52 protein-coding genes and 3 tRNA genes (2 of these 55 only partly in view) are annotated in these 56,907 nt (G+C 69.8%); 26 read left to right on the forward strand and 29 right to left on the reverse strand.

Annotation, left to right across the window (positions count from 1 at the left end):
- Nucleotides 1–707 carry the 3' portion of an MFS transporter gene (locus G3I60_RS26770; protein WP_138351338.1) on the forward strand. It extends 700 nt beyond the left edge of the window, so the window shows 707 of its 1,407 coding nt (coding positions 701–1,407); the start codon falls outside the window, past its left edge; it ends in the stop codon at nt 705–707.
- Nucleotides 708–831: 124 nt separating this feature from the next.
- Here the strand turns inward: G3I60_RS26770 and G3I60_RS26775 are convergent, their stop codons facing one another.
- A complete protein-coding gene (locus G3I60_RS26775) occupies nt 832–1,407 on the reverse strand; it encodes a TerD family protein (protein WP_138351212.1) in 576 nt (191 codons plus the stop codon).
- 208 nt (nt 1,408–1,615) lie between these two features.
- Entirely contained in the window at nt 1,616–2,140 is a 525-nt protein-coding gene (locus G3I60_RS26780) for a PadR family transcriptional regulator (protein ID WP_138351211.1), read from the reverse strand.
- A 116-nt stretch (nt 2,141–2,256) separates the two neighbouring features.
- Between G3I60_RS26780 and G3I60_RS26785 the strand changes: the two genes are divergently transcribed.
- The 6 genes from G3I60_RS26785 (at nt 2,257) to G3I60_RS26810 (ending at nt 8,135) form a co-directional block, all read left to right on the forward strand.
- Nucleotides 2,257–2,823 carry a hypothetical protein gene (locus G3I60_RS26785; protein WP_138351210.1) on the forward strand — a complete coding sequence of 189 codons (567 nt, stop codon included), beginning with the start codon at nt 2,257–2,259 and terminating at the stop codon, nt 2,821–2,823.
- Nucleotides 2,824–2,829: 6 nt separating this feature from the next.
- Nucleotides 2,830–4,179 carry a carotenoid oxygenase family protein gene (locus G3I60_RS26790; RefSeq protein ID WP_164295656.1) on the forward strand — a complete coding sequence of 450 codons (1,350 nt, stop codon included), beginning with the start codon at nt 2,830–2,832 and terminating at the stop codon, nt 4,177–4,179.
- 93 nt (nt 4,180–4,272) lie between these two features.
- Nucleotides 4,273–4,995: an MIP/aquaporin family protein gene (locus G3I60_RS26795; protein ID WP_187144949.1), complete on the forward strand. Its 723-nt coding sequence runs from the start codon at nt 4,273–4,275 to the stop codon at nt 4,993–4,995.
- Between the two features lie 110 nt (nt 4,996–5,105).
- Nucleotides 5,106–5,717: a TetR/AcrR family transcriptional regulator gene (locus tag G3I60_RS26800; protein WP_138351207.1), complete on the forward strand. Its 612-nt coding sequence runs from the start codon at nt 5,106–5,108 to the stop codon at nt 5,715–5,717.
- The gene (locus G3I60_RS26805; protein ID WP_164295659.1) at nt 5,701–7,335 is read left to right on the forward strand and encodes an acyl-CoA dehydrogenase family protein; all 1,635 of its coding nucleotides are present in this window, start codon (nt 5,701–5,703) and stop codon (nt 7,333–7,335) included. The genes G3I60_RS26800 and G3I60_RS26805 overlap by 17 nt, the downstream gene beginning before the upstream one ends.
- The gene (locus G3I60_RS26810) at nt 7,332–8,135 is read left to right on the forward strand and encodes a crotonase/enoyl-CoA hydratase family protein (RefSeq protein ID WP_343241444.1); all 804 of its coding nucleotides are present in this window, start codon (nt 7,332–7,334) and stop codon (nt 8,133–8,135) included. Before G3I60_RS26805 ends, G3I60_RS26810 begins: the two co-directional genes overlap by 4 nt.
- Nucleotides 8,136–8,298: 163 nt before the next feature.
- Here G3I60_RS26810 and G3I60_RS26815 read toward each other — a convergent pair.
- Nucleotides 8,299–8,381, reverse strand: a tRNA-Leu gene (locus G3I60_RS26815).
- A 414-nt stretch (nt 8,382–8,795) separates the two neighbouring features.
- Between G3I60_RS26815 and G3I60_RS26820 the strand changes: the two genes are divergently transcribed.
- From G3I60_RS26820 to pknB, 6 genes are all read left to right on the forward strand, one after another.
- Nucleotides 8,796–9,650, forward strand: coding sequence for a DUF3662 and FHA domain-containing protein (locus G3I60_RS26820; protein ID WP_164295661.1), 855 nt, complete (start codon nt 8,796–8,798; stop codon nt 9,648–9,650).
- A gap of 10 nt (nt 9,651–9,660) precedes the next feature.
- Complete coding sequence (locus tag G3I60_RS26825) at nt 9,661–10,176, forward strand: FHA domain-containing protein (protein ID WP_138351203.1); 516 nt, start codon at nt 9,661–9,663, stop codon at nt 10,174–10,176.
- Nucleotides 10,177–10,233: 57 nt separating this feature from the next.
- Nucleotides 10,234–11,742: a PP2C family serine/threonine-protein phosphatase gene (locus tag G3I60_RS26830; RefSeq protein WP_203673933.1), complete on the forward strand. Its 1,509-nt coding sequence runs from the start codon at nt 10,234–10,236 to the stop codon at nt 11,740–11,742.
- Between the two features lie 22 nt (nt 11,743–11,764).
- Entirely contained in the window at nt 11,765–13,147 is a 1,383-nt protein-coding gene (locus G3I60_RS26835) for an FtsW/RodA/SpoVE family cell cycle protein (protein WP_138351201.1), read from the forward strand.
- Entirely contained in the window at nt 13,144–14,607 is a 1,464-nt protein-coding gene (locus G3I60_RS26840; protein ID WP_138351200.1) for a penicillin-binding protein 2, read from the forward strand. Before G3I60_RS26835 ends, G3I60_RS26840 begins: the two co-directional genes overlap by 4 nt.
- Nucleotides 14,608–14,784: 177 nt before the next feature.
- Nucleotides 14,785–16,746, forward strand: coding sequence for a Stk1 family PASTA domain-containing Ser/Thr kinase (gene pknB, locus G3I60_RS26845; RefSeq protein ID WP_164295663.1), 1,962 nt, complete (start codon nt 14,785–14,787; stop codon nt 16,744–16,746).
- A 92-nt stretch (nt 16,747–16,838) separates the two neighbouring features.
- Here pknB and G3I60_RS26850 read toward each other — a convergent pair whose 3' ends face one another.
- The 6 genes from G3I60_RS26850 to G3I60_RS26875 all read right to left on the reverse strand — a co-directional run bounded on the left by G3I60_RS26850 (nt 16,839) and on the right by G3I60_RS26875 (nt 21,534).
- Nucleotides 16,839–17,531 (reverse strand): class E sortase, encoded by a 693-nt coding sequence (locus tag G3I60_RS26850; protein ID WP_343241445.1) that lies wholly within the window; start codon nt 17,529–17,531, stop codon nt 16,839–16,841.
- A 43-nt stretch (nt 17,532–17,574) separates the two neighbouring features.
- Nucleotides 17,575–19,098 carry a class E sortase gene (locus G3I60_RS26855; protein ID WP_343241446.1) on the reverse strand — a complete coding sequence of 508 codons (1,524 nt, stop codon included), beginning with the start codon at nt 19,096–19,098 and terminating at the stop codon, nt 17,575–17,577.
- Complete coding sequence (locus G3I60_RS26860; protein WP_138351196.1) at nt 19,095–19,733, reverse strand: aminodeoxychorismate/anthranilate synthase component II; 639 nt, start codon at nt 19,731–19,733, stop codon at nt 19,095–19,097. Before G3I60_RS26860 ends, G3I60_RS26855 begins: the two co-directional genes overlap by 4 nt.
- Nucleotides 19,730–19,924 carry a hypothetical protein gene (locus G3I60_RS26865; protein WP_138351195.1) on the reverse strand — a complete coding sequence of 65 codons (195 nt, stop codon included), beginning with the start codon at nt 19,922–19,924 and terminating at the stop codon, nt 19,730–19,732. Before G3I60_RS26865 ends, G3I60_RS26860 begins: the two co-directional genes overlap by 4 nt.
- Before the next feature lie 61 nt (nt 19,925–19,985).
- On the reverse strand, nt 19,986–20,708 hold the full coding sequence (locus G3I60_RS26870; RefSeq protein WP_164295665.1) for a class E sortase: 723 nt from the start codon (nt 20,706–20,708) through the stop codon (nt 19,986–19,988).
- 43 nt (nt 20,709–20,751) lie between these two features.
- Nucleotides 20,752–21,534, reverse strand: a complete 783-nt coding sequence (locus G3I60_RS26875; protein WP_343241447.1) for a DUF881 domain-containing protein — start codon at nt 21,532–21,534, stop codon at nt 20,752–20,754.
- Between the two features lie 140 nt (nt 21,535–21,674).
- Between G3I60_RS26875 and crgA the strand changes: the two genes are divergently transcribed.
- Nucleotides 21,675–21,929, forward strand: a complete 255-nt coding sequence (gene crgA / locus G3I60_RS26880) for a cell division protein CrgA (protein ID WP_138351193.1) — start codon at nt 21,675–21,677, stop codon at nt 21,927–21,929.
- 265 nt (nt 21,930–22,194) lie between these two features.
- Here crgA and G3I60_RS26885 read toward each other — a convergent pair whose 3' ends face one another.
- Together G3I60_RS26885 and G3I60_RS26890 are read right to left on the reverse strand one after the other, a co-directional pair.
- Complete coding sequence (locus G3I60_RS26885) at nt 22,195–23,043, reverse strand: rhomboid family intramembrane serine protease (protein WP_164295666.1); 849 nt, start codon at nt 23,041–23,043, stop codon at nt 22,195–22,197.
- Between the two features lie 84 nt (nt 23,044–23,127).
- Entirely contained in the window at nt 23,128–23,661 is a 534-nt protein-coding gene (locus G3I60_RS26890) for a peptidylprolyl isomerase (protein ID WP_138351191.1), read from the reverse strand.
- 239 nt (nt 23,662–23,900) lie between these two features.
- Between G3I60_RS26890 and G3I60_RS26895 the strand changes: the two genes are divergently transcribed.
- On the forward strand, nt 23,901–24,635 hold the full coding sequence (locus tag G3I60_RS26895) for a DUF5324 family protein (protein ID WP_138351190.1): 735 nt from the start codon (nt 23,901–23,903) through the stop codon (nt 24,633–24,635).
- Between the two features lie 182 nt (nt 24,636–24,817).
- Here the strand turns inward: G3I60_RS26895 and G3I60_RS26900 are convergent, their stop codons facing one another.
- The 3 genes from G3I60_RS26900 to G3I60_RS26910 all read right to left on the reverse strand — a co-directional run bounded on the left by G3I60_RS26900 (nt 24,818) and on the right by G3I60_RS26910 (nt 30,065).
- Nucleotides 24,818–26,494, reverse strand: a complete 1,677-nt coding sequence (locus G3I60_RS26900; protein WP_164295667.1) for an MFS transporter — start codon at nt 26,492–26,494, stop codon at nt 24,818–24,820.
- A gap of 46 nt (nt 26,495–26,540) precedes the next feature.
- The gene (locus G3I60_RS46510) at nt 26,541–29,906 is read right to left on the reverse strand and encodes a BTAD domain-containing putative transcriptional regulator (RefSeq protein WP_164607827.1); all 3,366 of its coding nucleotides are present in this window, start codon (nt 29,904–29,906) and stop codon (nt 26,541–26,543) included.
- An 86-nt stretch (nt 29,907–29,992) separates the two neighbouring features.
- Nucleotides 29,993–30,065, reverse strand: a tRNA-Ala gene (locus G3I60_RS26910).
- 100 nt (nt 30,066–30,165) lie between these two features.
- Between G3I60_RS26910 and G3I60_RS26915 the strand changes: the two genes are divergently transcribed.
- Both G3I60_RS26915 and G3I60_RS26920 read left to right on the forward strand, forming a co-directional pair.
- Entirely contained in the window at nt 30,166–30,717 is a 552-nt protein-coding gene (locus G3I60_RS26915) for a DNA-binding protein (RefSeq protein ID WP_138351188.1), read from the forward strand.
- Between the two features lie 29 nt (nt 30,718–30,746).
- Complete coding sequence (locus G3I60_RS26920) at nt 30,747–32,048, forward strand: serine/threonine-protein kinase (protein ID WP_164295668.1); 1,302 nt, start codon at nt 30,747–30,749, stop codon at nt 32,046–32,048.
- Nucleotides 32,049–32,054: 6 nt separating this feature from the next.
- Here G3I60_RS26920 and G3I60_RS26925 read toward each other — a convergent pair whose 3' ends face one another.
- The 12 genes from G3I60_RS26925 to dnaA all read right to left on the reverse strand — a co-directional run bounded on the left by G3I60_RS26925 (nt 32,055) and on the right by dnaA (nt 47,984).
- On the reverse strand, nt 32,055–33,380 hold the full coding sequence (locus G3I60_RS26925) for a hypothetical protein (protein WP_164295669.1): 1,326 nt from the start codon (nt 33,378–33,380) through the stop codon (nt 32,055–32,057).
- The gene (locus G3I60_RS26930; RefSeq protein WP_164295670.1) at nt 33,380–35,290 is read right to left on the reverse strand and encodes a VWA domain-containing protein; all 1,911 of its coding nucleotides are present in this window, start codon (nt 35,288–35,290) and stop codon (nt 33,380–33,382) included. Before G3I60_RS26930 ends, G3I60_RS26925 begins: the two co-directional genes overlap by 1 nt.
- Before the next feature lie 187 nt (nt 35,291–35,477).
- Nucleotides 35,478–35,618 (reverse strand): DLW-39 family protein, encoded by a 141-nt coding sequence (locus G3I60_RS45720; RefSeq protein ID WP_018559211.1) that lies wholly within the window; start codon nt 35,616–35,618, stop codon nt 35,478–35,480.
- Between the two features lie 180 nt (nt 35,619–35,798).
- Nucleotides 35,799–35,872 (reverse strand) — tRNA-Ile (locus G3I60_RS26940).
- A 62-nt stretch (nt 35,873–35,934) separates the two neighbouring features.
- Nucleotides 35,935–36,642 carry a DUF3566 domain-containing protein gene (locus tag G3I60_RS26945; protein ID WP_138351184.1) on the reverse strand — a complete coding sequence of 236 codons (708 nt, stop codon included), beginning with the start codon at nt 36,640–36,642 and terminating at the stop codon, nt 35,935–35,937.
- Between the two features lie 3 nt (nt 36,643–36,645).
- Nucleotides 36,646–39,231, reverse strand: coding sequence for a DNA gyrase subunit A (gene gyrA, locus G3I60_RS26950; RefSeq protein WP_138351183.1), 2,586 nt, complete (start codon nt 39,229–39,231; stop codon nt 36,646–36,648).
- A 41-nt stretch (nt 39,232–39,272) separates the two neighbouring features.
- A complete protein-coding gene (gene gyrB / locus G3I60_RS26955) occupies nt 39,273–41,306 on the reverse strand; it encodes a DNA topoisomerase (ATP-hydrolyzing) subunit B (RefSeq protein ID WP_138351182.1) in 2,034 nt (677 codons plus the stop codon).
- Between the two features lie 257 nt (nt 41,307–41,563).
- Nucleotides 41,564–42,145: a DUF721 domain-containing protein gene (locus G3I60_RS26960; protein WP_164295671.1), complete on the reverse strand. Its 582-nt coding sequence runs from the start codon at nt 42,143–42,145 to the stop codon at nt 41,564–41,566.
- Entirely contained in the window at nt 42,142–43,275 is a 1,134-nt protein-coding gene (recF, locus tag G3I60_RS26965) for a DNA replication/repair protein RecF (protein WP_164295672.1), read from the reverse strand. Before recF ends, G3I60_RS26960 begins: the two co-directional genes overlap by 4 nt.
- A 28-nt stretch (nt 43,276–43,303) precedes the next feature.
- On the reverse strand, nt 43,304–44,182 hold the full coding sequence (gene gnd / locus G3I60_RS26970) for a phosphogluconate dehydrogenase (NAD(+)-dependent, decarboxylating) (RefSeq protein WP_164295673.1): 879 nt from the start codon (nt 44,180–44,182) through the stop codon (nt 43,304–43,306).
- 65 nt (nt 44,183–44,247) lie between these two features.
- The gene (dnaN, locus tag G3I60_RS26975; RefSeq protein WP_138351178.1) at nt 44,248–45,378 is read right to left on the reverse strand and encodes a DNA polymerase III subunit beta; all 1,131 of its coding nucleotides are present in this window, start codon (nt 45,376–45,378) and stop codon (nt 44,248–44,250) included.
- 833 nt (nt 45,379–46,211) lie between these two features.
- Nucleotides 46,212–47,984: a chromosomal replication initiator protein DnaA gene (gene dnaA, locus G3I60_RS26980; protein WP_138351177.1), complete on the reverse strand. Its 1,773-nt coding sequence runs from the start codon at nt 47,982–47,984 to the stop codon at nt 46,212–46,214.
- Nucleotides 47,985–48,380: 396 nt separating this feature from the next.
- Here dnaA and rpmH point away from each other — a divergent pair, with 396 nt between their 5' ends.
- From rpmH to G3I60_RS27025, 9 genes are all read left to right on the forward strand, one after another.
- Entirely contained in the window at nt 48,381–48,518 is a 138-nt protein-coding gene (rpmH, locus tag G3I60_RS26985) for a 50S ribosomal protein L34 (RefSeq protein ID WP_138351176.1), read from the forward strand.
- A gap of 19 nt (nt 48,519–48,537) precedes the next feature.
- Entirely contained in the window at nt 48,538–48,909 is a 372-nt protein-coding gene (rnpA, locus tag G3I60_RS26990) for a ribonuclease P protein component (protein WP_138351175.1), read from the forward strand.
- Nucleotides 48,906–49,238 carry a membrane protein insertion efficiency factor YidD gene (gene yidD / locus G3I60_RS26995; RefSeq protein WP_138351174.1) on the forward strand — a complete coding sequence of 111 codons (333 nt, stop codon included), beginning with the start codon at nt 48,906–48,908 and terminating at the stop codon, nt 49,236–49,238. The genes rnpA and yidD overlap by 4 nt, the downstream gene beginning before the upstream one ends.
- 3 nt (nt 49,239–49,241) lie before the next feature.
- A complete protein-coding gene (gene yidC / locus G3I60_RS27000) occupies nt 49,242–50,381 on the forward strand; it encodes a membrane protein insertase YidC (protein WP_138351173.1) in 1,140 nt (379 codons plus the stop codon).
- 26 nt (nt 50,382–50,407) lie between these two features.
- On the forward strand, nt 50,408–50,926 hold the full coding sequence (locus tag G3I60_RS27005) for a R3H domain-containing nucleic acid-binding protein (RefSeq protein WP_138351172.1): 519 nt from the start codon (nt 50,408–50,410) through the stop codon (nt 50,924–50,926).
- 102 nt (nt 50,927–51,028) lie between these two features.
- Entirely contained in the window at nt 51,029–51,793 is a 765-nt protein-coding gene (rsmG, locus tag G3I60_RS27010) for a 16S rRNA (guanine(527)-N(7))-methyltransferase RsmG (RefSeq protein ID WP_138351171.1), read from the forward strand.
- A gap of 233 nt (nt 51,794–52,026) precedes the next feature.
- On the forward strand, nt 52,027–53,076 hold the full coding sequence (locus G3I60_RS27015; RefSeq protein WP_138351170.1) for a ParA family protein: 1,050 nt from the start codon (nt 52,027–52,029) through the stop codon (nt 53,074–53,076).
- A complete protein-coding gene (locus G3I60_RS27020; RefSeq protein ID WP_138351169.1) occupies nt 53,073–54,167 on the forward strand; it encodes a ParB/RepB/Spo0J family partition protein in 1,095 nt (364 codons plus the stop codon). The genes G3I60_RS27015 and G3I60_RS27020 overlap by 4 nt, the downstream gene beginning before the upstream one ends.
- A gap of 263 nt (nt 54,168–54,430) precedes the next feature.
- Nucleotides 54,431–55,048: a GNAT family N-acetyltransferase gene (locus tag G3I60_RS27025; RefSeq protein ID WP_164295675.1), complete on the forward strand. Its 618-nt coding sequence runs from the start codon at nt 54,431–54,433 to the stop codon at nt 55,046–55,048.
- Nucleotides 55,049–55,144: 96 nt separating this feature from the next.
- Here the strand turns inward: G3I60_RS27025 and trxA are convergent, their stop codons facing one another.
- The 3 genes from trxA to G3I60_RS27040 form a co-directional block, all read right to left on the reverse strand.
- A complete protein-coding gene (gene trxA / locus G3I60_RS27030; protein WP_138351167.1) occupies nt 55,145–55,483 on the reverse strand; it encodes a thioredoxin in 339 nt (112 codons plus the stop codon).
- A 48-nt stretch (nt 55,484–55,531) separates the two neighbouring features.
- Nucleotides 55,532–56,482 (reverse strand): thioredoxin-disulfide reductase, encoded by a 951-nt coding sequence (trxB, locus tag G3I60_RS27035; protein WP_164295676.1) that lies wholly within the window; start codon nt 56,480–56,482, stop codon nt 55,532–55,534.
- Between the two features lie 101 nt (nt 56,483–56,583).
- On the reverse strand, nt 56,584–56,907 hold the 3' portion of the coding sequence (locus G3I60_RS27040) for a hypothetical protein (RefSeq protein WP_343241448.1). The gene runs 579 nt beyond the window's last position; the window shows 324 of its 903 coding nt (coding positions 580–903); the start codon falls outside the window, past its right edge; its stop codon occupies nt 56,584–56,586.

Consider the following 56,907-nt stretch of genomic DNA (forward strand, 5'->3'; position numbering starts at 1 on the left):
GGACCACCGCGCCGCTGGTGGATCTGCGGACCACCGCCCGCCCCCAGGTGCTGCTCACCAACCTCGCGTCGGTCCTGGTCGGGTTCGCCCTCTTCGCGATGTCGATCGTGCTTCCGCAGCTCCTGCAGTTGCCCAAGGCGACCGGTTACGGTCTCGGCCAGTCGATGGTCGCGGCCGGGCTGTGCCTGGCGCCCGCCGGGCTGGTGATGATCGTGATCTCCCCGCTGTCGGCGCGGATCTCGGCCGCCCGCGGCCCGAAGACCTCGCTGATGCTGGGCGTGACGGTGGTCGCCGCCGGTTACGCCATGGGGCTGTTCCTGATGGACACCGTCTGGGAGGTCATCCTGGTATCGGCGGTGATCGGCACCGGCATCGCGCTCGCCTACGCCGCCATGCCCGCACTGATCATGGGCGCCGTGCCGCTGTCGGAGACCGCGGCCGCCAACGGCCTCAACACCCTGATGCGGTCGATCGGCACCTCGGTCTCCAGCGCGGTCGTCGGTGTGGTGCTCGCCCATATGACGCATCCGTTCGGCGGCATGCCGCTGCCCACGCTGAACGGTTTCCGCGTCGCGTTCGCGATCGCCTGTGGGGCCGGCCTCGCCGCCCTGCTGATCGCGGCCTTCATCCCGGCCCGCCACACCCGGCCACAGCTCGCGGCTTCCGGCCCGGCCACGGTCAACGCGCCCGCCGACCAGCCCGCCTAGGAGTCCACCGGCGAACACCGCGGACACGGCGAACGCTGCAGACGGAGCAGACGCCGAAGACACGGCAGACACAGAAGGGCCGCGCGACAGTCGTCGCGCGGCCCTTCCGCAGGTGACGCCGAGGTCAGAGATTGACGCCGAAGTCCTGCGCGATACCGCGCAGCCCCGAGGCGTAGCCCTGGCCGACGGCCCGGAACTTCCACTCCGCGCCGTTGCGGTACAGCTCGCCGAAGACCATCGCGGTCTCGGTGGAGGCGTCCTCGGTGAGGTCGTAACGAGCCAGTTCGTTGTTGTCCGCCTGGTTCACCACACGGATGAACGCGTTGCGGACCTGGCCGAAGCTCTGCTGACGGCTCTCGCCCTCATAGATCGAGACCGGGAACACGATCTTGTCGACCTCGGGCGGAACGGTCGCGAGGCTGACCTTGACGGCCTCGTCGTCGCCCTCGCCCTCACCCGTGAGGTTGTCGCCGGTGTGCTCGACAGAACCGTCCGGGCTCTTGAGGTTGTTGAAGAAGATGAAGTGCTTGTCCGAGACAACCTTGCCGGTCGTATCGACCAGCAGCGCACTCGCGTCCAGGTCGAAGTCGGTGCCGGTCGTCGTGCGCACGTCCCAGCCCAGGCCGACGGTGACCGCCGTCAGTCCGGGGGCCTCCTTCGTCAGCGAGACATTGCCGCCTTTGGAGAGGCTGACACCCATGATGGACTCCCTGCTCAATCCGGCGCGGGCCGCGCCGCTTGACGATTCCTTTGCCCAATAGCTCCAACGGACACCACCCTGCCCCGGTTCCCGCCGGCCTGCCACCCTTGCGCGGCCGGTCCGCACCGGCCGCTCCGCCACTCGGCCGATCGGTGCCGATCCAGCGGCTCCGCGTGCCGGCGCCGGGCACCCGGCGCCGGCACGCGGTTCAGCGCGCGCGGCCCGCGACCTGGTCGGCGGCCCAGCGGGCCCATTCCTCCTGCATGGCGGTGAAGCGCAGCCCGTACTCCAGGGCCAGCCGGCCGTAGACGGACGGCTGGTCGTCGCCCCAGTCCACCGCCGCCTCCAGCTCCTTCAGCGAGGCCCGGTGATCGGCCGCGCGGGAGGCCTCGTTCCCGAGGTACGCGCACGCCTCCACCGGAGTGAGCACGCCCAGGAAGAAGACCCGCAGCAACGTTTCGCTGCGGCGCACCCGGTCGGGTTCCGTCTCGGTGAGCCAGTGCCGCAGCTCGGCGAGGCCTTCGTCGGTGAGGGCGTACTCCTTGCGGCCGCGCGGTCCTTCCGCGGCCACTTCCAGCAGGCCCGTATCGGCGAGACGCCCCAGCTCGCCGTAGACCTGGCTCTGGGTCGCGGGCCAGACATTGGCGAGGGAGGTCTCGAACAGTTTCATCAGGTCGTAGCCGCTGGCCGGACGTTCGACCAAGAGGCCCAGCAGTGCGTGGCGGAGGCTCATGTGGTCCATCCTACCTTCCACTCTTGACACGTCAATGCTGGACGTTCTACTTTTGACACGTCGGAAATGGAATACCGGAAACCCGGACACCAGACCGGACCACTGGAAGGCCTGTCATGAACTACCTGCGCGGCTTCATCCCCTGGATCGCCTTCGCCGCCGTCTCCTCGGCCGGCTGGCAGTGGGGAGCCCTCACCGGTCTCGTCCTCGGCATCTGGCTGCTGATCCAGGACCGCAAGGCGGGCATCGCCGCCGAGTCCCAGATCCTGGAGTTCAGCACGATCGCGTTCTTCGCGGTCCTCAGCGTGGTCGCCTTCTCCCGTCCGGACTCCGGCCTGGAGGACTACAGCGGGGCGCTCTCGCTCGGCTGGCTGGCCGTCACCGCCTGGGCCACCCTCGCCGTCCGCCGCCCCTTCACCACCGGCATCGCCAAGCGCCAGGCGCCGCCCGAGGTGTGGAACACCCCGGTCTTCCGCCGGATCAACGTGGTGATCACCGCCGCCTGGGCCGCCGCCTTCACCGTCACCGCCGCCGTACTGATCCCCATCTACGCCGCGGACCTGGGCAGCGGTGTCTCGATCCCGGTCCAGGTCGCCGGCTTCGTGGTCCCCGCGCTCTTCACCGCCCGTTACCCGGACCGCGTCCGGGCCCGCCTCTCCGAGCCCGGCACGCAGGAGGGCTGACCCCGCATGACCCAGCAGCCCGCCGCCGCCCCGCACCTGTCCGGCAACTTCGCCCCCGTCGCGGAGGAACTGACCGCCTACGACCTGCCGGTCACCGGATCGATCCCACCCGAGCTGACCGGCTGGTACCTGCGCAACGGCCCCAACCCGCAGGACGCCGCCTCCCCGCACTGGTTCTTCGGCGCCGGGATGGTGCACGGCGTCCGTCTGGAAGGCGGCCGCGCCACCTCGTACCGCAACCGCTGGGTCCGTACCTCGAGCTTCACCCACGGCGCCCGGATCTATGACGACCAGGGCAATCTGGATCTCACGGCCGGCCCCGCCAACACCCACATCGTCCGGCACGCGGGCCGCACCCTCGCCCTGGTCGAGGCCTCGTTCCCGTACGAGATCGACTGCCGCCCGGGGCATGAGCTGGAGACCGTCGGACCGCACGACTTCGGCGGCCGGCTCGAGACCCCGATGACCGCCCACCCCAAGACCTGCCCGACCACCGGGGAGCTGCACTTCTTCGGTTACGGCGGGCTCACCGCGCCGTACCTCACGTACCACCGGGCCGACGCCTCCGGCGAGTTGGTCGTCAGCCGCCCCGTGGACGTCCCGGCGCACACGATGATGCACGACTTCCATCTCACCGCCTCCCACGTGGTGTTCATGGATCTGCCCGTGGTCTTCAACCTCCAGGAGGCCATGCGCCCCGGCGGCGGCATGCCGTACCAGTGGGACCCGGCCTACGGCGCCCGGCTCGGCGTGCTGCGCAGGGACGATCCGTACGGCGCCGTCCGCTGGTTCCCGATCGACCCCTGCTACGTCTTCCACGGGCTCAACGCGTACGACGAGGGCGACGGTGACCGGATCGTCCTGCACGTCACGCGCTATCCGCACCACTACGCGCCGGATCTGGCCCACCGGCCCGCCACCTTGTGGCGCTGGACGCTGGACCTCGTGACGGGCACCGTCGCCGAGGAGCAGATCGACGACCGGCCGTGCGAGTTCCCCCGGGTCGACGACCGGCTCGCCGGACAGCCGGCCCGGTTCGGCCATGTCACCACGGCCGAGGGTCTGGGACGCGGGCCGGTGGCCGGCGCCCTGGTCCGCTACGACCTGCGGACCGGCGGCGTCACCAGCCATGAGTTCGCGCCCGGCCGCACCCCCGGCGAAGCCGCCTTCGCCCCGGCAGACGACCTCGCGGGCGGCCCCGGCTGGCTGCTCACCTATGCGTACGACGCCGGCACCGGTACCAGTGACCTGGTGATTCTGGACGCCGAGCACCTCGCCGCCCCGCCGGTCGCGACCATCCACCTGCCCCAGCGGGTGCCCTACGGATTCCATGGCAACTGGCTTCCCGACCAGTGAGCGGCCCTCTGGAACCGGCCGATGGCGATACCGAACCTGTCTCATTTCCAAGATACGGAAACAAGATTCCGAAATAGGCCGCAGAATCTGGGCATGCAGACACAGGCCGTGCCGGCGCGGGAAGCCACCCCGCCAGCTGTCCCACCGCTCAGGAAAGCCGCCGCCGAACTGGTCGGCACCGCCGCCCTGGTGGCCGTCGTGGTCGGCTCCGGCATCCAGGCCACCCGCCTCAGCCACGACGTCGGGGTGCAGCTGCTGGCCAATGTGCTGGCCACCGCCCTGGGACTCTGGGTGCTGATCACCCTCCTCGCCCCGGTCTCCGGCGCGCATCTCAACCCCGTGGTCACCCTCGCCGACTGGTGGACCGCACGCGGCGGTCCGACCGCGTACGGCGCCCGGACCGTGGCCCTCTACGTCCTCGCGCAGACCACCGGCGCCATCGCCGGATCGGTGCTCGCGGACGCCATGTTCGACCGCCCGCTGATCAGCTGGTCCACCCACGACCTGTCGGCAGGGCATCTGCTGCTGGGCGAAGTCGTCGCCACCACCGGACTCGTCCTGCTCGTCACCGGCCTGGTCCGCAGCGGCCGTACGCAGCTGGCCCCCGTCGCCGTCGCGACCTATATCGGCGCCGCCTGCTGGTTCACCTCCTCCAGCTCGTTCGCCAACCCCGCCGCCACCGTCGGCCGCTCCTTCAGCGACACGTTCACCGGCATCGCCCCCGGATCACTGCCCGGCTTCATCGCCGCCCAGCTGACCGGAGCCGTCCTCGGACTGGCCCTGGCCACCGCGCTCTTCACCCCGAAGAAGCCCTGAGGAATCGCCGAGAACGTCCCGAAGCAGCCCCGAAGAAGCCCGGCCGAAGCCCCCGTGGCAGCCAGGACCGGGTCTTGATGAAGGACTGAATCACTGCTTCACTTCTACGCATGCCCTACCGCAGGACCCCCACCATCCAGGCGCGCCTCGACGCCCAGCGCGACGCCGTACTCCACGGAGCGGTCGAGCTGCTCGCCGAACGCGGATACGCCGCCTGCTCGGTGGCCGCGGTCGCCGAACGGGCGGGTATCGCGGCCGGCAGCGTGTACCGCTCGTTCCCCAGCAAGGCCGAGCTCGTCGCGGAGCTGTTCCGGGTGGTCTGCAGCCGGGAGGTCGAGGCCGTCCGGGCCGCCGCCAACCGGCCCGCCGACCTGCCCGACCGGGTCGCCGCGATCATCGAGACCTTCGCCGGACGGGCCCTGAAGTCACCGCGGCTGGCCTACGCCCTGCTCGCCGAGCCGGTCGACGCCGCCGTCGACGCCGAACGGCTCGTCTTCCGCCGCGCGTTCCGCGATGTGATCGCGGAACAGATCGCCGCCGGCGTCGCCTCCGGACGACTGCCGGCCCAGGACCCCCAGCTCACCGCCGCCGCCCTGGTGGGGGCCGTCGGAGAAGCCCTCGTCGGCCCGCTCGCCGACGGCGGCGCACCCGACGACCTGATCCCCGCCCTCGTCTCCTTCGCCCTACGCGCTCTGGGAGGACGCAATGCCGCAGACTCATGAGGTCACCAACCAAGCACCGCCCCTGACCGGCCACGATGTCGCCGCCGACGCCACCCTCATCGAGGGCCTGCACCGCCAGGGCGCCGGCTGGTCCGAGGACTCGCTGCACACCCTGGGAACGCTCGCCGGCACCGAACACGCCCAGGAACTGGGCCGGTTGGCCAACGAGAACGAACCGGTGCTGCGCACCCACGACCGGTACGGCAACCGCATCGACGAGGTCGAGTTCCACCCCGCCTGGCACGAACTGATGGACACCGCCGTCAGCCATGGCCTGCACGCGGCCCCCTGGCGCGACGACCGGCCCGGCGCCCATGTCGCCCGCGCCGCCAAGCTCTACGTCTGGGGCCAGGTCGAAGCCGGCCACATCTGCCCGGTCTCCATGACGTACGCCGTCGTCCCCGCCCTGCGCGCCAACCCCGCGCTCGCCGCCGCGTACGAGCCGCTGCTCGCCGCCCGCGAGTACGACTTCGGGCTCCGCGCCCCGGCCGGCAAGCGCGGTCTCATCGCCGGTATGTCGATGACCGAGAAGCAGGGCGGCTCGGACGTCCGCAGCAACACCACCCGGGCCGTTCCGGCCGGTGGCGAGGCCGGCACGTACACACTGACCGGCCACAAGTGGTTCACGTCCGCGCCCATGTCGGACCTGTTCCTGACCCTCGCGCAGGCCCCCGGCGGCCTCTCCTGCTTCCTGCTGCCGCGCGTCCTCCCCGACGGCACCCGCAACCGCATCCAGCTGCAGCGCCTGAAGGACAAGCTCGGCAACCGCTCCAACGCCTCCGCCGAGATCGAGTACGACGGCGCCCTCGGGTACCTCGTCGGCGAGGAGGGCCGCGGGGTCCGCACCATCATCGACATGGTCAACCTGACCCGTCTGGACTGCGTCCTGGGCACCGCCACCGCCATGCGTGCCGGGCTGATCCGGGCCGTCCACCACACCACGCACCGCTCGGCGTTCGGTGCCCCACTCATCGACCAGCCGCTGATGCGCAACGTCCTGTCGGACCTCGCCGTCGAGTCCGAGGCCGCCACCACCGTGGCATTCCGGCTGGCCGGCGCCACCGACCGCGCGGCGCGCGGCGACGCCGCCGAGGAGTCCTTCCGCCGGCTGGCGCTCGCCGTCACCAAGTACTGGGTGTGCAAACGCGGTCCCGTGCACGCCGCGGAAGCCCTCGAATGCCTCGGCGGCAACGGCTACATCGAGGAATCGGGCATGCCCCGCCTCTACCGCGAGGCACCGCTGCTGTCGGTCTGGGAGGGCTCGGGCAACGTCTCCGCGCTCGACGCACTGCGCGCGATGGCCCGTCAGCCCGACTCCGTCGAGGCGTTCTTCGCCGAGATCGACCTGGCGGCGGGCGCCGACCGGCGGCTGGACGCGTCCGTGGCGGAGCTCAAGAAGGAGCTCGGCGACCTCACCGACCTCGAATTCCGCACCCGCCGCATCGTGGAGTCGATGGCGCTGGTCCTGCAGGGCTCGCTGCTCGTCCAGTACGGCAGCCCCGCGGCCGACGCCTTCTGCGCCTCCCGGCTCGGCGGCGACCACGGCCGCGCCTTCGGCACCCTCCCCGCCGGCACCGACACCGCACCCCTCATCGACCGCGCCCGCCACCTCCTGTGACCGCCCCCGACGACGCGCCGGAAGACCCCGCCGACGCCCCGGTCCAGGTCGAGCGCGACGGCCCCGTCACCACCGTCGTCCTGAACCGCCCCGGGGCGCGCAACGCCGTCGACGGCCCCACCGCCGCCGCCCTCGCCGCCGCCTTCCGGGACTTCGACGCCGACCCCGACGCCGCCGTCGCCGTCCTGTGGGGCCGGGGCGGCACGTTCTGCGCCGGCGCGGACCTCAAGGCCGTCGGCACCGCCCGCGGCAACCGGGTCGCCGAGGACGGCGACGGCCCGATGGGACCCACCCGGCTGCGGCTCTCCAAACCCGTCATCGCCGCGATCAGCGGCCACGCCGTCGCGGGCGGACTGGAACTCGCCCTGTGGTGCGATCTGCGGGTCGCCGAGGAGGACGCCGTCCTCGGCGTCTTCTGCCGCCGCTGGGGCGTTCCGCTGATCGACGGCGGCACCGTCCGGCTGCCCCGCCTCATCGGCGAGAGCCGGGCGATGGACCTGATCCTCACCGGCCGCCCGGTACCCGCCCCCGAGGCCCACGCCATCGGCCTCGTCAACCGCCTGGTACCCCCCGGCGAAGCCCTGCGGGCCGCCCGCGAACTCGCCGCCGACATCGCCCGCTACCCCGCCGCCTGCATGCGCGCCGACCGAGAGTCCGCCCGCACCCAAGCCGGCCTCCCCGAACCCGAAGCCCTCCGCCAAGAACTCCACAACGCCTCCGCCGCCCTCGCCGGAATCACCGAAGGCGCCCACCGCTTCACCTCCGGCCTCGGCCGCCACGGCGACTTCGACACCATCTGACGACCCGCCGGCGGTGATGTGCGGCACGGACAAGTGCCGCACATCACACCGACCCGCAGCACACCGGCCGGAGCACAGGAAACCGAACCACCCGGACAACGAAAAACGGCCCCTCCGAGCGACTTTCGTCACTCCGGAGAGACCGTTCAACGGTTCTACTCTGTGCGCGAGGGGGGATTTGAACCCCCACGTCCCGAAGGACACTGGCACCTGAAGCCAGCGCGTCTGCCGTTCCGCCACTCGCGCAATAAGTGGCGCCGGTCGATGCTCCTTCACTCTCCGGACCGTGGTCCGGGCAGTGCGGGAGCGCCTTCCGACTCGAGAAGATTAGCACGGCGGCAGGGGTGGAATCACACCCGTTTCCGCCCGCCCACCGGGGCGGACACGGCCCGGGGCCGGAGCCCGTCCGGGTGTCGTGCTCCGAAGCCGTCCGCGCCGTGTACCCCGGCTCCCACCGGGCAGGGTTGTCCGGAGAGCACCGCGCTGTACGGCCGCGCCCCCGGTTGCGGGACACTGGACAGGAGCCGCATCTACCATCCGAGTGGACCGTGTGAGGGTTGACACTGCTCCGTCCCACGGGATCGGGGAACCAGCCGTTTTCCCGGCGCGTGGATACGATCAGTAAGCAGTATCGGAAGAGCCCGAGGAGGGAGGTGCCCCATGGGAGTAATGAAGCGCTTCGAGCAGCGTCTCGAGGGCTTTGTGAACGGCACCTTCGCCAAGGTGTTCAAGAGCGAGGTCCAACCGGTCGAGATCGCGGGCGCGCTCCAGCGTGAGTGCGACAACAACGCCACGATCTGGAACCGCGACCGCACTGTGGTGCCCAACGACTTCATCGTCGAGCTGAGCACGCCCGACTTCGAGCGACTCAGTCCGTACTCCGTGCAGCTCGGCGAGGAACTCGCCGGCATGGTGAAGGACTACGCCAAGCAGCAGCGCTACACCTTCATGGGCGGCATCAAGGTCCACCTGGAGAAGGCCGACGACCTCGACACCGGCCTGTACCGGGTGCGCAGCCGCACGCTCGCGTCCAGCGAGTCCCAGCAACCGCAGCCCCACCAGCAGCCGCAGCCGATGCAGCGGCACGAGCCGCCGCGCACCGCGGCGCCGTATCGTCCCTCGGGACCGCCCCCGATGCCGGCGGGACCGCCTCCGGGCGGACGTGCCGGCGGACCGGCACCCGTGACGCGGCTGCCCGGCGCCGGATCGCCCTCGGGCGGTCCCGGCGGCGGCGCGGTGCGGCGCTGGATCGAGATCAACGGCAACCGGCACCAGATTTCCCGGCCGACGCTCGTTCTCGGCCGCAGCACCGAGGCGGATGTCAGGGTCGACGACCCCGGCGTCTCGCGCCGGCACTGCGAAATCAGGGTCGGATCGCCTTCCGTGGTCCAAGACCTCGGATCAACAAACGGCATTGTGGTGGACGGGCAGCACACCCAGCGCGCTACGCTCCGCGACGGCTCTCGCATCGTCGTCGGGAGCACCACCATCGTGTACCGGCAAGCCGAAGGGTGAAGCGGGGGCAATGTCAGAGCTGACCCTGACGGTCATGCGGTTGGGTTTCCTCGCCGTACTGTGGCTGTTCGTCATCGTCGCGGTACAGGTCATCAGAAGTGACCTGTTCGGGACCCGGGTGACCCAGCGCGCGGCACGGCGCGGGGCCGACCAGTCCCGCCCGCCGCAGCAGCGCCAACAACAGGCGCAGAACCAGCGGCAACAGCCGCAGAACAACCGACAGCGCCGTGGCGCCCCGACCAAGCTGGTCGTCGCCGAGGGCTCGCTGACGGGTACCACGGTCGCGTTGCAGGGCCAGACCATCACGCTCGGCCGGGCGCACGACTCAACAATCGTGCTCGACGACGACTACGCGTCCAGTCGGCATGCCAGGATCTACCCGGACCGGGACGGCCAGTGGATCGTCGAGGACCTCGGATCCACCAACGGCACTTATCTGGACCGGAATCGGCTGACCACGCCGACCCCGGTGCCGATCGGCGCGCCGATCCGCATCGGGAAGACCGTCATCGAGCTGCGGAAGTAGTCGCACAATGGGCGAGCGGAGCCAGCGAGCGCGAGCGAGAGGGTGGGCAGCGTGCGGATGTACCCGGAGCCGACGGGCGAGGTGCGCATGACTCTGAGCCTGCGTTTCGCCGCCGGTTCGCACAAGGGCATGATCCGGGAGGGCAACGAGGACTCCGGCTATGCCGGTCCGCGCCTGCTCGCGATCGCCGACGGCATGGGCGGCCAGGCGGCCGGTGAGGTCGCCTCGTCCGAGGTGATCTCCACCATCGTCACGCTCGACGACGACATTCCCGGTTCCGACATCCTGACGTCGCTCGGCACCGCCGTGCGGCGCGCCAACGACCAGCTGCGCGTCATGGTCGAGGAGGACCCACAGCTGGAGGGCATGGGCACCACGCTCACCGCCCTGCTGTGGACCGGGCAGCGGCTCGGTCTCGTCCACGTCGGCGACTCCCGCGCGTACCTGCTCCGCGACGGTCTGCTCACGCAGATCACGCAGGACCACACCTGGGTGCAGCGGCTCGTCGACGAGGGCCGGATCACCGAGGAGGAGGCCACCACCCACCCGCAGCGCTCCCTGCTGATGCGCGCGCTGGGCAGTGGCGAGCACGTGGAGCCGGACCTGTCGATCCGCGAGGTGCGGGTCGGCGACCGGTATCTGATCTGCTCCGACGGGCTCTCGGGTGTCGTCAGCCACCAGACGCTCGAGGACACCCTCGCGGGGTACCAGGCACCCAACGAGACCGTGCAGGAGCTGATCCAGCTCGCGCTGCGCGGTGGCGGCCCCGACAACATCACCTGCATCGTCGCCGACGTCCTGGACGTGGACGACAGCGACACGCTGGCCGGACAGCTGAACGACACCCCGGTGGTCGTGGGCGCCGTCGCCGACAGCCAGCTGCCGCTCTCCGACCCGCGGCATCTGCAGACCCCGGCCGGCCGCGCCTCGGAGCTGGGCCGCACGCCCCCGCCGCAGCAGACGGGCCCCGCGGGCTCCTTCGGCCCGCCCGGCAGCGGCGATCTGACGATGGCCGGCGCGGCGCCGATGGGCTCCTTCGGCTCGTTCGACGACGCGGACCTCGACAAGCCGGTCAAGAAGCGCAAGTGGCTGAAGCGCTCGGTGATCCTGGTCGTCATCCTCGGCGTCATCGGCGGCGGCCTGTACGCCGGCTACCGCTGGACGCAGACCCAGTACTACGTCGGCGCCAAGGACCAGCACGTCGCCGTCTACCAGGGCATCGACCAGAAGCTGGCGTGGATCAGCCTGTCGAAGGTCCATCAGGACCGCCCCGAGATCGAACTCAAGTACCTGCCGGCCTACCAGCGCGACCAGGTCGAGGCCACGATCGCGCTGAGCAGCCTCGGCCAGGCCACCGACAAGGCCGACGAGCTGGCCAAGCAGGCCGACGTCTGCAAGAAGGTCGAAACGAGCAAGACCAACGCCGCGAAGGCCAAGGCCGCCGCGAAGGCGGCTCAGGACAAGCTGAACAAGCCGACCGGCACCGTCCCGACACCTGGCCCCACTGGCCCCACCCTCTCGCCCGACGAACAGAAGCTGGCCCCGCAGTGCGGCACCCAGCAGTAGTACGAGGAGGGGGCAGCTCTTCATGAGTGCCAGCAACACCAGCACCATCTCTTCCGTCGGCGCACCCAGCCGGCGCAACACCGAGCTCGCACTGCTCGTCTTCGCCGTTCTGATCCCGGTCTTCGCGTACGCCAACGTCGGCCTGGCCAAGGACGGCTCGCTGCCCGCCGGCCTGCTCGCCTACGGCCTCGGCCTCGGCCTGCTCGCGGGCATCGCGCACCTCATCGTGCGGAAGTTCGCGCCGTACGCGGACCCGCTGATGCTGCCGATCGCGACGCTGCTCAACGGCATGGGTCTGGTGTTCATCTGGCGGCTGGACCTGGAGCCCTCGCTGGGCAAGGCGATGGCGCCGACCCAGCTGATGTGGTCCACGCTCGGCGTCGCGCTCTTCGTCGCCGTGCTGGTCGTGCTCAAGGACCACCGGATCCTGCAGCGCTACACCTACATCTCCATGGTGGTGGCGCTGGTCCTGCTGATCATGCCGGTGTTCTTCCCCGGCATCAACGGCGCCAAGATCTGGGTCACCATCCCGGGTGTGGGTTCGCTGCAGCCCGGTGAGTTCGCGAAGATCATCATCACCGTCTTCTTCGCCGGCTACCTGATGGTCAAGCGGGACGCGCTGGCGCTCGCCAGCCGCCGCTTCATGGGCCTGTACCTGCCGCGCGGCCGTGACCTCGGCCCGATCCTGGTGCTGTGGGTGCTCAGCCTGCTGATCCTGGTCTTCGAGACCGACCTCGGCACCTCGCTGCTCTTCTTCGGCCTGTTCGTGATCATGCTGTACGTCGCCACCGAGCGCACCAGCTGGATCGTCTTCGGCCTGGTGCTGTCGGCCGCCGGCGCGGTCTTCGTCTCCACCTTCGAGCACCACGTCAAGGACCGCGTCGACAACTGGCTGAACCCGCTCGCGCTGGTCAACGGCGGGGTCACCGAGACCGCCCAGACGATGTACGCGTTCGGCTCCGGCGGCATGTTCGGCTCAGGACTGGGCCAGGGGTACTCCCGGCTCATCGGCGGTATCGCCCCGAAGAGCGACTACATCCTCGCCACCGTCGGCGAGGAGCTCGGCCTGGCCGGCCTGATGGGCGTCCTGCTGCTCTACGGGCTGCTCATCGAGCGCGGTGTCCGCACCGCCCTCGCGGCCCGCGACCCGTTCGGCAAGCTGCTCGCGATCGGCCTGTCGGGCGCCTTCGCGCTGCAGGTCTTCGTGGTCGCCGGCGGCGTCACCGGCCTCATCCCGCTGACCGGTATGACCATGCCGTTCCTCGCCCAGGGCGGTTCGTCCGTCATCGCGAACTGGGCCCTCGTGGCCATCCTGCTGCGCATCAGCGACACCGCGCGACGCCCGGCACCCAGCCCCGCCCCGTCAACCGATGCCGAACCGACCCAGGTGGTGCGCACCCAGTGAACAAGCCCCTGCGACGGGTCGCAGTCTTCTGCGGCCTGCTCGTCCTCGCCCTGCTGATCCGCGTCAACTATGTGCAGTTCGTCACGGGTGACGAGCTGGCGAACGACAAGCACAACCGGCGCGTGAGCATCAACCAGTTCGCCCAGCCGCGCGGCGACATCGTCGTCGGCGACAAGTCGCTCACCGGCAGCGTCGAGACGCCCGGCAGCGACTTCAAGTACAAGGCGACCTTCAAGGACGGCCCCATGTGGGCCCCCGTCACCGGCTACGCCTCGCAGGCCTACCAGACGTCGTTCCTCGAAGGCGTCTACGACAAGTTCCTCACCGGCAACGACGACCGGCTCTTCTTCAACCGCACCATCGACATGCTGACCGGCAAGGAGAAGCAGGGCGGCAAGGTCATCACGACCCTGAACGCCAAGGCCCAGCTCGCCGCGTTCACCGGCCTCGGCAACAAGAAGGGCGCGGTCGCCGCGCTCGACCCCCGTACCGGCGCGATCCTGGCGCTGGCCAGCACGCCCTCGTACGACCCGTCGTCCATCGCCGGCACCTCCAAGAAGACCGACGAGAAGAACTGGCTGGCCCTGCAGAAGGCCAACAACCCCGACGACCCGATGCTCAACCGGGCGCTGCGCCAGGTCTACCCGCCCGGCTCGACGTTCAAGGTCGTCACCGCCGCCGCGGCACTGGAGAACGGCCTCTACACCGACGTCGACGCCGAGACCAGGTCGCCACTGCCCTACAAGCTGCCGCAGAGCTCGCGGAACCTGGAGAACGAGGGCGACCTGCCGTGCAAGAACGCGTCGCTGCGGGTGGCCCTGAAGGTGTCCTGCAACACCGTCTTCGGCCGCATCGGTCAGGACCTCGGTAAGGACAAGATGCGCGAGGAGGCCGAGAAGTTCGGCTTCAACAAGGAGATCCTGACCCCGGTCCGCGCCGACGCCAGCGTCTACTCCAAGAACATGGACGAGCCGTCCAACGTGCTCTCCGCGATCGGCCAGTACAACACCGCGGCCACCCCGCTGCAGATGGCCATGGTCGCCGCCGCCATCGCCAACGACGGCAAGCTCATGCAGCCGTACATGGTGGACAAGCTGCAGGCGCCGAACCTGAACGTGATCGAGCAGACGAAGCCCGAGACGTACTCGCAGCCGGTGTCGGCCGCCAACGCCCAGAAGCTCCAGCAGATGATGGAGACCGTGGTCAAGGAGGGCACCGGCACGAACGCCCAGATCGACGGCGTCACCGTCGGCGGCAAGACCGGCACCGCGCAGAACGGTGTCGGCAACAGCAAGAACCCGTACGCCTGGTTCATCTCGTACGCCAAGACCGCCGACGGCTCCCCGGTCGCCGTCGCCGTCGTCGTTGAGGACTCCGACGCCTCCCGTGGCGACATCTCCGGTGGCGGCCTGGCCGCGCCGATCGCCAAGAAGGTCATGGAGGCCGTACTGAACAAGTGACGCGGGGAACGTGACGCACGTCACCCACCGGGCAGTTTCCACCCCATAACCACCCCATCGCCGCACGTGGCGATACCGGTCGGATATCGGGACCCGGTCACGTCCCGGATCCATCGAGCGTGCCGGGTACCGTATGCCCGAGCATCCACAGGGCACGGTTAGGGAAGGGCAAGAGCTATGGAAGAGCCGCGTCGCCTCGGCGGCCGGTACGAGCTGGGTTCGGTGCTCGGCCGCGGTGGTATGGCCGAGGTGTACCTCGCCCACGACACCCGGCTCGGCCGCTCCGTCGCTGTGAAGACGCTCCGGGTGGATCTCGCCCGCGACCCGTCCTTCCAGGCCCGGTTCCGCCGTGAGGCCCAGTCGGCCGCCTCCCTGAACCATCCGTCGATCGTCGCCGTGTACGACACCGGCGAGGACTACGTCGACGGTATCTCGATCCCTTACATCGTCATGGAGTACGTCGACGGCTCCACCCTCCGCGAACTGCTGCACTCCGGGCGCAAGCTGCTGCCCGAGCGCTCGCTGGAGATGACCGTCGGCATCCTGCAGGCCCTGGAGTACTCGCACCGCGCCGGCATCGTGCACCGTGACATCAAGCCCGCGAACGTGATGCTCACCCGCAACGGCCAGGTCAAGGTCATGGACTTCGGCATCGCCCGCGCCATGGGCGACTCCGGCATGACGATGACGCAGACCTCCGCCGTCATCGGCACCGCCCAGTACCTCTCTCCCGAGCAGGCCAAGGGCGAGCAGGTCGACGCCCGCTCCGACCTCTACTCGGCCGGCTGCCTGCTGTACGAGCTGCTGACCGTGCGCCCGCCGTTCGTCGGCGACTCCCCGGTGGCCGTGGCGTACCAGCACGTGCGCGAGGACCCGCAGCCCCCGTCGGTCTGGGATCCCGAGATCACCCCCGAGATGGACGCCATCGTCCTCAAGGCGCTGGCGAAGGACCCGGACTACCGGTACCAGTCCGCCGACGAGATGCGCGCGGACATCGAGTCGTACCTCGACGGCCAGCCCGTGGGGGCGACCGCCGCCATGGGATCCGTCGGCTACGGCGGGTACGGGGACGGCGCGGCGACCACGGCGCTGCCCTCGCAGAACCCCGCGACCTCCATGCTTCCCCCGGTCCGCGACGACGACGGGGGCTACGGCTACGACGACCGTCCCGACCGCCGCCGGCAGAAGAAGAACCACACCTCGACCGTGCTGCTGGTGCTGGCCGGCATCCTCGTCCTGGTCGGCGCGATCTTCCTGGGCCAGGCGCTGTTCAACAAGAAGGGCGCGCCGGATTCCCTGACGGCCCCGAACCTCGTCGGCAAGTCCTTCGCCGACGCCCAGAGCGCGGCCGCCAACCTCGACCCGGCCATCAAGGTCGTCAAGGGCGAGACCAAGTTCTGCGACGCCCAGCCGGCGAACTCGGTCTGCGACCAGCTGCCGAAGGCCAACGACCCGCTCGCGGCCGACAAGACGATCACGGTCTCCATCTCCAAGGGCGTCGCCCCGATCTCCGTCCCGGACGTCGTCAACGACAAGTTCGAGGACGCCAAGAAGACCCTTGAGGACAAGGGATTCCAGGTCAAGGAGGTGACCGAGACGTCCAACACCAAGGACGACGGCACGGTCACCAAGCAGGACCCCGCGGGCGGCACCCTCAAGCCGAAGGACACGGTCGTCACGCTGACCGTCGCCAAGAAGCCCGAGGAGATCACGGTCAAGGACGTCACGCAGATGCCCCTCGCCCAGGCGAAGCAGACGCTCATCGACCAGGGTCTGAAGGTGCGGACCCAGGACGAGGAGTCGGCCGACAAGCCGGTGGGCTCCATCATCCGGCAGGACCCGGCGGGCGGCAGCACGGCCCAACCGGACCAGACGGTCACCCTGTTCATCGCCAAGGCGCCGCAGCAGCAGAACCTCACCGTCCCCGGTGACCTGGTCGGCAAGACGCTGAAGGACGCCAAGAACCAGCTGGAGGGCATGGGCCTGAAGGTCCAGGTCCTCGGCCCCAAGAAGGACGACGCGGTCGTCGCCCAGTCCTTCCCGCAGGCGAACCAGCCCGTCCAGCAGGGCGGCACGGTCCAGCTCTTCACCACCGGTGGAACCGGCGGCGGGGACAACGGCGGCCTGTTCGGCAACTGACAGCGCCGGACCGGGCAGCAACCGGAGCACGAGCACAACGAAGGGGCCACGGACACCGCGTCCGTGGCCCCTTCGTGCTGCTGCTCCGTCTGTCAGCCCAGTTCGGCGGGCGGGGTGCGGTTCGCGTCGACCTTGTCGGTGCGGACCAGTTCGGCCCAGACCACGTAGCGGTACCGGGAGGTGTAGACGGGGGTGCAGGTGGTGAGGGTGATGTAGCGGCCCGGCTTCTTCCTGCCGGAGTCCGCCGGGATCTGGTCGATGACGCCGACGTTGTACTTCGAGGTCTCGTCGAGGACCGAGTAGACCTTGTAGACGTACCAGGTGTCCTTGTCCTCGAAGACGACCGGATCGCCGTTCTTGAGCTTGTCGATGTTGTGGAACTTGGCGCCGTGGCCGTCCCGGTGGGCGGCGAGGGTGAAGTTGCCCTGCTTGTCCCACGGCATGGCCGACTTGACGGGCTGGTCGTAGTAGCCGGCGACGCCCTCGTTGAGGATGTCGGTGTCGGTGCCCTTCTTGACCAGGACCTCGAAGTTCCTGCCCATCGCGGGTACATGGAGGAAGCCGATGCCGTCCTTGGTGTCGAGGCCGCGGGGGCCAGGGGCGGCCCAGCCCTGCCGGACCTTGTCGCCGTCCCGCTTCGCGTGGCGATCGGCTATCACGTTCGTCCACCACAGCGAGTAGACGACGAACAGGGCGAGCACCAGCCCTGCGGTGATCAGCAGTTCACCGATCACACTGATGATGGCCGCGACCGGGCCCCGCCCGCCGCGATTGGTCGTCGTCACCGCTGTTCCGTTCTGTGGCAGTCCGTTGTCCGGCCGGGGCCGGTCAGTCGGGCAGCGCGGCAGGCTTGCCCTGACTGCGCGGCCGTTCCTCGACCATCTTGCCCCAGACGATCATCCGGTAGGTGCTGGTGAACTCCGGGGTGCAGGTGGTCAGGGTGATGTAGCGGCCCGGCTTGGTGAATCCGGAGCCCTGCGGGACCGGCTGGATCACCTTGACGTTCGAGGGGGAGGTGCTCGGCAGCACACTCGTCATCTCGTACGTGTAGTACGTGCTCTCGGTCTCGACCACGATCTTGTCGCCCGGCACCAGCTTGTTGATGTAGCGGAACGGTTCTCCATGGGTGTTGCGGTGGGCCGCGAGCGCGAAGTTGCCCTGCTTGTCCCACGGCATCGCCGTCTTCAGCGCACCCGTGTAGTGGCCGATCATGCCCTTGTCCAGGACGCTGTGCTTGGAGACGCCCTCGGCGATCGGGGCCTTCACATCCAGTTTGGGTATGTACATGATCGCGAAGCCCTGGCCGGGGGAGAAGGCGTCGGCCTTGCGGTCGTCGTTCTTCTTCGCGCTCTTGTCGTTGTTCCACTGGTTCTGCAGCGCGCTGGTCGCACCGCTGGCCTGCTGATGGGCGCGGATGTTGGTCCACCAGAGCTGGTACGTCACGAAGAGCAGCATCAGCACGCCGACCGAGATGAACACCTCGCCGATCACCCGGCTGAGGATCACCGCGGCGCTGTCCTTGGCCGCCCGCTCCGCCCGTCGGGCCTCCAGACGGGTCATGGGGACCGCCGGAGCCGCCTGGGCGCTCTCGGAGGCCGTGGAGGCGGTGGAGGCCCCGGAAGCCGCCCGGCCCCTGGCGCGGTGCCCAGCGCCCTGCTTGGCCGCCTTACGGCGCTCGGCACGGCCGCCGGGCGCCGGCGCACCCGTCGTGGGAGTGCCCGTCGGCGTGGCCGCGGTTTCGTCCGCGGCGCCGGTCGCGCCGGGTGCTCCGGTCCCGGCCGGCTCGTCCGGCGTTCCGTCCGGGCGCACGGCCGGGAACTGCTCCGTCTCGCCGGGCACGCCCCTGCGCCGGACCCTGGGGGGCGCGGGCGCGGGGGTGGGCGCCGGTACCGGCGCGGGCGCCGGAGTGGACGCGGCGGGCCCCGCGTCGTAACCGCTGGCGTACCCGCCCTCGTACGTCCTGCCGTATCCCTCGTCGTACGCGGCGGGCGCCTCGTCGTACGCGGGCGGCGGCGCGGGCGCCAGCTGCTCCGGCGCTAGGGACGTCTGCTGCGGCGCCTGCTGGGACGCCTGGTGGGACGCCTGGTGCGGCATCTCGTGCGGGCGGAACCAGGGGGAGCCGATGACCTCCTGGCCCGCGTCGGAGGCGTCGGAGGCGTCGGCAGGTGCCGGTGGTGCGGGTGTTGACGGTGCTGCGGGTGTGGGAGGGGGTTCCGCCGCTTCGGGCGCCGGCCGAAGCGGCCCGCGGCCCGGAAGGGGGTCGCTGAGCGGGTCCGCGAGCTGTCCGACCGCCACCGCGAACTGCCCCGTGTCCTCGTAGGACGGGGGCTCGTCCGGGCGGAGCCCGGTCACGCCCCGGCCCTGCCGACCACGGGCGCCAGTCCCGTCGAACGGTCGGGGGCGCCTTCGTCTCCGCACGCCACCAGCCAGTTGGCGAGCATCAGATGGCCCCATTCGGTGAGCACCGACTCGGGGTGGAACTGGACGCCCTCGACAGCCGCGTCACGGTGCCGCAGCCCCATGATGATGCCGCTGTCGGTCCAGGCCGTGACCTCGAACTCCGGCGGCACGGTGTCCCGTTCGACCGCCAGTGAGTGGTAGCGCGTCGCGGTGAAGGGCGACGGCAGCCCGGCGAACACCCCGGTACCGGTGTGCGTCACGGCCGAGGTCTTGCCGTGCAGCAGCTCGGGCGCCCGGTCGACCACGCCGCCGTAGGCGACGGCCATGGACTGCAGACCCAGGCAGACGCCGAAGACCGGTACCCCGGTCTCCGCGCAGTGCCGGACCATGTCGATACAGACCCCGGCCTGCTCCGGCGCGCCGGGGCCGGGGGAGAGCAGCACCCCGTCGAAGCCGTCCTGCGCGTGCGCGAGCTCGACCTCGTCGTTGCGCAGCACCTCGCACTCGGCACCGAGCTGGTAGAGGTACTGGACCAGGTTGAAGACGAAGCTGTCGTAGTTGTCCACGACGAGGATGCGAGCGGTCATCGGACGGCGGCCATCCCGTTCGTCGCGTTCATACCGTTGTCCACGGTCACATCGTTGAACGGCAGCAGCGGTTCGGCCCACGGGAAGACGTACTGGAACAGGACGTACACGACAGCCAGGGCCAGCACGAGCGAGATCAGCGCTCTGAGCCACACGTTGCCCGGCAGATGCCGCCAGATCCAGCCGTACATGCGCTGCCTTCCTTCCCGGTTCCCCGGAACAGAGTAAGGGGAGATCGGCGGGACCGGTGGCCTACCCGGACAAACCCTTCGGCCGGCCCTGCTCGGCGGGGCTCACCGTCTCCAGGTGCGCCCAGGCGATGAGCCGGTGGCTGTGGCCCCACTCGGGGTCGCAGGTCGTCAGCGTCAGATAGCGGCCCGGCGCGGTCCAGCCGGACTCCCTCGGCACCGGGTCGATGACGCCGACGTCGGTGGGGACGGTACGGAAGGGGTCGCGGTCCAGGACGTACGTGTACCAGGACGTGCCGTCGAAGAGGTAGACGCGGTCGCCCTTGCGCAGCTTGGGGAAGTCTTTGAAGGGATCGCCGTAGGTGCGCCGGTGGCCGGCCACCGAGAAGTTACCGGTCTCCCCGAGCCGCGCGGTGTCCGCGTAGTGCCCCAGCCCCTTCTTCAGCACGCCGGAGCCGGTGCCCTGCAGGACGGGCTTGTGCCAGCCGGAGCCGAGCCGGGGTATGTACATGACGGCGAACGACGTGCCGTTCCGGTACGGCGCCGGGGCCGCCGCCGGCGGGGCGGCGGACGGTGTGCCGCCCGTCGCGGTCGGGGCGGGGGTGGGTTCCGCGGGGGCCAGGGATCCGGTGGCCCAGGTGTTCTGCAGCCGGTCGAGCTCGCCGTTCATCGCGCTGTCCGCGCGCACGCCGGTCCAGAACAGGATGTAGACGACGAAGAGGACGATCAACGCACCCGCGGTGACGCACAGTTCGCTCAGCGTCCGCACCACCAGCCGGATCGTCATCGGCGCCCCCGCCCCCTCGCCCCGCCGCCGGTCGCGAGTCCGGTCAGGAGACGGGCTTCGCGTAGTGGAGATCCACTGTGCCGGAGTAGCCGGGAAGAGTCACCCGGTTGTCCGCCTCCACTTTCCAGCCGAGCCCGTAGGCGTTGACGTACTGGAGGTAGTTCTGGATGGTCGCGTTCCGGTCGATGGCGGCGCGCAGCTTCTTCTGGTCACCCACAGCGGTGATTCTGTACGGCGGGGAGTAGACGCGGCCCTGGAGGATCAGGGTGTTGCCGACGCAGCGGACCGCGCTGGTGGAGATCAGCCGCTGGTCCATGACCCGGATGCCCACCGCTCCGCCCTCCCACAGCGCGTTGACCACGGCCTGCAGGTCCTGCTGGTGGATGACCAGGTCGTTGGGCTCCGGGTCGGGCACGCCGGGGACGAGCGCGGTGGCGTTCGGCGGGGCGTCGTTGAGGGTGACGTTCAGCGCCGGGCCGGTCAGCGCCTTCGTGCCGGCTTCCTCTTCGAGCGCATCGAGCTGCTTGCGGTTCGCGTCGGTGGCGCCGATGCCCTGGCGGGTGAGGGTGTCGACATCGTTCCGGACCGCGGTGAGCTGCTTCTCCAGCTCCTGGTTCCGGCTGCTCTGCTTGCGCACGTTGTCCGAGAGCTTGGGCAGCGGGTCGTCGCTGCGGATGTTGACGCCCTTGGCCGTGTCGAAGCTCATCCAGAAGATCAGTCCGGCGAGCGCGAAGACTCCCGCACTGAGCGTCCGCAGTACTACGGTGCGGGTGGAAGGACGAGCGGGAGAAGGACGGGAGGAGGGCGCGTCGCCGGAATCGGTCACCGTACCCTTGTCTCCTTCACACCCGAGGAAGCACTACGCTAACGGACGCCCGTCCGCGGTGGTGCCCCCACCCGCCCGGCCAGCCTCACATCCCCGACATCCCCGCGCGGTTACGCAGCGCATCGACAGGAGAGTCCCTCGTGCCGAAGTCACGGATCCGCAAGAAGGCCGACTTCACTCCGCCGCCGGAGAAGACGCAGTCGATAAAGCTCAAGTCCGGCTTCAACTGGGTCGCGCCCCTGATGCTGGCGCTCTTCGTCATCGGCCTGGCCTGGATCGTCCTCTTCTACGTCACGCAGGGCAGCCTGCCGGTCGACGCGCTGGGGAACTGGAACATCGTGGTGGGCTTCGGCTTCATCGCGGGCGGATTCGTGGTCTCCACGCAGTGGAAGTAGCCGGCTCCCGAGCTGGCCCGGACGGCTCTCCCCAGAGTTGTCCACACGGTTATCCACAGTGGGGAAAAGGTCGGAAGATCTGTGGATAACCTCTACGAGGTTGACGCCGGTGTGACCGGTGGCCGATGTGTCGGCCACCGGTCTTTCGTTGATCTTGCAGGGAAAACACGATGCGGTGACCGCACGCACACACGTTCCCCACAGGGTGCACAGGATCGGGTACTCGTTGTGGATAACGTCTGATCAACGCCAGTGGTAACGCCCTTCAGGCGGTGATCTGAGCCACGGCGATCCAGCTGGCCACGAGGGTGGCCGCCAGCACCGCCGCACAGGTCCCCCACTGCACCAGATCGCGCCGCTCGCGCGGTGCGTACGCCATCCCGATCGCGATCACCGTGCCGGCCGCGAGGCCGCCGAGGTGGCCCTGCCAGCTGACGTTCGACCAGGTGAAACTGAAGAACAGGTTCAGCCCGAGCAGGATCAGGATCGGCCGCATGTCCATCCGGCTGCGCCGCATGAAGACGGCGGTGGCCCCGAAGAGGCCGAAGATCGCCCCGGAGGCCCCCAGCGCGCCCGGGTACGGGGCGAGCAGCAGGACCAGAGCGCTGCCGCCGAGCCCCGAGATCAGATACAGCGCCAGATAGCGGGCCCGGCCGAGCGTGGCCTCCAGCGGCGCACCGATCCACCACAGCGTCAGCATGTTGAAGCCGATGTGCCAGTACTCCTGGTGCGCGAAGACCGAGCTGATCAGGCGGTACCACTGGTCGGGGCCCTCGGACACGCCGATGCAGTACTGCCGCACCACGGGGTCGCAGTACGCGTACAGCGACAGGTCACCGGCGAGCCGGTCGCCGAGCGCCTGCACCAGCACGAAGACCGCCAGGTTCAACCCGATGAGGATCTTCGTGACCAGGTGCGGGTCGGCGGCCACCGTGCCGCCCGCGACCGTACGCGGCGCGGGTGTCGTCCGCCGGGCCTCGCCCAGGCACTCCGGGCACTGGAAGCCCACCGAGGCGCTGACCATGCACTCCGGGCAGATCGGCCGCTCGCAACGGGTGCAGCGGATGCCGGTCTCGCGATCGGGGTGCCGGTAGCAGCAGACCGCCTGGTCCATGAGGTCCTCTTCCTGGGGACGCGCGTCGCCCTGCCCCTCCATACGGACGGGCAGGGCGCAGTGTTCCCGAAGAGTACGGCGCGATCAGCCCTCGCGGGTCTCGATCACGACCGACTCGATCACGACGTCCTGCACCGGGCGGTCGGTGCGCGGGTTGGTCGGGGTGGCGATGATCGCGTCCACGACCTTCTGGCTGGCCACGTCGGCGACCTCGCCGAAGATGCTGTGCTTGCGGGTCAGCCACGTGGTCGGGGAGACCGTGATGAAGAACTGGGAGCCGTTGGTGCCCGGGCCGGCGTTCGCCATCGCCAGCAGGTAGGGCTTGTCGAACCCGAGGTCGGGGTGGAACTCGTCCGCAAACTCGTAGCCCGGACCGCCGGTGCCGTTGCCCAGCGGGTCGCCGCCCTGGATCATGAAGCCGGTGATCACACGGTGGAACACCGTGCCGTCGTACAGCTTCGCGTTGGTCGGCTTGCCGGTCTTCGGGTCGGTCCACTCACGCGTACCCTCGGCGAGCTCGACGAAGTTCTTCACCGTCTTCGGTGCGTGGTTCGGCAGGAGCCGGACCTCGATGTCCCCGTGGTTGGTCTTCAGGGTCGCATAGAGCTGCTCGGCCACGATCTACCTTCCATAGTCTTCGCTGACAGGGACAAATCCTCGCACGGACGGGGAGTGGCCGTCGGCTTCCCCGGCTCTATCGCGTACCGGCGCGCATCGTGGCATCGTCTGTGGGAGCTCTCCGTGTGCCCCGCCTTGACCCATATGCCCGGTCGCACATGCCGGACCGGCCCTAAACAGGCATGATTTCAAATCGGGTGGATAGGCGAAAACCGTACGCCACCGAGGAGGAGGTTCCTGTGACCCGCATCGACAGCGTGCGCAACGCAGCCGGGCAGACCAAGGACAGCATGCAGCACGCCGCTGAGGTGGTCGCTCCATACGCCGTCACCGCCAAGGACAACGCCGCGCACTACGCGGACGAGGCGAAGATCTGGCTGACGCCCCGAGTGGCGACCGCCGCGCAGAAGGCACATGCCGCACTACCGCCCAAGGTCGCTTCGGCTGTGGACACCGCGGCCGTGAAGGCCGCGCTGACCGCACGCCAGGCCAATGAGTACGCGGCCCCCCGGGTCGGACACGCGGTGGAGGTCACCCGTGCCGCCGCGGGCCCCGCCCGTGACGAGGCCCTGGCACGTGGCGCGGCCGCCCTGGCCGCACTGCAGGGCAGGGTGTCCGTCGCCGAGATCGACAAGCTGGGCCGGCAGCACCGTCGTCGTGCCAAGGCGGGCAAGGCCTTCAAGCGCCTTGTGGTGCTCGGCATGATCAGCGGGGCCGGTTACGCCGCGTGGAAGTGGTGGAGCAAGCAGACCAACCCGGACTGGCTGGTCGAGCCCGCCCCGCCGACCGAGGTCGCGGACCGGGCCACGCTCAACGGCAGCGGCCCGACCCTCGTCGGCATGGACCGTACGGACAAGGCCGACCCGCTCGACAAGGTCGACGGCTCGCCCGTGGAGCCCCTCGACCCCGAGGTGCAGGCGAAGCAGGCCGAGGCGGACCGGGTCGATCGCCCGGATCACGGCGACGAATCCTGACCTCGCAGCGCCCCTGACCTCGCACCGCCCCTGACCCACGGTCCGGCCCTGAGCTCGGTCCGACTCGGCAACCAGTGGCACCGGGGTCCTGGACCTCCTATCGATACAGCGCGTACGCACCACATGCCGGAGGGCGGGAGACCGTACGGTCTCCCGCCCTCCGGCATGCGCGGGGATACGGGTCAGCGTCCGACCAGTTCCCTGGCGCCGTCGGTGCCGTCGGTGCCGTCGGTGCCGTCGGTCCCGTCGGTCCCGTCGGCCACGTCGTCGGCCGTCCCGCCGTCCTTCCCGCCGTCCTTCTCGTCGGTCGGTTCGTCGATCACCGCCGGGACGCCCCGCAGGGTGTGGAACGCGATCACCGCCGCGACGGCGATCAGGACGGCGCCCGCCAGGGTGGTGACGTGCATGCTGTGGGTGAAGGCCTGGCTCGCCGTCTCGGCGACCTGCCGCCCCATCGGGCCTGACAGCTGTGCGCCGGGCCCGACCGCCCCGCCGACCGATTCCCTGGCGGCCTGGGCCGCACCGGCCGGAACGCCCGCCGGCAGGTCGAGACCGTTGCGGTAGACGCCGGTCAGTACCGAGCCGAGGACCGCGATGCCCAGCGCCCCGCCGAGCTCCATCGCCGTCTCGGAGATCGCCGCCGCGGCGCCCGCCCGCTCCTTCGGCACGCTCGCCATCGCCGTGTCGAAGGTGACGGTGAACGTCAGCGTGATGCCCGCACCGTTGACGATCAGAGCGGGCAGCAGCAGCCAGTAGCTGGAGTCCGGGGTGACCAGGCCGAGACCGACCATGCTGACCGACATCAGGACCAGGCCCAGGGCCACCACCTTGGCCCGGCCGATCCTGGGCACCAGGGCGGAGGACAGCGGCGCGGCGAAGGCGGCCGACAGCGGGCCGGGGAGCAGCGCCAGGCCCGCCATCAGCGGGGACCAGCCGCGGACGACCTGGAAGTAGAGCGAGAAGGCCAGCGAGAGCGAGGCCGAGGCGAAGATCGCGACCAGGTTGGCGCTGATGGAGCCGGTGAAGGCCGGGTTGCGGAAGAGCCTGATGTCCAGCAGTGGTGAGGCGATGCGGGTCTGGCGCCGGACGAAGGCGATCAGGCAGCCGACACCGATCGCGGCGGCCATCCACACCGACGGCTCGTGCACACCGTCACGGGTGGCCGTCTTGATGGCGAAGATGACACCCAGCAGACCGGCGATCGAGAGCGGGACGCTGATCCAGTCCAGCCGTCCCGGGTCGGGGTTGCGGGACTCGGGGAGCACGATCGCACCGGCGATCACGACCGCCAGCAGGACCGGGACGTTGATCAGGAAGACCGAACCCCACCAGAAATGGTCCAGCAGCGCGCCGCCGACGACCGGGCCGAGCGCGAAGCTGCCCGCCCCGACGCCGCCGGAGATACCCACGGCCGTGGTGCGCTCGCGGGGGTCGGTGAACACGTTGCGGACGATCGACAACGTCGACGGCATGATCGTCGCGCCGGCCACACCCAGCAGCGCGCGGGCACCGATGAGCATCTCCGGGCTGGTGGCGTACGCGGTGAGGACCGAGGCCACCCCGAAGGCGCCGGCGCCCAGCAGCAGCAGCTTCTTGCGGCCTATCCGGTCACCGAGGTTGCCCATCACCACCAGCAGGCCGCCGAGGGCGAACCCGTAGATGTCCGCGATCCACAGGATCTCGGTGCCCGACGGTTTCAGGTCGGTGACGAGCGAGGGGATCGCGTAGTTGAGCACGCTGGTGTCGATACCGAGCAGCGCCGCCGCCACGCAGCAGATCGCCAGTACGGCCCAACGCCGGGGGTCCGAGGGGGTCGTGGAGGTCTGCGCACTCGGCGCCATCTGCTGATTCTTCGTCATGCCGGTGACTGTGTCAGAGCGTTCTGACCGGTCACTGACCGTTCGCTTACCGCGCAGCGTCGAAGTCCGTCAGCGCCACGACCGTCTGTTCACGGGAGAGCGCGACACCGCGGGCGTGCGCCGCGGCGAAGGCCGCTTCGCCGAGCGCGGCGCGGGCGGCGGCGCCGACCCGGGCGGTGTCCCGGCCGGGCGGCACCTCGGCGCCGCGCAGCGTCCGGGCGACGCCGAGCAGCAGCGCGGCCCGCTCCGGGCCGCCCTCCAGCAGCGCCAGGCCGGCCAGCGCCTCGGCGAAGCTCGCGGCGACCGGGCCGTTGCGGCTCACCAACTCGGCCTCGGGAACCTGGCGGTAGTAGCCGCGGGCCCGCTCCGGGTCCCCCTCGGCCTCGGCGATCCTGGCCAGCCCGATCAGGATCAGCGATCGGTTCATGTCGAGACCGGCCCACCCGGTACCGCTCTCGCCGAGGGCCAGCTCGCAGAGGGCGCGGGCCTCGGCCAGCTCACCACGCGCCCGGGCGACCTCGCCCAGGCCGAGGTGGGCCATCGCCATGCAGTCGGGCGCACCGGCCCGGCCGGACAGCTCGACCACCCGCTCGTAGTCGGCGCGGGCCGCCTCGGTGTCTCCGTCCCGCGCGCTGCGTTCGGCCCGTCGGCACAGCAGTTGCGCCATGTCCTCGATCGCGCCGAGCGGTTCGACATAGCCGAGCGCCTCGTCGGCCAGCGCCGCGGCCCGCTCGTTGTCGCCCTGCCAGTCGGCGAGCTGCGCCAGTACGTCGAGCGCGTTGGCCATCGCCCAGCGGTCGCCGAGCACCCGGAAGCCGGCCAGCCCGGCGCTGAACTCCCGCTCCGCGAGGGCGGTGTCGCCCCGCACCATCCAGTGCGCGTAGCCCTGGCCCAGATGCAGCAGCGCCACGGCCCAGGGGTCACGGCCCGGATCGTCCAGGGTGAGCGAGATCAGCTCGGCGGCGTCAGCGGTGGGCGCGCCCATGGCCATCGCCCAGATGACGGTGAGGCTGGGGAAGCGCTGCGGAATGTAGCCGAGGGAGGCCATGACCGCGTCGGCGGCCGCCGTGTGCGCGCCCAGTTCCCGGTTGTCGGAGACGCCGTTGGCCGCCGCGAGCACGCACAGCACGTACTCCTCGTCGAGCCCCTCGGGCGCCTGCGGCCCGATGAGGTCCAGCAGCTCGCGGGCCGGGCCCGCGCCCTCCAGCCGGACGCCGCGCAGCAGCCAGTACGTGGACAGCGGGGCCAGCAGCCGCAACGCCGTCCCGGTGTCGCCGTCCTCCACCCGCCGGCGGAGCGCGGTGTGCAGGTTGTCCTGGTCGACGGAGAGCCGCCGCAGCCAATCGAGCTGCTCCGCGCGCCGCAGACGGGGCTCCGCCTCGCCGACCAAAGCGAGGAAGTACCGGGCGTGGGCGCGGCGCAGGGCCGCCGTCTCACCGGCTTCCGCGAGCCGCTCGGCGCCATAGGCGCGGATCGTCTCCAGCATCCGGTAGCGGACCCCGTCGGCGCCCTCGGGACGATGGGCGACGACCAGGGACTTGTCGACGAGCGAGTCGATCAGATCGAGCACGTCGAACGCGTCGACCCCGGCCTCCCGCGTCCCGTCGCCGTCCGTACCGCCGCCGTCCGCCACGTCGTCGTCCGTCGTGCGGTCCGCGCAGACGGCCTCGGCCGCCTCCAGCGTCCAGCCACCGGCGAAGACCGAGACCCGGCGCAGGACGGCGCGTTCGGACTCCGTGAGCAGGTCCCAGCTCCAGTCGACGACCCCGCGCAGCGTCTTCTGACGGGGCTGGGCGGTCCGGCTGCCGCGCGACAGCAGCCGGAACCGTTCGTCGGGCCGGATCCCGGGCCCGTACTCACTCTGCTCCGGCGCCGCGGAGACCACGCCGAGCCGGGAGGCGATCTCGGACGCGGACATCGACCGCAGCCGGGCGGCGGCCAGTTCGATGGCGAGCGGCAGTCCGTCGAGCGCCGTGCACACCCGCAGGACGGCATCGAGATCGGCGGCCAGCTCGAAATCGGGCTGCACGGCGACGGCCCGCTCGGTGAACAGTCGCACCGCCGGGAACGCGAGCGCGCGGACATGGTCCGTGCCGGGCGGCGGCAGCCGCAGCGGGGGGATCGGGCAGAGCGTCTCGCCGGGGATCCCCAGCGGTTCGCGGGTGGTGGCCAGCACCCGCAGCTCTCCGCAGTCCCCGAGCAGCCGGCCGACGATCTTGGCGATCTCGCCGACGACATGTTCGCAGTTGTCCAGCACGAGCAGCAGCGGGCGGTCGGCCAGGGCCGCGGTGACCCGGTCGACCGGATCGGGCGCCGGACCGGCACCAGGCATCACCCCGGCCTCGCGCAGTCCGAGCGCGCCCTGGATCGCGTGCGGCACCTCGGCGGCATCGGCGAGGCCGGCGAGCTCGACGAAACAGGCCTCACCGCCGTACCGCCCGGCCGCCTCGATCGCGATCCGGGTCTTACCCGCACCACCCGGGCCGATGAGGGTGACGAGCCGGCCTTCGGACAGCTGGGCACCGATCCGGTCCAGCTCCTCGTCTCGGCCGACGAAACTGGTGAGCTGCGTGGGCAGCACGAAGCGCGGTCGGGCCGGCTCGGAGACCGTCGGCGATGCGGACGCCGTGGTCGTCGTGGGCGATGTTCCACGTGGAACATGCGCGTGCGCGGCGGGCGTCAGCTCCGGATCCCCGCGCAGCACCGCCAGGTGAACAGCGGCCAGTTCCGGTCCCGGGTCCGCGCCCAGCGTGTCGGCAAGCTCGCTGCGAGCCGCCTCGTACGCCTCCAGCGCCTCGCTCTGCCGCCCGCTGCCGTACAGCGCCCGCATCAGCTGGCCACGCAGCCGCTCACGCAACGGATGCGCGTCGACGAGCTCCCGCAGCCCGGCGACCAGCTCCCGGTGCCCGCCGAGCGCCAGTTCGGCCTCCATCCGGTCCTCGGCGGCCGAGATCCGCAGCTCCTCCAGCCGCGTCACCTGCACCTGCGCGAACGGGGCGCCGTCCACATCGGCCAGCGCGGGCCCGCGCCACAGCTCCAGCGCCTCCCGCAGCAGAACAGCGGCACGCGCGGGATCGCCTGCCGCCAGCGCCTCCCGGCCCTCCGCGCTGAGCCGCTGGAAACGGTGCGAGTCGACGTCGTCGGGGTCGATCGCGAGCCGGTAGCCCGCCGGATGGAACTCGATCTTCTGCGGCAGCACCTGGCGCAGCCGGGACACCTGCGACTGGAGGGCGTTCGCGACCCCGGCCGGCGGATCCTCCCCGTACAGGCCGTCGATCAGTCGTTCGGGCGTCACCACCCGGCCCGCGTCGAGCAACAGCAGCGCCAGCAGCGCCCGGCGCCGCGGCCCACCCAGCGCGACCGCGCTGCCGTCCGCGTTCCAGACCTGCGTCGCGCCAAGGATGCCGAACATCACGCCCCCGATTGTGCAGCACCGGCTGATGATCCGATACGCAAATCAGCGCGGGACCGCTGACGGTCCCGCGCTGATCAACACTGTGGAGCCTAGGAGATTCGAACTCCTGACATCTGCCTTGCAAAGGCAGCGCTCTACCAACTGAGCTAAGGCCCCTCTTCGCAGAACAGCGTACCTGTTCCGGGACGCGACCCCGACCCAGTATCCCGGTCCGTAGGATGCTTTGCAGGATTCACGGCCGCAAACAGGAGTGCGTATGGACCCCTCTCCGCACGACGCCGCCAGCCGCGCGCAGGAGCTGCAGCGCAATTGGTACGGCGAACCGCTCGGCGACCTCTTCCGCCGCCTCATCGGCGATCTCGGGCTGAACCAGGCGCGGCTGGCGGGCGTGCTGGGGCTCTCGGCACCGATGCTCTCGCAGCTGATGAGCGGTCAGCGCGCGAAGATCGGCAACCCGGCCGTCGTCCAGCGGCTGCAGGCACTCCAGGATCTCGCCGGGCATGTCGCGGACGGCAGCGTCACGTCCTCCGAGGCGACCTCGCGGATGGACGACATCCGGCAGTCGTCCGGCTCCTCCGTCCTCACCGGCACCACCCACAGCTCCTCCTCGGGCTCCGCCGCCGGCGCCGCCCGGCATGTCGTACGGGACATCCAGTCGCTGCTGCGGGCCGTCGCGTCCGCCGAGGAGATTGCGGAAGCGGCGAACACCCTCGCCTCCAGCCATCCACAACTGGCAGAGTTCCTCCATGTGTACGGCGCCGGGCGGACCGCGGAAGCGATCGCCCACTACGAGGCGCACCAGGGCTGACCGGAATAGCAGGGGGCGGGTCGCAGACCATGGGTGAGGTCTTCGCAGGCCGGTACGAGCTGGTCGACCCGATCGGACGCGGCGGCTCGGGCGCGGTCTGGCGCTCCTGGGACCACCGGCGGGGACGCTATGTGGCGGCGAAGGTGCTCCAGCAGAGCGACGCGCACGCCCTGCTGCGCTTCGTCCGCGAGCAGGCGATGCGGATCGACCATCCGCACGTCCTGGCACCCGCCAGTTGGGCCGCCGACGACGACAAGGTCCTGTTCACCATGGACCTGGTCCGGGGCGGATCGCTCTCGCACCTGATCGGCGACTACGGGCCGCTGCCCCCGCACTTCGTGTGCGCTCTGCTCGACCAGCTGCTCTCCGGGCTGACGGCCGTCCACGCCGAAGGCGTCGTGCACCGGGACATCAAGCCCGCCAACATCCTGCTGGAGGCCACCGGCACCGGACAGCCGCACCTGCGGCTGTCGGACTTCGGCATCGCCATGCGCAAGGGCGAGCCGCGGCTGACCGAGGTCAACTACGTCGTCGGCACACCGGGCTACTTCGCGCCCGAGCAGATGATGGGCGCGGAACCGGACTTCCCGGCCGATCTGTACGCGGTCGGCCTGGTCGCTCTCTACCTGCTCAGCGGGCAGAAGCCGGACGCCCAGGCGATCTACGAGCGCTACCTGAACGAGGGCGTCCCGCGCGCCCCGCAGGGTGTGCCCGAGCCGATGTGGCAGGTCATCGGCAATCTGCTGCAACCCGACCCGGACGCCCGCTTCCGCACCGCCACCGGCGCCCGCAAGGCGCTCTCCGCCGCGGTCGAACTCCTGTCGGTACCCGGCCTGGACGACGAGCCGGTCGAGGTCTTCGACCAGATCGGCCCGCTGCCCGAGGGCTTCGACGCCCAGGGCCCGCACCGGAAGCGGCGTCGGGCACGCCCCGAGGAAACCAGCAGCTTCCACCTCCCGGCCCCCCAGACACCACCGGCCCCGTCCCCGGAGTACGCACCGCAGCAACCGTCCGCGTACGGCTCCCCGCAAACCGGAACCCAGACCCCGCCGCCCCCCGTCCACAACCCGTACACGACGGCAGCAGCACCCCAGACCCAGCCCCACACAAACGGCCTGCCCCAGCCCCCAGCAGAGGCCCCCACAGGCCCACCCCAGCTACCGGAGCCCACCCGCCCGTACACAGCGGCAGCACACCCCACCCCGCCCGCCGCTTTGCACCCGGTTCCGCAGACACGCCGACCGGGACCACCGGCAAAGCTGGTGATCCCGATCCTCATCGTCGCCGCGCTCTGCTTCGCGGTCGGCATCTGGGCGCTGACAGCGGCCTGAGTTCAGCTACCAAGCAGGCGGCGGCCCGTACCCCGACTGCGGCGGCTGCGGCGCCTGAGCCGCAGCCGCAACCCGCGGCCGCCGCCGCGCCGCCACCACCCACACCGCCAGACTCAGCAGAAGCACCGTGCCCGCCCCGAGCGCCGCGAACGCCACCAGCCGCATCGTGGAGGAGCTCGAACCGCCACCCGTCGCCGTGCCGTCGGCCTTCGCCAGGTCGTCGCCGCCGATGCCGAACCCGGCCTTGGCCGCGTCCCCGTCGTACCCCGGCGAAGGGGCCACCGCGCCCTTGACGTCCAGCCGCAGGGTGACGCCGATCGGCCCGTTCACGACGTCCTTGACGCCCGGGTGCACGCTGACCGCGAAGTAGTACCAGCCGGCGAACCGGGTGGCCGAGACCTTGCTGCCGCTCTCGAACCGGTTGGCGTACGAGACCGGTACGGTCTGGCCGGTGATCGACGTCTGCTTGCCGGCGTAGGACTCCGTGTCGTCGTCGATGTGGCCGCGGGCGGGGTTGTACGCGTCGACCCGCACGCCGGCGCTCTGGAAGCCGTTCTCCTTGGCCGCGGGCGCGTTCGCGAAGTCGGCGAAGAGGACCGCGTGCTGGCCCCAGTCGACCGGCACCTTGTAGAAGCGGGTCTCGCCGGGCAGCACCTTGTCGTTCCAGATGCCGCTCTTGATGGCCGCCGCATTGTCGAAGCTCGTGCCGCCCTGCGCCGGCTTGGGGGTACCGGTCACCGGCGTCGGAGACGCCTCCGTGGCGCTGGAGGCGGGCGCGGGCTTGGCGTCGGCCTTGAGGGCCGGCTCCGACATGAAACGGATCTCGACGGGCCACTCGGCCGGGTCCGAGGTCCCGGCGCTCTCCCGCTTGATCTCCAGGGTGTAGCGGTTGGCCTCCTGGCACCGCCCGTCCTTCTCGATGGTCCGCGCCGTGTAGCCGCCGACCGGCCGCGCCGCCCCGTCGTTGTCGAAGTGCGCGTCGAAGCTGTCGCAGTCGGTGCCGTCGGCGCTCTGCAGCTTGAGGTCGATGCCGTCGCCGTAGGCGACCTTGGCGCCCGGCTTCGGAATGGCGAACGCCGACAGGTACGCCGAGGACTTCGCGTCCAGGTCCACGCCGTAGTACTTGGTGTCACCCACCTTGAGGGTGTCCTGGTAGGTGCCGCCCGGGGTGAGCGCCTGGGCCTCGGCCGTCGTGGCCGCGCCCTTCACCGCCGTGCCCTGCGGCTGCCACACGGGCACGGCGGCGTCCGCCAGTGCCGTGCCCTGCAGCCCGGCGAGCGTCACGCCGGCCACCGCCACCGCCACCGCCACCAACAGTCCGCGTCCGCGCATTACGCTCCGCCCCTCTTCGTCCGGCGCACCAGCGCCACCCCGCCGACGGCCGCGAGCGCGACCGCCCCGCCCGCTGCTGCCGCGATCATGTCCTTGCCGGTCATGAATCCGGTCATGAATCCTCCCCCGTCCGAGCCGCCGCTGTCGCGGCCCGCGGCCGAATCGCCGCCCTTGTCGGAAGCTGCGGCATCGTCCTTGGCCTGGCCCTTGGCCGGCGCCGGTGCCTGGTACTGCGGCCCGGCCAGTTCGTCGCCCGTCACATTGACCCGCAGGACGACGCCGACCGCCGCGTTCCTCGCCAGCCGCGCGGCCTTCGGGCCGAGCGACACGGCGATGTAGTAGTCCCCGGCGCTGTGCACCGCGGCGGCCGAGCCGCCGACGACCCAGCGGTTGGTCCAGGTCACCGGCACCGTCCCGAGCCCCACGGACAGGGGTTTGCCGGTGTAGCTGCGGTGGTCGTCGCCGCCGGAGGCGTCGCGCACCGGCTGCCGGGCCGGCCCGTACGTCCCCGTCTCGACGTAGCTCCAGACGGAGGCCGCGGACGCGTCGTCCAGCACCGGTTCGTTGGCGAACTCGGCCGCATAGCTGAGCTGTTGTCCCCAGCCCAGCCGCACCTTGTAGAAGCGCGTCTGCGCGGGCAGCAGCTTGTCGCGCCAGACGCCCTTGGTGAGCGCGGCCGCGTCGTTGAAGCCGGTGCCGCCCGTGATGTCCTTCGGGTCGCCGGCGAGCGGCGCGGGCTTGTCGCCGTACTCGGTCTCGGCGGCCGCGGGCGTGGTCCCGGCCTTGAGCGGTGCCTCGCTCCCGTACCGGATCTCGATCGGCCACCGGCCCTGGTCGGAGCCGGGGGCGCTCGTCCGGTGCACCGAGAGCAGGTACTGACCGGCCTTGTCGCAGCTGCCGTCGCCCTTGGCGGTGGGCACCCGGCTCACCGCCGCCGTGACGATCATCGCGCCCTCGTCCTGCCCGAAGTGCGCGGATCCGGTGTCGCAGGTGAACGCGTACTGGCCGGCCGACGCCGCCTTCAGCTCGATGCCGTCGCCGTAGCCGACCTTCACGCCCGGTTGCGGAACCGCGGTCACCGCGAGGTCCGCGGTGGCGGTGGCGTCCAGGCCTGCCGCGTACCAGCGGGTCTCTCCCGGCCCGATGGTGTCCAGGTACTGCCCCGGCGCGATGGCGGCCGCCCGCGTCGCCTTCGCGCCGCCCGTGATGCGGGTGCCGTCGAAGCGGTACGCGTCGGCGCTGAGCTGGGACGCGCGCACCAGCTGCCGGGCGAGCGCCGCGGCGTCGGGGGCGTCGTAGTAGGCGCCGTGTCCGGCCCGGGCGACGCACTCCAGCTCCTCGCGGGCGGCGCCCTTCACCTGGAAGCCGATGGTGTCGATCCGCAGACCGATCCCGTCCCCGGCCAGCTGGGCCGCCACCTCGCAGGGCTTGGGCGCCCCGCAGTTGGACTCGCCGTCGGAGATCAGCAGGATCGTGCGCCGGCCGTCCTTGGGCAGGTCGCCCGCGGCCCGGGTCAGCGCCAGGGCGGTCGGGGTGTCCCCCTTGGGCTGAACAGCCGCCACGGCCCGCTTCATCGCGTCCCGGTCCAGCGGGACGACGGGCTCGGCGAGCTGGGTGTCGTCGCAGCCGTGCGGCTTTCCGGCGCCGTAGACCCGCAGCCCGGTCCTGTGACCGTCCGGCAGGGTGTCCACGACGGTGTTGACGGCCTTGCGGGCCGACTCGATCCGGGTGCCGCCCGAGCCCTCGGGCCCCGCCATCGATCCGGACGAGTCCAGCACCATGATCAGGCTGTCGTCCGCGGCCGGTACGGCGGCCTGCGCGGCCGCCGGCCCGCCGAGCACCGCGAGGACGGAGATCAGCAGTCCGCCGCTCACCGCCCCGGCAGCCACGCGCCACTGTGGTCGTTGCATGCTGTGCTCCCCCTCGACCGGACCCGGCTTTGTTTGCTACCGCGAAGGTATTGATTTGCGTGAGCAAACTCAAGACGTTTCCCGTCACGGTCCCGCAACAGCGGGCGACCCCTCACGGAGCGGGCGGCCCGGCACGGCAAGAGGCCCCGACCGCTGTGCGGTCGGGGCCTCGGAGCACTTCGGCGTCTCAGACGCTCGCGCCGGAACCTGCCGGTACGGAGTCGGTCGCTTCCGTCCACAGATCCTGCTCGGCGCGGTCCGCCTGGATCTGGCGGTACACGAGGAGCCCGCCGATGGCGGCCAGTGCCACCAGGAGAAACTTCTTCACCGCGCGACCTCGTCCTTCTTGGATTGGGAGAGCCCTGACGCGCCCGACTATACACACCGGCCGATACCGAACGGTGACCTGCACCCGCTCCAACTGCCGTACCGGACAGCAGCCGGACAGCCCGCCGGAGACAGCAAACGGCCCGTACGGATCAGGATCCGTACGGGCCGTTCAACGCGGTGGGCCTAACAGGACTTGAACCTGTGGCCTCTTCCTTATCAGGGAAGCGCTCTAACCGTCTGAGCTATAGGCCCGCGCTGCAACGAAAGATTAGCGCACCACAGGCCATGTCCCAAAATCGGAATCCGGCGCCCGGCTACTCGTCCTCGGCGAGGGTCAGCTCGACGCCCCCGACGAAGCCCGCGGACATGTTGTAGATGAAGGCACCGAGGGTGGCCAGCGCCGTCGCGAGGACCACATCGATCACCGCGATGACCGTGGTGATGACCAGGACGCGGGACAGCGACAGGAAGGACACCAGGTCGAAACCACCACTGCCACTGCCACCGCCCTCCGCCGTCGTCGCGTCGCTGATCGTGCTGCCGACGGTGCTGAAGACGCCGATCGCGTCCAGCACCATCCACAGCACCGCCACCGCCACGATCGTGCAGATGCCCAGCGCGATGGAGAGCAGGAAACTGACCTTCATCACCGACCAGGGGTCGGCCCTGGCGACCCGCAGCCGCGCCTTGCGCGTCCGCGGGACGGTACGGGCGGCGGGACGCGGCCTGCGGACGCCCGCGGCGGCCGGCGCCCCCACGCCGGCCCCCTGAGCGGCCGGCGGCGCGTACGCCTGCGCGGGCTGGTGCGGAGGCTGCTCCGGCGCACCGGGCACCCCCGCGCCATACGTTTGAAGCGGGCCCGCATGGTGCGGCGGACGTGTGTCGGTCACGGTGGATCCCCCCTGATGCGGGCCGCTGTCCGTGGAGGAGCCAGGGGCACCGCCGGCACCGGCCTGGGCGGCCGCCTGCGGCCGGTCCGGGCCTGTCGTCCCACCAGCAGCGGCGCCCGTGGCTCCACTCACGGCCTACTCCTCGATTTCAGCGGCCACGGGCTGGTCGCCCTCGGCCTCTTCGGCGTCGACCTCATCGGCCTCTGCCCCAGCCTCGGCATTGCGGGCGATACCGACGACGGCATCCCGCTTGCCAAGGTTGATCAGTTGGACGCCCATGGTGTCACGGCCCGTCTCCCTGACCTCGTTGACCCGCGTACGAATCACTCCACCGCTGAGGCTGATGGCGAGGATCTCATCCGTCTCCTCGACCACCAGCGCCCCGACGAGGGAACCGCGGTCCTCGACGATCTTCGCCGCCTTGATACCGAGTCCGCCACGCCCCTGGACGCGGTATTCGTCCACCTTGGTGCGCTTGGCGTACCCGCCGTCCGTGGCGGTGAAGACGAACGTACCCGGCCGGACCACATTCATCGAGAGCAGTTCGTCGCCCTCTCGGAAACTCATGCCCTTCACGCCCGACGTGGCACGGCCCATCGGGCGCAGCGCGTCGTCCGTCGCGGTGAACCGGATGCACTGGGCCTTGCGGCTCACCAGCAGCAGATCGTCCTCCGCCGACACCAGCTCGGCACCGATCAGCTCGTCGTCCGAACCGTCCGCGGCCTCGCGCAGGTTGATGGCGATGACGCCGCCGGCCCGCGGGGAGTCGTAGTCCTTGAGCGCGGTCTTCTTGACCAGGCCCGCCTTGGTGGCGAGCACCAGGTACGGCACGGCCGCGTAGTCCCGGATCGCGAGGATCTGGGCGATCTTCTCGTCCGGCTGGAACGCCAGCAGGTTCGCGACGTGCTGGCCGCGGGCGTCCCGCCCGGCGTCCGGCAGCTCGTACGCCTTCGCCCGGTAGACGCGGCCCTTGTTGGTGAAGAACAGCAGCCAGTGGTGCGTGGTGGAGACGAAGAAGTGGTCGACGATGTCGTCCTGCTTCAGCTTCGCGCCGCGTACGCCCTTGCCGCCGCGCTTCTGCGACCGGTAGTCCTCGGTCTTGGTGCGCTTGACGTAACCGCCGTGCGTGATCGTGACGACGATGTCCTCTTCGGCGATCAGGTCCTCGATGGACATGTCACCGTCGAAGGGGATCAGCTTGCTGCGCCGGTCGTCGCCGAACTTGTCGACGATGACCGCCAGCTCCTCGCTGATGATCTGCCGCTGCCGCTCGGGCGAGGCCAGGATCGCGTTGTACTCGTTGATCTTGGCCTGCAGCTCGTCGTGCTCCGCGACGATCTTCTGCCGCTCCAGGGCCGCGAGGCGCCGCAGCTGCATCTCCAGGATCGCGTTGGCCTGGATCTCGTCGATCGACAGCAGGCCCATCAGGCCCTCACGGGCGATCTCGACCGTGTTGCTGCGCCGGATCAGCGCGATGACCTCGTCGATCGCGTCCAGCGCCTTGAGCAGACCGCGCAGGATGTGCGCCCGCTCCTCGGCCTTCCGCAGCCGGAAACGCGTACGGCGGACGATGACCTCGACCTGGTGCGTCACCCAGTGCCGGATGAACGCGTCGATCGACAGGGTGCGCGGCACGCCGTCGACCAGCGCCAGCATGTTCGCGCCGAAGTTGGTCTGCAGGTCGGTGTGCTTGTACAGGTTGTTCAGCACGACCTTGGCGACCGCGTCGCGCTTGAGCACCACGACCAGGCGCTGCCCGGTGCGCGAGCTCGTCTCGTCGCGGACGTCGGCGATGCCGGCGACCTTGCCGTCCTTCACCAGGTCGGCGATCTTCTGCGCGAGGTTGTCCGGGTTGACCTGGTACGGAAGCTCCGTGACCACCAGGCACTGGCGGCCCTGGATCTCCTCGACATTGACGATGGCGCGCATCGTGATCGAGCCGCGGCCCGTGCGGTACGCGTCCTCGATGCCGCTGCGGCCCACGACCAGCGCGCCGGTCGGGAAGTCCGGGCCCTTGATCCGCTCCAGGAGCGCGTCCAGCAGCTCCTCGTGCGAGGCCTCGGGGTTCTCCAGGTACCACTGCGCGCCGGCCGCGACCTCGCGGAGGTTGTGCGGCGGGATGTTGGTGGCCATGCCGACCGCGATGCCCGCGGAGCCGTTGACCAGCAGGTTCGGGAAGCGCGCCGGGAGGACCGTCGGCTCCTGGTTACGGCCGTCGTAGTTGTCCTGGAAATTGACGGTGTCCTCGTCAATGTCGCGGACCATCTCCATCGACAGCGGCATCATCTTGCACTCGGTGTACCGCATGGCGGCGGCCGGGTCGTTGCCCGGGGAACCGAAGTTGCCGTTGGAGTCCACGAGCGGCATGCGCATCGACCAGTGCTGGGCGAGGCGGACCAGGGCGTCGTAGATCGAGGAGTCGCCGTGCGGGTGGTACGTACCCATGACGTCACCGACGACACGGGCGCACTTGTAGAAGCCCTTCTCGGGCCGGTAGCCGCCGTCGTACATCGCGTACAGCACCCGGCGGTGCACCGGCTTGAGGCCGTCACGGACGTCGGGCAGCGCACGCGACACGATGACGGACATCGCGTAGTCGAGGTAGCTGCGCTGCATCTCCGTTTCGAGGCCCACCGGCTCGATGCGCACGGTGGAGATCTCGGCATCGGCGGGCACGGCCGCCTCGTCGTCGGGCGTCACAGGGGGATTCTCGTCGGCCATTGCTGGTCAAAGTCCTTTCGGGCGGCGGCGGTGGGGCCGACTCAGATGTCGAGGAAGCGGACGTCCTTGGCGTTGCGCTGGATGAACGAGCGCCGCGCCTCGACGTCCTCACCCATCAGCACCGAGAACAGGTCGTCGGCCTGCGCGGCGTCGTCCAGGGTGACCTGGCCGAGCACACGGTGGTCGATGTCCATGGTGGTGATCCGCAGCTCCTCGGCGTTCATCTCGCCGAGGCCCTTGAAGCGCTGGATCGCGTCTTCCCGGACCCGCTTGCCCTGCTGGCGGCCGATCTCCATCATCGCGTCGCGCTCGCGGTCCGAGTACGCGTACCCGAAGTCGTCCCGGCTCCACTTGATCTTGTAGAGCGGCGGGCGCGACAGGTACACATGGCCGGCCTCGACCAGCGGGCGCATGAAGCGGAAGAGGAACGTCAGCAGCAGGGTGTTGATGTGCTGACCGTCGACGTCGGCGTCCGCCATCAGGATGATCTTGTGATAGCGGAGCTTCGAGATGTCGAAGTCCTCGTGCACACCGGTGCCGAACGCCGAGATCAGCGCCTGGACCTCGGTGTTCTGCAGGATCTTGTCGATCCGCGCCTTCTCGACGTTGAGGATCTTGCCGCGGATCGGGAGGATCGCCTGGTACTGCGGGTTACGGCCCGACTTCGCGGAACCACCGGCCGAGTCACCCTCGACGATGAAGATCTCGCACTTCGTCGGGTCGTTCGACTGGCAGTCGCTCAGCTTGCCCGGCAGCGACGCGCTCTCCAGCAGCCCCTTGCGACGGGTCAGGTCACGCGCCTTGCGGGCCGCGACCCGCGCGGTGGCCGCGTTGATCGACTTGCGGATGATGTCCGCGGCCTCGTTCGGGTTGCGGTCCAGCCAGTCCGTGAGGTGCTCGTGCACGGCCTTCTGCACGAAGGTCTTCGCCTCGGTGTTGCCCAGCTTGGTCTTCGTCTGGCCCTCGAACTGGGGCTCGCCCAGCTTGACCGAGATGATCGCCGTCAGACCCTCGCGGATGTCCTCGCCGGCGAGGTTGTCGTCCTTCTCGCGAAGGAACTTCTTCTCGCGCGCGTAGCGGTTGACCAGCCCGGTGAGCGCCGCACGGAAGCCCTCCTCGTGCGTACCGCCCTCATGGGTGTGGATCGTGTTCGCGAAGCTGTAGACACCCTCGGTGTACTGGGTGTTCCACTGCATCGCGACCTCGACGGAGAGCAGCCGCTCCTTGTCCTCCGCCTCGATGTCGATCACGGTCGGGTGGATCAGCTCGCCCTTGCGGGAGTTGAGGTGATTCACGAAGTCGACGATGCCGCCGGGGTAGTAGTACTTCACCGCACGCACCCGGGGCGCGTCCTCCGGCTCCTCGACCGTCTCGGCGCCGACGGTGGCCTTCGCCGACTCCCGCTCGTCGGTCAGCGTGATCGTCAGGCCCTTGTTGAGGAAGGCCATCTCCTGCAGCCGCCGGGACAGCGTCTCGAAGGAGTACTCGGTGGTCTCGAAGATGTCCGGGTCGGCCCAGAACGTCACCGTGGTGCCCGTGGTGGACGACGGCTCGTTCTTCGCCAGCGGAGCGGTCGGAACACCCAGCTTGTAGTCCTGCGTCCAGCGGAAGCCGTCGCGGTTGACCTCGACGGTGACCTTCGTCGACAGCGCGTTGACGACCGAGACGCCGACGCCGTGCAGACCGCCGGAGACGGCGTAGCCGCCGCCGCCGAACTTGCCGCCCGCGTGCAGCACGGTCATGACGACCTCGATGGCGGGCTTGCCCTCGGACGCGACGATGTCCACGGGGATACCGCGGCCGTTGTCGACGCAGCGCACGCCGCCGTCCGCCAGGATCGTCACGTCGATGGTGTCCGCGTGCCCGGCGAGGGCCTCGTCGACCGAGTTGTCGACCACCTCTTGGACGAGGTGGTGCAGGCCGCGCTCACCGGTGGAGCCGATGTACATGCCCGGACGCTTACGGACCGCGTCGAGGCCCTCGAGCACGGTGATCGCGCTGCCGTCGTAGACCGGACTGGAGTTCTCGTTGGGGTTGCCGGAATCGGCCACGAAGCGCCCTTTCTGGCACAGCACGAGCCGTCTCCCGCCGAGCGGGATCGGCTGCGTCGTTCGACATGTACCGCGACTGGGCGGCTTACGTATCAGTCTACCGGTAGCGCCGACATGAATGGGTGTTTGCCGGTACCTGAGTTCCCACGTGCCGTCCTGAACCGCACTCACCCGACTCCCTACACGTGGACCAGGGCCAGAAACGGCTCACGCAGGCGTCCAGGGCTTCCGGCTGTCAACCCTCGACTACGGTGAGCAGGGTCTCAGCGGACCCACGGCTCTCACCCGTATGTGTCGCCCGGGCCCTTGCTGCCCGGCGCGCGCAGCCGGCCGTAGGTACGCGGCGGCCCCATCGGGCCCAGCACCTTGATCAACTTCACCGTGCCATGGCCCAGATCGCTGTTCAGCCGCGCCACCAGCGTCGGAGCCAGGAGCCGCAGCTGCGTCGCCCACGCCGTCGAGTCGCACTGCACCGTCAGGACGCACTCCTCCTCGTCGTACTTCGCCGGCTCGCAGTGCTGCGCGATGTCCTCACCGACGATCTGCGGCCAGCGGCCCATCACCCCGCCCACCGCGGCCGGCGCCTCCCAGCCGCGCTCGGTGATCAACCGGCTGATCGCGGCACCCAGCGGCAGCGGATCCCGGCCGTCGGCGCGCGCACCGCTGCGCAGGCCCCCGCGGCGCGCCTGCTTCTTCTGCTGCGTCGCCGCGCCCCGCGCCCGCGCCTGCTCCTTGGCGGCGCGCAGCGCGACCCGCGCCAAGTCGACGCCGGACAGCCCGTCGCCCGGGGTGTCCGCGTCCGGTGCTCCTGGTGCGGTCGGTTTTCCCGCGTCCCGGCCGTCCGCCGGCAGCTGCCCGCTCATGACACACGCTCCGCTGCGCCCTGCTCGACGGCGAATCGCGCCCCTGCCAGCAGATCCGGCACATCGTCCTCCACAGCCGCGGTGACCAGTACCTGTTCGCCCGGCGCCACCAGCTCGGCCAGCCGCCGGCGGCGCTTGGCGTCGAGCTCGGCGAAGACGTCGTCCAGGATCAGCACCGGCTCCCTGCCGTCCGCGCTCAGCAGCTCGTACGACGCCAGCCGCAGCGCCAGCGCGTACGACCAGGACTCGCCGTGGCTCGCGTAGCCCTTCGCCGGCAGCCGGCCAAGGTTCAGCAGCAGATCGTCACGGTGCGGGCCGACGAGCGTCACCCCCCGCTCGATCTCCTGCTTGCGGGACTCGCCCAGTGCCTCCAGCAGCAGCCCGGACAACTCCTCCCGGCCGCTCGCTCCGGCGAGTCGTTCGCCGATCGAACTGCGGTACTCCAACGCGACAGGACCGCCCCCGGGAGCCAGCTGCTCGTACGCCTTGTCGGCCAGCGGCTGCAGCGCGGCCGTCAGGTCCAGGCGCTGCGCGAGCAGCTCCGCGCCGACGCCCGCCAGATGCTGGTCCCAGACGTCCAGCGTCGACAGGTCCCCGCCCTTGCCGCCGTGCCTTCGGGCCATCGCCGCGCTCTTCAGCAGCGTGTTGCGCTGTTTCAGCACCCGCTCGTAGTCCGAACGGGTACCCGCCAGCCGCGGGGTGCGGGTCGTGAGCAGTTCGTCGAGGAACCGGCGGCGCTCTCCGGGGTCGCCCTTCACCAGGGCGAGGTCCTCGGGCGCGAACAGCACGGACCGCAGAATGCCCAGCACATCGCGCGGCCGGACCTGGTTCGAACGGTTGATCCGGGCCCGGTTCGCCCGGCCCGGATTGATCTCCAGCTCGATGAGCTGCTGGCGGTCGCCCTGCACCACCTGGGCCCTGACCACCGCGCGCTCCGCCCCCGACCGCACCAGCGGCGCGTCGGAGGCCACCCGGTGGCTGCCCAGCGTGGCCAGGTACCCGACCGCCTCGACGAGGTTGGTCTTGCCCTGCCCGTTGGGGCCCACGAAAGCGGTGACGCCCGGGTCGAGCGGTACCTCGACCCGGGCGTAAGAACGGAAGTCGGCTAGCGACAGGTGCGCTACGTGCATGGCTGTGCGCCGGCCTCCCCGGTAATGACTACTTCTTGTTCTCGACCGCGTGGCCGCCGAACTGGTTACGCAGCGCCGCGATCATCTTCATCTGCGGGGAGTCGTCCTGGCGGGACGCGAAACGGGCGAACAGCGATGCGGTGATCGCCGGCAGCGGCACCGCGTTGTCGATCGCGGCCTCCACCGTCCAGCGGCCCTCGCCCGAGTCCTGCGCGAAGCCGCGCAGCTTCTCCAGGTGCTCGTCGTCGTCCAGCGCGTTGACCGCCAGATCGAGCAGCCAGGAGCGGATGACGGTGCCCTCCTGCCAGGAGCGGAAGACCTCGCGGACGTCGGTGACGGAGTCCACGGCCTCCAGCAGCTCCCAGCCCTCGGCGTAGGCCTGCATCATCGCGTACTCGATGCCGTTGTGAACCATCTTCGCGAAGTGGCCGGCGCCGATCTTGCCCGCGTGGACCGAGCCGAACTCACCCTCGGGCTTGAGCGCGTCGAAGATCGGCTGCACCTTGGCGACGTCCTCGGCGGAGCCGCCGTACATCAGCGCGTAGCCGTTCTCCAGGCCCCAGACACCGCCGGAGACGCCGCAGTCGACGAAGCCGACGCCCTTCGCCTTCAGCTCCTCGCCGTGCTTCTCGTCGTCGGTCCAGCGGGAGTTCCCGCCGTCGACGACGATGTCGCCGGGAGAGAGCAGGCCGGCCAGCTCGTCGATGGTCGACTGGGTGGCCGCACCGGACGGGACCATCACCCACACGACCCGCGGACCCTTGAGGGTGTCCACAAGCTCCTTGAGGCTGTGGACATCGGCGACGTCCGGGTTCCGGTCGTAGCCGATGACGGTGTGGCCCGCGCGGCGGATGCGCTCGCGCATGTTGCCGCCCATCTTGCCGAGACCGATGAGACCGAGCTCCATCACAGATCCTTCGTTCGAAGCGTGCCTGACCTAGACCGAGCCTACGACGGCCCCGCGCGACCGGCTCAGCCGGAGAGGCGCACCGGCATGATCAGGTACTTGTACGCGTCGTCCGCCTCCGCGTCCACCGCCGGGCGGCCGCTGAGCAGCGCGGGCTTGGTGGAGGTGGTGAAGGAGAGCTGGGCGACCGGCGAGTCGATCGCGCTGAGTCCGTCCAGCAGGAACGTCGGGTTGAAGGCGATCGAGATGTCGTCGCCGTCGAGCTTGGAGTCGACCCGCTCCACAGCCTGTGCATCGTCGCTGGAGCCGGCTTCCAGGGTGAGGACGCCCTGCTCGAAGCTCAGCCGCACCGGGGTGTTCCGCTCGGCGACCAGCGCGACGCGCTTGACGGCCTCGACGAAGGGCGCGGTCTCGATGACGGCGACCGAGGCGAACTCGGTCGGGAAGAGCGTGCGGTATTTGGGCAGGTCGCCTTCGAGCAACCGGGTGGTGGTGCGGCGCCCGGCGCCCTCGAAGCCGATCAGGCCCTCACCGGCGCCGGAGCCCGCCAGCGCGATGGAGACGGTGTCTCCGCTGGTCAGGGACTTGGCGGTGTCCAGCAGAGTCTTGGCGGGCACCAGGGCGACCGCGGAGATGTCCGCCTGCTCGGGCTTCCACATGAACTCGCGGACCGCGAAGCGGTAGCGGTCGGTGGCGGCGAGGGTGACCGTGTCGCCCTCGATCTCGATCCGCACACCGGTCAGCACCGGGAGGGTGTCGTCACGGCCGGCGGCGATGGCCACCTGGGCGGCCGCGGCGGCGAAGACCTCACCGGGCACCGTGCCGGAGGCGACCGGCATCGCGGGCAGTGCCGGGTACTCCTCCACAGGCAGGGTGTGGAGTGTGAATCGCGAGCTGCCGCAGACCACGGTGACCCGGGAGCCCTCGGTGGAGATCTCCACAGGCCTGTTGGGAAGTGCCCGCGTGATGTCGGCGAGCAGCCGGCCGGAAACGAGGACCGTGCCGTCCTCCTCGACCTCCGCGTCGACCGCGACCCGGGCCGAGACCTCGTAGTCGAAGCCGGAGAGGCTGAGCCTGCCCTCCTCCGCCTTCAGCAGCAGTCCGGCGAGGACCGGTACCGGGGGACGGGCCGGAAGGCTGCGGGCTGCCCAAGCCACTGCCTCGGCGAGTACGTCGCGCTCCACCCGGATCTTCACCGGAACCGCCTCCTGCTTGTTGCTGGCTGTCGGTGAACAGTCTGACAGCCGCCGCCGACAGTCGGTGCGGGTTGAGGTCAAGCCGGGCAGGGCGGTGTCGGGCGGCTCCGGCCCGAGTTGTTCACAGCCCATGCTTCCAAGCAGGTTCCCAGTTATCTATACGTAGTCGTAGTAATAGGTGTTGTGGATACCGTGGATAAGTGGTTCCTGCGCAGGTCAGAGCACGTTTTTTATCCACCGCGCCTGTGGGCGGAGGCGGTGCATAACCACCCGCTTCTGTGGACAGCCAGAAGTTGTGCACACCGCATACACAGGGGACCCCCACTTCTCCCCAGCACTGTCCCCAGAAATACCCGGGTTCTCCCCAGCCCAATCCACCCCCCTGGTGTGACGCGGTTCACTCTCCCCGGGGACAGACGCCGTTTTGTTGCCGAACAGTGGACAAACGTGTGGAGAAGCTGTGTACAACCCCCTTCAGGCTGTGGGCGGCCGGTGGACAACCTCCGGACCGACCGGTAACCACAATCTCTGTCCACAGGCTGTGGACGAAGGTTTCCCACAAATCCACAACCCACTGACCTCGCCTGATGAGTATGCAGCGGGGCTGCCTGTGGAGGCAGTTGGGACAACTTCCCAGTCCCCAGGGTGTGGACGGCCGTTTCCGGCCCAACCTGTGGAGAAGCCCCGGTCAGGACCCGGGATTCGAACAAAAAGAAGCGCCCCGGGAGTTCGACTCCCGGGGCGCTGAACGTTTCCACCGTGCTTCAGCTGTCATTGAGGCCGTGATCGAGGCCGTTGTTCGAGCCCTGGACGGGCCCTGGACGCGCTCAGGATCAGCTCTTGATGCGGTTCGTCAGCTCGGTCACCTGGTTGTAGATGGACCGCCGTTCGGCCATCAGCGCCCGGATCTTGCGGTCCGCGTGCATCACCGTCGTGTGGTCGCGGCCGCCGAACAGCGCGCCGATCTTCGGCAGCGACAGGTCCGTCAGCTCACGGCACAGGTACATCGCGATCTGACGGGCGGTGACCAGCACCCGGCTGCGCGAGGATCCGCACAGGTCGTCCACGGCCAGACCGAAGTACGCCGCGGTCTCTGCCATGATCGCGGGCCCGGTGATGTCCGGCACCGAGTCCTCGCCGCCCGGGATCAGGTCCTTGAGGACGATCTCGGTGAGCTGCAGGTCCACCGGCTGCCGGTTCAGGCTCGCGAACGCGGTGACGCGGATCAGCGCGCCCTCCAGCTCGCGGATGTTCCGCGAGATACGCGAGGCGATGAACTCCAGCACCTCGGGCGGGGCGTTGAGCTGTTCCTGCACCGCTTTCTTGCGCAGGATCGCGATCCGGGTCTCCAGCTCGGGCGGCTGGACGTCCGTGATCAGGCCCCACTCGAAGCGGTTGCGCAGCCGGTCCTCGAGGGTGACCAGCTGCTTGGGCGGCCGGTCGGAGGAGAGCACGATCTGCTTGTTCGCGTTGTGCAGGGTGTTGAAGGTGTGGAAGAACTCCTCCTGCGTCGACTCCTTGCTCGCGAGGAACTGGATGTCGTCGACCAGCAGGATGTCCATCTCCCGGTACCGCTTGCGGAAGGTGTCGCCCTTCCCGTCGCGGATGGAGTTGATGAACTCGTTGGTGAACTCCTCCGAGCTCACGTACCGCACCCGGGTGCCGGGGTAGAGGCTCCGCGCGTAGTGCCCGATGGCGTGCAGCAGGTGGGTCTTGCCGAGCCCGGACTCCCCGTAGATGAAGAGCGGGTTGTAGGCCTTGGCCGGCGCCTCCGCGACCGCCACGGCCGCCGCGTGCGCGAACCGGTTCGACGAGCCGATGACGAAGGTGTCGAAGAGGTACTTCGGGTTCAGCCGGGCGGTCGGCTCGTTCGGGGCACTGCCCTGGCTGCTGCGGCCGGGGGGCGCCTGGTCGTGGCGGCCCTGCTGGTCGCGGTGTCCGTCCCGGGGTCCGGAGTCGTGGCGCCCCGAGTCGTGCCGGTCGCGCTCCGGCGGCTGCGACCGGTAGCCGGACTGCGGCGCCGGCGGATAGGACTCACGGTCGCGGTCCGCCGGGTAGCGGTCCCGGTCGCTCTGGTAGCTGTCGCGCTCCTGGAAGCCGCCGAGCCGCGGCTGCTGCCAGGGGTCGTCGGCGGCGGGCCGGGGCGGCCACTCGTCGGTGCCCGGGCGTCCTGGCGGGTGGTCGGGGTAGGCCCGGCGCATCCGGGGGCCGTCGTCGTGGGACGGGCGGTCGGACTGCGGCCGGTCGTAGGACTCGTCGTACTCCCGCCGGTGCTGGCCGTACGGAGCGGGCTCCTGGACCGGCTCCTGCGGGGCCGGCGCCGGACCGTCCTGGTCGCCGCCGGACGCGACGGCGATGGCGATGCCGACCGGGTGTCCGAACTCACGGCTGAGGACTTCGGTGATCAGTGGCAGCAGGCGCCCTTCGAGGACGCTCTTGGCGAACTCGTTCGGGGCGGACAGCACCGCGGTGCCCGCGACGAGGGCGAGCGGCTGGGTGCGCTTGAGCCACTCCGCGTCCTTCGGCTTGAGGTCCTCGCTCTCCACCAGGATCTTCTGGAGTACGCGGGGCCACACTGCGGCTAGATCGGCAGATACGTCAGCCACAGTGCACGCTCTCTCAGTCGCTGGTGGTGCCGAGGAATCCCACGAAGGTGTGGTTCTTGGGACGGACGGGAAGGATGTCGGGTCGGGTGTGCGGTAGATGCCCGAGTTCGGCCACGGTAGTCAGCGCAGGCCCAGTGGTTCAAGTCGTTGTCCACAGGCTGTGCACAAACGGAGTCCCAGGTGACCCCGGTTTGACCGGATGGGTCAACCGCACGTACCGTATCGAGGTCGAGTTGTCGATGGCTGCTGCCGCCTGCCTACCGATGGGCGAGGATCTACCGGGACCCCCTGGAAGATCGTCAAGCGGTGCACCTAAATGGTCCGCGAGTTTTTCGTGGGCGCACGGTGACAGCCAGGCGACGTCCCGCCTCATCCGATTTTCCCTGGAGCCCCCGAGTGAGCAAGCGCACCTTCCAGCCGAACAACCGCCGCCGCGCCAAGACCCACGGCTTCCGTCTGCGGATGCGCACGCGTGCAGGCCGCGCCATCCTGGCGACGCGCCGCGTCAAGGGCCGCGCCCGCCTGTCCGCCTGATCGCAACAGGTCACATGCCGTGCTGCCCACCGAGAATCGGCTGAGGCGGCGCCAGGACTTCGCGGCAGCGGTACGCCGAGGACGCCGAGCGGGTCGCCCGCTTCTGGTTGTCCATCTGCAGGCAGAGACCATGGACCCGCACGTATCGGGGGGGATCACTCCCCCGGCACGTGCGGGTTTCGTCGTGAGCAAAGCAGTCGGCGGAGCCGTGCAGCGCAACCTTGTGAAGCGCCGGCTGCGGCACCTGGTACGCGAGCGGCTGGCCCTGCTGCCCCCCGGTAGCCTGGTAGTCGTACGAGCGCTGCCCGGAGCGGGTGGTGCTGACCATGCACAGCTGGCCCGCGACCTGGACGCCGCCCTGCAGCGGCTGCTGGGAGGGGTTGCGCGATGAAGTACCCACTGCTGGCGCTGATCAAGGTGTACCAGTGGACCATCAGCCCCTTGCTGGGCCCGGTCTGCCGGTACTACCCCTCCTGCTCGCACTACGGGTACACGGCCATCGACGTGCATGGAGCGGTAAAGGGGTCGGCACTGACCGCCTGGCGCATCCTGCGGTGCAATCCGTGGTCGCCCGGTGGTGTCGATCATGTTCCGCCACGTAAACGCCCCCCGTGGCACGATCGGCTGCGCAACTTGTTGCGCAACAGCAAGGGCGGTCCCTCCGCCGTCGCTGAGACCAGCCCGGCCGCAGAGACCTCGCCCCATGCTCAAGGAGCCTGATTAGTGGACACGATCTCGAATCTGTTCAGTTTTATCACCACGCCGGTCTCCTGGATCATCGTCCAGTTCCACTCGGTGTACGGGAAGATCTTCGGCGCCGACAGTGGCTGGGCCTGGGGCCTGTCCATCGTGTCGCTCGTGGTCCTGATCCGGATCTGTCTGATCCCGCTGTTCGTGAAGCAGATCAAGTCGACCCGCAACATGCAGGCGCTCCAGCCGAAGATGAAGGCGATCCAGGAGCGCTACAAGAGCGACAAGCAGCGACAGTCCGAAGAGATGATGAAGCTGTACAAGGAGACGGGTACCAACCCGCTCTCCTCGTGCCTGCCGATCATCGCTCAGTCGCCGTTCTTCTTCGCCCTGTACCGCGTGCTGAGCAGCATCGCCAACGGCGACACGATCGGTGCGATCAACCAGCCGCTGCTGGACAGCGCCAAGAAGGCGCACATCTTCGGCGCTCCGCTGGCGGCCAAGTTCACCGAGAGTTCCGACAAGGTCGCGGCGCTGGGTGCCTCCATCACCGACGTCCGGGTCGTCACCGCGATCATGATCGTCATGATGTCGGCGTCGCAGTTCTACACGCAGCGCCAGCTGATGACGAAGAACGTCGACATGACGGTCAAGACGCCGTTCATGCAGCAGCAGAAGATGCTGATGTACGTCTTCCCCGTCATGTTCGCCGTGATGGGTATCAACTTCCCCGTGGGTGTCCTCGTCTACTGGCTGACCACCAACCTGTGGACCATGGGCCAGCAGATGTTCGTCATCCGCCGGAACCCGACGCCGGGCAGCCTGGCCTTCAAGCAGCGCCAGGACCGGCTGCGGGCCAAGGGCAAGCTGGTGGAGCCGCCCGAGGAGATCGCGGCCAAGGAGGCCGTCGAGGTCGCCCGCGCCAACCGCCAGCAGCCGAAGCGGCAGACCAAGGCGCGCCGTACGACGGCCGCCGGCGCCGCTCAGGGTTCCGCGTCCGGATCGTCGGCCTCGGCCGCTTCGGACAAGACCGGTGACAAGCCGAGCCTGACGAAGAAGGAGCCCGAGGACGCCAAGCCGTCCGGCGGCTCCACCGCGTCCGGCTCCCCCAGAACGTCCAAGGGCGGACAGCGCAAGGGTCAGCAGCGCCCCAAGCACCCGTCCAAGAAGTAGTGCAGAACCTGATGAGGAGCCCATCCGTGACGGAAGGCAACAGCACCACTGTGACCGACGGCGGCTCCGCCGATCGCCTGTCCCGCCTTGAGCAGGAAGGCGAGATCGCAGCCGACTACCTGGAGGGTCTGCTCGACATCGCGGACCTCGACGGGGACATCGACATGGATGTCGAGGGCGAGCGAGCTGCTGTCTCGATCGTCGGCGACTCCTCCAGCCGTGACCTGAACAAGCTGGTCGGGCGGGACGGCGAGGTGCTTGAGGCACTGCAGGAGCTGACGCGTCTCGCGGTGCACCGGGAGACCGGCGACCGCAGTCGGCTGATGCTGGACATCGGTGGCTTCCGGGCCCGTAAGCGGACCGAGCTGGCGCTGCTGGGCGCCAAGGCGGCGGACGAGGCGAAGGACACCGGGCAGCCGGTCAAGCTGGACCCGATGACGCCGTTCGAGCGCAAGGTCGTGCATGACGCGGTCGCCGCCGCGGGGCTGCGCAGCGAGTCCGAGGGCGAGGAGCCCGAGCGCCGGGTGGTCGTGCTTCCGGTCTGATCGGGCCGAGCACGGCCCGGTACGGCTCAGTCGGCCCCGTCTGCTCGCGGACGGGGCCGATCCTTGTAAGCCTGGAAGTCGCGGTGTGCGGCAACGGGATCGATGGAAAGGACAGTCCTCGTGACGGAGGCAGCGGCGGAGGCGGCGGCGGAACTTCCCGCACCGCCCGAGCAGGCGCAGGCAGTGTTCGGCGAGCGTTTCGCCGATGCGGTCCGCTATGCGGAGCTGCTGGCCGACGCGGGGGTGCGCCGGGGGCTGATCGGTCCTCGTGAGGTGCCCCGGCTGTGGGAGCGGCATCTGCTGAACTGTGCGGTGCTCTCCGAGGTGATCCCGCAGGACATGACGGTGTGCGATGTGGGCTCCGGGGCGGGACTGCCCGGGATTCCGCTGGCGCTGGCCCGCCCTGATCTGCAGATCACCCTGCTGGAGCCGCTGCTGCGGCGGACCACGTTCCTCGACGAGGTGGTCAAGCTACTGGCGCTGTCCAATGTGACCGTGGTGCGGGGGCGTGCCGAGGAGATGGTGGGCAAGCTCCCGGCGGTGGATGTGGTGACGGCCCGCGCGGTGGCCCCGCTGGAGCGGCTGGCCGGCTGGGGGCTTCCGCTGCTGCGTCCGCACGGCGAGATGGCCGTTCTGAAGGGGGACACGGCCGAGGAGGAGCTGAAGGCGGCGCGGGCCGCGCTCGGCCGGCTCGGTGCCGTGGAGAGCTCGGTGGTGCAGGTCGGCGAGGGCGTGGTGGATCCGCTGTCGACGGTGGTGCGGGTCGTGGTCGGGGAGAGCCCCGGCGGCGTGCGGGCGGCGACGCGCAGGGCGAAGGCGGCGCGAGCCAGCCGGGCGGCGAAGAACTCGGGCCGGCGCCGGTACTGAGGCGCGTTCTACTCCATACAAACGGCCAAAACGACATAATCCGGAGTGTCTCCGAGATAACGGGCACATCGCTGTGCATCGTGTTCCACGTGAAACGTCGCTCCCTGCTCCCAGGAGTCCTCAGCCGCGGTCGTGCCGCGGCTGAGGCGCGCGCCAAGAAGCCCTCAAAGTCGGCCCATGAGGTGGATTCATCCACAGGCAGTCGGGCCTCGCTGGTTCACGACCCCGAAAGCATGGCAGGCTCTGTGCATTGCGAGCCTGTAGTCGAGGAGAGTGAATCCTTGCGGTCCGACGCCAACATCGCGGGGCCGATGACCGATCCGGTCCCCGGTCCCCGTTCGGAATCATTCGGGGGTGATGTTTCACGTGAAACATTGCCCCCGATGGACGACACCCCCATCGGTCGCGCCGCCCAGTTGGCGGTCGAAGCGCTCGGTCGGGCCGGCGAGGGGCTCCCTCGGCCGGCTCAGACCCGAGTGATGGTGGTGGCCAATCAGAAGGGCGGGGTCGGGAAGACCACGACCACGGTCAACCTCGCCGCATCGCTCGCCCTGCACGGGGCGCGGGTGCTGGTGATCGACCTCGATCCCCAGGGCAACGCCTCCACGGCGCTGGGCATCGACCACCATGCCGATGTGCCGTCGATCTATGACGTCCTGGTGGAGAGCCGACCGCTCTCCGAGGTCGTACAGCCGGTCCTCGATGTCGAGGGGCTGTTCTGTGCGCCGGCCACGATCGATCTCGCCGGTGCCGAGATCGAGCTCGTGTCCCTGGTGGCACGGGAGAGCCGGCTGCAGCGGGCCATCGAGGCCTATGAGCAGCCGCTGGACTATGTCCTCATCGACTGCCCGCCGTCGCTCGGCCTGCTCACCGTGAACGCTCTGGTGGCCGGCGCCGAGGTGGTCATCCCGATCCAGTGCGAGTATTACGCGCTGGAAGGCCTGGGGCAGCTGCTGAAGAACGTGGATCTGGTCCGCGCTCATCTCAACCCCAAGCTGCATGTATCAACCATCCTGTTGACCATGTACGACGGCCGGACCCGGCTCGCCGCGCAGGTCGCGGATGAGGTGCGTACCCACTTCGGCAAGGAAGTGCTGCGCACGAGCATCCCGCGCTCGGTCCGGATCTCGGAGGCACCCAGCTACGGCCAGACCGTGCTGACCTACGACCCGGGCTCCAGCGGGGCACTGTCCTACCTCGAAGCGGCGCGTGAGATGGCGTTGCGCGGCGCCGAGGGCACCAATGAGCATGATCAGCACAGCATGTCGGAGGGGATCCAGTGAGTGATCGACGCAGAGGGCTCGGCCGTGGTCTAGGCGCGCTGATCCCGGCGGCACCGTCATCGGCGGGTACATCGCCGTCAGCGGTGCCGCTGCTGACCGCGGACCGGAGCTTGCTGGCGGCCACCAAGGTCGCCGGTCTGAACTCCAGAGCCCAGGATGCTCCGCCGACGGTGGACATCCCGGTTTCACGTGAAACAGAGCCGGATCCGCCGGCAGCCGAAGCGCCCCCGGCGCCGAGCGCCTACTTCGCCGAGCTGCCGATCGACTCGATCACGCCCAACTCGCGTCAGCCCCGTGAGGTGTTCGACGAAGAGGCGCTGAACGAGCTCATCACCTCCATCAAGGAAGTGGGCCTGCTCCAGCCGGTCGTCGTGCGACAGGCGGGGCCGGAGCGCTATGAGCTCATCATGGGCGAGCGCCGGTGGCGGGCCTGCCGGGAGGCCGGTCTGGAGAACATCCCGGCCATCGTCCGGGCGACCGAGGACGAGAAGCTTCTCCTGGACGCGCTCCTGGAGAACCTGCACCGCGCCCAGCTGAACCCGCTGGAAGAGGCGGCGGCCTACGACCAGCTGCTGCGGGACTTCGCCTGCACGCATGAGCAGTTGGCCGACCGGATCGGGCGCTCGCGCTCCCAGGTCTCCAACACGCTGCGCCTGCTGAAGCTCTCTGCGCCCGTGCAGCGACGGGTCGCGGCCGGAGTGATCTCCTTCGGACACGCGCGCGCTCTGCTCTCCCTGGAGGACGGGGAGGATCAGGATCTGCTGGCGCACCGCATCGTGGCCGAGGGGCTGTCGGTGCGGGCGGTCGAAGAGATCGTCACTCTGATGAACGCCGAGCCGCAGAGCGCGAAGAAGGCCGTGGGCCCGAGGGCCGGACGGCGGGTCTCCCCGGCGCTGACCAATCTCGCCACCCGGCTGTCGGACCGGTTCGACACCCGGGTGAAGGTCGACCTGGGGCAGAAGCGCGGAAAGATCGTGGTGGAGTTCGCCTCGATAGAGGATCTGGAGCGGATCCTGGGGACGATGGCCCCCGGTGAAGGCAAGGTCCTGGAGAGCAGGCTCGACGAGGAGTCCGACGACGACGTCGAATGAGTCCGCCGTTCAGGGGAGCGGGTGGTGTTCCGGCCGGAACACCACCCGCTCTTTGCTTGTCCTCAGTGTCCTGGGACAGGGGGCGAGACTACGATGCGTAGGGGTAGGGAGCCTCTCTGGGGAGGGAAGCCCATGAGTGCGTCGAAGGTCGGACTGGAGCACGAGCGGCACATGGCCGCTCTCGTAGCAGCGGGACTGGGCTTGGGGGCGGTGGGGGGATTCGTGGGCAGTTTGGTTCGCGACAGAAATGAGGGCTTGGCCGTATGGGGCGTCGGCTCGTTCCGCTCACGTTGGACAACCTCTCGGATCTCCCCAAGCGCTGCAGAGCGTGCGTCTTCTGGGAACTCGATCCGGTAAGCGGTGAGGCCGCCGTGCAGGCGGGCAAGCCGGAGCTGGAGAAGGAGGCCTGGATCTCCGCGGTCCTGCTGGAGTGGGGCTCGTGCGGCCGGGTGGTGTACGTCGACGACGTCCCGGCCGGCTTCGTCCTCTACGCGCCGCCGGCGTATGTCCCGCGCTCCATGGCCTTTCCCACCAGTCCGGTGTCACCGGACGCCGTGCAGCTGATGACCGCCAGGATCATGCCCGGGTACCAGGGGCAGGGCATCGGGCGGGTCCTGGTGCAGACGGTCGCCAAGGACCTGGTACGCCGTGGAGTCAAAGCGGTCGAGGCGTTCGGCGACGCCAAGTGGGCCGAGCCGGGCTGTGTCCTGCCGGCCGACCACCTACTCGCGGTGGGCTTCAAGACGGTACGCGCCCATCCGCGTTATCCCCGGCTGCGGCTGGAGCTGCGATCGACGATCTCCTGGAAGGAAGACGTCGAGATGGCGATCGACCGGCTGCTGGGAGCCGTCCAGAAGGAGCCGGTCCTCAGGCCACTGTGAGGTGTGGACACCCCGGAACGCGAACAGGCCCGCTCCTTCGAGGAGCGGGCCTGTTTCACGTGGAACGGTCGAACGGTGGAACCGGACGACGTCGTCTCAGACGGCGTCGCCGATGAAGTCCGCCAGATCGCGCTTGATGGCGGCCTTCGGCTTGGCGCCGACGATGGTCTTCACGACCTCGCCGCCCTTGTAGACGTTGAGCGTCGGGATCGACATCACGCCGTACTTGGCAGCGGTGACCGGGTTCTCGTCGATGTTGAGCTTGACGATGGTGATGTCCTCGGCGTGCTCCTCGGCGATCGCCTCCAGGGAGGGGGCGATCTGCCGGCACGGGCCGCACCACTCGGCCCAGAAGTCGACCAGCACGGGCTTGTCGCTGGCGAGGACCTCCTCGGCGAAGGTCGCGTCGGTCACAATCTTGGTCTTGCCGGCCACGGCAGTCTCCTCAGGCTTGATACGTGTGGGGGAGAGGGTTGGTGAGGGTCAGGCGGTCTTCTCGGCGTCCGCGAGGGCGGCGAGGAAGCGTTCGGCGTCCAGCGCGGCCGAGCAGCCGGTGCCGGCCGCCGTGATCGCCTGACGGTAGGTGTGGTCCACGACGTCACCGGCGGCGAAGACACCGGAGATGTTGGTACGGGTGCTGGGCGCGTCGACCGTGAGGTATCCCTCGCCGTCCAGTTCCAGCACGCCCTTGAACAGCTCGGTGCGCGGGTCGTGGCCGATGGCGATGAACAGCCCGGTGACGGGCAGCTCCGAGGTCTCACCGTTCTTGGTGCTGCGCAGCGTGAGGCCGGACAGCTTGTTCTCGCCGTGGATCTCAGCGACTTCGCTGTCCCACACGAACGAGATCTTCGGGTCGGCGAAGGCGCGCTCCTGCATGGCCTTCGAGGCACGCAGGCTGTCGCGGCGGTGGACGATCGTCACGGACTTGGCGAAGCGGGAGAGGAACGTCGCTTCCTCGATCGCCGTGTCGCCGCCGCCGATGACGGCGATGTCCTGGTCCTTGAAGAAGAAGCCGTCACAGGTGGCACACCAGGAGACCCCGCGGCCGGAGAGCTGGTCCTCGTTCGGGAGGTTCAGCTTGCGGTGCTGGGAGCCGGTGGTGACGATGACGGCCTTCGCCCGGTGGACGGTGCCCTCGGTGTCGGTGACGGTCTTGATGTCACCGCTGAGGTCCACCGCGACCACGTCGTCGGGGATGAGCTCGGCGCCGAAGCGCTCGGCCTGGGCGCGCATGTTGTCCATGAGGTCCGGGCCGAGGATGCCCTCGCGGAAGCCGGGGAAGTTCTCCACCTCGGTGGTGTTCATCAGCGCACCGCCTGCGGTGACCGATCCCTCGAAGACCAGCGGCTTCAGGGCGGCGCGCGCTGTGTACAGCGCGGCGGTGTAGCCCGCAGGCCCGGATCCGATGATGATCACGTTACGGACGTCGCTCACGGGTGTCTTCCTCGTCTCTACCGACTACTGCGGGGCCCTGGCGGGACTCTCGTCCTGCCTAACGGATCCTAAGGGTCCAGCATTCCCGCAGTGGTACGCCGTCAGCGCGCGTACGTGTCCTGGCGAAGTACCCGGCCCGGCTTGGTGGAGCAGCCGGCGTCCACGACATACAGATCGACATGGGCCGGGTCGCCGGGATGCGGAAGGACCACCAGATACGCGTCGGTGCCCTCATACGGTTCGTGTGCGGAGGCGAGCGGCTGCTCGGAGCGGTGGATGCCGTTCTGCACACACGGCGGCAGGGGGACGGATTGGGTGCGCAGCGGCGTGGTGGCAGGGGTGTCGGAGCCGAGCGCCGGGGACTGCGGATCCTTGCCGCTGACGACGTGCGCCGGGAGACCCAGGAGCTCATGGACGCGCGCTTT

This window comes from Streptomyces sp. SID13666 (genome assembly GCF_010548325.1).
GTDB classification, from domain to species: Bacteria; Actinomycetota; Actinomycetes; order Streptomycetales; family Streptomycetaceae; genus Actinacidiphila; species Actinacidiphila fildesensis.

Coding starts and splice junctions, on each gene's coding strand:
- G3I60_RS26775 (WP_138351212.1), bottom strand. CDS start 1,407: ATGGGTGTCAGCCTCTCCAAAGGCGGCAATGTCTCGCTGACGAAGGAG.
- G3I60_RS26780 (WP_138351211.1), bottom strand. CDS start 2,140: ATGAGCCTCCGCCACGCACTGCTGGGCCTCTTGGTCGAACGTCCGGCC.
- G3I60_RS26785 (WP_138351210.1), top strand. CDS start 2,257: ATGAACTACCTGCGCGGCTTCATCCCCTGGATCGCCTTCGCCGCCGTC.
- G3I60_RS26790 (WP_164295656.1), top strand. CDS start 2,830: ATGACCCAGCAGCCCGCCGCCGCCCCGCACCTGTCCGGCAACTTCGCC.
- G3I60_RS26795 (WP_187144949.1), top strand. CDS start 4,273: ATGCAGACACAGGCCGTGCCGGCGCGGGAAGCCACCCCGCCAGCTGTC.
- G3I60_RS26800 (WP_138351207.1), top strand. CDS start 5,106: ATGCCCTACCGCAGGACCCCCACCATCCAGGCGCGCCTCGACGCCCAG.
- G3I60_RS26805 (WP_164295659.1), top strand. CDS start 5,701: ATGCCGCAGACTCATGAGGTCACCAACCAAGCACCGCCCCTGACCGGC.
- G3I60_RS26820 (WP_164295661.1), top strand. CDS start 8,796: ATGGGAGTAATGAAGCGCTTCGAGCAGCGTCTCGAGGGCTTTGTGAAC.
- G3I60_RS26825 (WP_138351203.1), top strand. CDS start 9,661: ATGTCAGAGCTGACCCTGACGGTCATGCGGTTGGGTTTCCTCGCCGTA.
- G3I60_RS26830 (WP_203673933.1), top strand. CDS start 10,234: ATGTACCCGGAGCCGACGGGCGAGGTGCGCATGACTCTGAGCCTGCGT.
- G3I60_RS26835 (WP_138351201.1), top strand. CDS start 11,765: ATGAGTGCCAGCAACACCAGCACCATCTCTTCCGTCGGCGCACCCAGC.
- pknB (WP_164295663.1), top strand. CDS start 14,785: ATGGAAGAGCCGCGTCGCCTCGGCGGCCGGTACGAGCTGGGTTCGGTG.
- G3I60_RS26860 (WP_138351196.1), bottom strand. CDS start 19,733: ATGACCGCTCGCATCCTCGTCGTGGACAACTACGACAGCTTCGTCTTC.
- G3I60_RS26865 (WP_138351195.1), bottom strand. CDS start 19,924: ATGTACGGCTGGATCTGGCGGCATCTGCCGGGCAACGTGTGGCTCAGA.
- G3I60_RS26870 (WP_164295665.1), bottom strand. CDS start 20,708: ATGACGATCCGGCTGGTGGTGCGGACGCTGAGCGAACTGTGCGTCACC.
- G3I60_RS26885 (WP_164295666.1), bottom strand. CDS start 23,043: ATGGACCAGGCGGTCTGCTGCTACCGGCACCCCGATCGCGAGACCGGC.
- G3I60_RS26900 (WP_164295667.1), bottom strand. CDS start 26,494: ATGACGAAGAATCAGCAGATGGCGCCGAGTGCGCAGACCTCCACGACC.
- G3I60_RS46510 (WP_164607827.1), bottom strand. CDS start 29,906: ATGTTCGGCATCCTTGGCGCGACGCAGGTCTGGAACGCGGACGGCAGC.
- G3I60_RS26915 (WP_138351188.1), top strand. CDS start 30,166: ATGGACCCCTCTCCGCACGACGCCGCCAGCCGCGCGCAGGAGCTGCAG.
- G3I60_RS26920 (WP_164295668.1), top strand. CDS start 30,747: ATGGGTGAGGTCTTCGCAGGCCGGTACGAGCTGGTCGACCCGATCGGA.
- G3I60_RS26925 (WP_164295669.1), bottom strand. CDS start 33,380: ATGCGCGGACGCGGACTGTTGGTGGCGGTGGCGGTGGCGGTGGCCGGC.
- G3I60_RS26930 (WP_164295670.1), bottom strand. CDS start 35,290: ATGCAACGACCACAGTGGCGCGTGGCTGCCGGGGCGGTGAGCGGCGGA.
- gyrA (WP_138351183.1), bottom strand. CDS start 39,231: ATGGCCGACGAGAATCCCCCTGTGACGCCCGACGACGAGGCGGCCGTG.
- G3I60_RS26960 (WP_164295671.1), bottom strand. CDS start 42,145: ATGAGCGGGCAGCTGCCGGCGGACGGCCGGGACGCGGGAAAACCGACC.
- recF (WP_164295672.1), bottom strand. CDS start 43,275: ATGCACGTAGCGCACCTGTCGCTAGCCGACTTCCGTTCTTACGCCCGG.
- gnd (WP_164295673.1), bottom strand. CDS start 44,182: ATGGAGCTCGGTCTCATCGGTCTCGGCAAGATGGGCGGCAACATGCGC.
- yidD (WP_138351174.1), top strand. CDS start 48,906: ATGAAGTACCCACTGCTGGCGCTGATCAAGGTGTACCAGTGGACCATC.
- rsmG (WP_138351171.1), top strand. CDS start 51,029: ATGGAAAGGACAGTCCTCGTGACGGAGGCAGCGGCGGAGGCGGCGGCG.
- G3I60_RS27015 (WP_138351170.1), top strand. CDS start 52,027: ATGGCAGGCTCTGTGCATTGCGAGCCTGTAGTCGAGGAGAGTGAATCC.
- G3I60_RS27025 (WP_164295675.1), top strand. CDS start 54,431: ATGGGGCGTCGGCTCGTTCCGCTCACGTTGGACAACCTCTCGGATCTC.